We start from the raw sequence: 55,448 nt of genomic DNA, 5'->3' as shown, positions 1-55,448 counted from the left end.
CTTGCGGTCCAGCGCGGTGAGGATGTGCTGGGCCACGTAACCCAGCAAGGCGCGGTCCTCGTCGGCATAGCTACCCGGCGTGTCGTAGCTCTGCACCACGATGGCCCCGCATACCCGGTCTTCGCGGCGCATCGGCACGCCCAGCCAGTCCAGGCTGTCTGGGCCGTGCGAGGGATCGCGCACCACGCCCATTTTCTGCCGCACCGCAGTGGAAGGCCCGCGCACGGGCTGGCCATGGCGCAACAGGGCGAAGGTCAAGCTGTTGGGCATCTCCTCTTCGGTGAATTCGCGTTCGGGATCGGCGACATAGGTGTCTTTCTGGTCCACGAAATGCAGGAAGCGCACGCTGCGGCGCTGGTCGTCGTAAAGCACGATGTAGCAGTTGTCGGCCGACATCAGCGAGCCGACCACCGCGTGGATGCGCCTGAGCATTTCCGGCATTTCCAGATCGGCGCTGGCCAGGTCGGCGATTTCGTACAACGCCTGCTGCAGGCGCTTGGATTTTTCCAGCGACACGATGCGCGCCTGCGCGCGCGAGGAATCCAGGGTAGCCACCACCAGGGTCTTGGCCAGCGTCAGCCACGACTGGCGCTCGCTGCCAGACATGGGCGAAGGCATCGCGGCCGCCACCGCCATGCGTGCATTGCCGTCGGCGTTGTCCCAGGCATGGACCAGTCCCTGCGGCCCGTCGGTTTCGGCATCCGGATCCGACAGGGCCAATTCGGCGCTGCGGCGCAAGCCCGCGCTTGCCCCGGGCGAAATCGCCCCACCGCTGCCCAGGGCCCAGTCGCGCCAGCACACCGCGACCGAAGCGCCCGCAGGCAGCAGGCCACGCAAGATCGCCACGATGCGTTCGGTGGGCGAAACCGCCGCTGCCGGCGCAGGGGGTATCTCGCTCACGGACAAGTCGTTGAGGGAGGCTTCCGCAGCATCGATAGTAGGCAGTTGCACGGATTCCCCAAGAATGAACGTATGGACGCGATACGCGGTCCTTGCGTCTCCGGCGGAGAAACCCCATCCCCGCCGGGTGGACGTTATCAGGTTCCATGAACAGCGCCATGGTTCCGGCGGTTTCCGCGCCACTTCCCTTCCTATACGGATTGCCCGCCCTGCGGCGGCCAGTCCGCGGGCATGCGCGCGGCTATGCGGATTGTGGCCCAAGCTTTACGCTTGTCAGGGTGAACGACTTCTCAGAACCCGCAGACGAGACCCTGATGCTGGCCTACGCGGGCGGCGACATGGCTGCGTTCGAGCAGCTTTACGCGCGTCACCGTACCCGCCTGTACCGGTTCCTGCTGCGCCAGCTGCGGGACCAGGCGCTGGCGGACGAGTTTTTCCAGGACGTCTGGCAGCGGGTGATCACCGCGCGCGAGGGCTGGAAACCCGAAGCGGCCTTCACGACCTGGCTGTTCCGTATCGCGCACAATCGCCTCACCGACCATTGGCGGGCACTCAAGCATCGGCCCCCGGCGCCGGTGGATGGAGATGAACGCGCGGCGCGGGTGCCCGATCCGGAAACGCCCGAACGCATCCTGTCCGACTTCGAGCAGCGCCGGCGCCTGCAGCTGGCCCTGGCCGAGCTTCCGGACGACCAGCGCGAGGTGCTGCAACTGCGTCTGGAGCAGGAACTGACCCTGGAGGAAATCGGCGAGATCACCGGCGTAGGCCGGGAAACAGTCAAATCGCGGTTGCGCTACGCGATGGACAAGCTGCGCGCGAGATTGAGCGAATGAAATCCTATTCCCCCGAACCGTTGACCCCGGAAGAGCGCGAACTGGCGCGGCTGACCGGGCACCTGGGCCCGCAAGGCGAACCTTCCACCGCGCTGGATGCGCGGATCCTGGCCGCCGCGCATGCGGCGCTGGAGCGCAAACAGCCCGTCCGCCGCAAACCGCGCTGGCCGGTGGCCATGGGCCTGGCCGCCTCGGTGGTCTTCGCAGTGGGCATCGCCTGGCAGTTGCGGCCGTTGCAACAGACGCCGATGGCGGCCACCGAAGTGCCTGCCGACGAGGCCGTCGCAACCCAGGTGCTGGCCGTGCAAGCTCCTGCACCCTCGCGAGAAGGCCCTGCTGCGGCTTCGGCGGCCGCAGACCTGGCCAGCGCCGGGGCTCCGGCCGAGCCCATGCCGACCGAACAGGCACCGCCCGCCCCCGCTAAGGTCCTGGCCCCATCGCCTGCCGAGTTCCACGTGCCGCCGCCGAGGCAGCCGATTGCGCGTGCCAAAACCCGGACTTCCGATACGGGCAGGCAGGCTCGGGGGGCGGGCACCACAGCCACTGCGGCAGTCCCGCCGCCACCGGCCCCGCCTGCTCCCGTGGCGATGGCGCCGGCCGCATCGACGGCTGAAGCCCAGGCGCCAATGGCGTTCGCCCCGGAACCGCAAGAACGCGAGAGCGACCACTTCGGTTATTCGGCGCGCGCCATCGACAACTCCGCATCCAGCGCCGGCGTCATGTCAGCCAAGCCGCAGGCAGACGCGATGGCGGAATCCAAATCGACCCGGGCGGCCGCTTCCGCACGCCAGAAGGAAAGCGCCTCACTGGATCGCATCGAAGTAACCGGCTCGCGCATGAAGCGCACCGACCTGCAGGTACCGGTTTCCGACGACGCCCAGTTGCCGGTCAACGAATGGCTGGAACGCGTGCGCACCCGCTACGGGCTGGGCGACGCCGGCGCGGCCAAGCAAAGCCTGCTGCTGTTCGTGAAGGACCACCCCAGCGAACCCGTGCCGGGCGACCTGGAACCCTTGCTGGAAGAATGACCGACACCCTCGCCAAGGCGGCGACGCATCAGCTCGAGGTCAAGCACAGCCGGTTCATCGCCCAGGCCGCACCGGCGACTTCCCCGCAAGCCGCCTTGGCATTCCTTGCCCAGGTCGCCGATCCCGAGGCCACGCACAACTGCTGGGCCTACCGCATAGGTTCGGAGTACCGCTCCAGCGACGACGGCGAACCTGCCGGCACCGCGGGCCGCCCCATCCTGGCCGCTATCGAGGGCCAGGGCTGCGATCAGGTCATGGTGGTGGTCACCCGCTGGTATGGCGGGATCAAACTGGGTGCGGGCGGCCTGGTCCGTGCTTACGGCGGCGCGGCCGCCGAATGCCTGCGTACGGCCGAGCGCCGCCTGCTGGTGGAGATGCGCGAGCTCCGGTTCGGTTGCGTCTTCGACGATCTGGGCAACGTGCATGCCGCCCTGTCGGGTTACGGTGCGGAAAAGGTGGACGAGGATTTCGACGAAACCGGCGCCGTCCTGCGCATCAGTTTGCCCGCAGACCGGGTGGACGCCTTGAAAACCCATCTGCGCGACGCCACCCGTAACCGTGTGCGTTTCGCCGAATCGGATCCCGAATGACCTCCCTCCCCGCTGCTTCCGCCGATACCGCTTCGGCAACGGCCGCTTCTGGCTCCACTTCTCCCAAGCCAAAACCAAAACTGGGCAGCCTGCGTGCGCTCTGGCCTTTCGTGCGCCGGCACGCCGGGCTTTTCGGCGCATGGTTGGTCGCATTGGCGGTGGCCTCGGCCGCGACTCTCAGCCTGCCGGTCGCGTTCCGGCAGATGATCGACAACGGATTTTCAAGCGGCAGCAATGTCGATCGCGCCTTCCTGTTCCTGTTCGTGGTCGCGGTGGTCCTGGCGCTGGCCAGCGCGGCGCGCTTCTATTTCGTTTCGCTGCTCGGCGAGCGCGTGGTCGCGGATCTTCGCAAGCAACTTTACGGTCACCTGATCGGCTTGGGCGCGGGTTTCCACGACCGCACCCGCAGCGGCGAACTGGTGTCGCGTTTGTCGGCGGACAGCGAACTGTTGCGCAACGTGGTGGGCACCAGCATGTCGGTCGCCTTGCGCAGCACGGTCACGGTGATCGGCAGCCTGACCATGCTGTTCATCACCAGCCCGCGGCTGGCCGCCTTCGCGCTGGTCGGCATACCCCTGGCGGTATTGCCCATCATCCTGGGCAGCCGTCGTCTGGAAAAAGCGTCGCGCGCTAGCCAGGACCGCGTCGCCGATGCCAATACGCTGGCCAGCGAAACCCTGGGCGCGGTACGCACCGTGCAGGCCCATGCGCGCGAGCCTTATGAGCAGGGCCGCTTCGGCGCGGCGGTGGCGGTGGCGGTGGAAACCGCTCGCAAGCGCATCCGCGCGCAAGCATGGGTCACCGCTGCAGCCATCACTTTGGTGTTCGGCGCGATCGTATTGGTGCTGTGGTCGGGCGCACACGATGTCATCGGCGGGCGCATGAGCGCCGGCACGCTGGCGCAGTTCGTGCTGTATGCGTTGGTCGGCGGAGGTTCGGTCGGCGCGCTGGCGGAGGTATGGAACGATCTGCAACGCGCTTCCGGCGGCATGGGCCGGATTGCGGAGCTGTTGCAGGAGACTTCCGAAATCACGGCCCCCGCTCATCCGCGCACGCTGCCGATGCCGCTGCAAGGCGACATCCGTTTCGACAACGTGGTCTTCCACTACCCCTCGCGTCCGGACCTGCCGGCCTTGGACGGTTTCGATCTGGAAGTGCGTCCGGGCGAAACCGTGGCCCTGGTCGGCCCCTCCGGCGCAGGCAAGAGCACCGTGTTCTCCATGCTGTTGCGCTTCCACGATGCGCAGTCGGGCGGTATCCGCATCGACGGCGTGGATCTGCGCGAACTGGACCCCTCCGATCTTCGCGAACACATCGCGCTGGTGCCGCAGCAGCCCACCATTTTCGCCGCCAGCGCCGCCGAGAACATCCGCTACGGCAAGTTGGACGCCACCGATGCGCAGCTGCAGGCAGCCGCCGAATCGGCCGAGGCGGACGATTTCATCCGCGAGCTTCCGGAAGGTTTCGCAAGCGAACTGGGCGAGCGTGGCGCCCGCCTCTCCGGCGGACAGCAACAGCGCATCGCCATCGCCCGTGCGCTGCTGAAGGACGCGCCCATCCTGCTGCTGGACGAAGCCACCAGCGCGCTGGACGCGCAGAGCGAGCGCGCCGTGCAAAGCGCGCTGGAACGCCTGATGGAAGGCCGCACCACCCTGGTCATCGCGCACCGACTGGCCACCGTGCTCAAGGCCGACCGCATCGTGGTCATGGACCGCGGCCGCATCGTCGCCCAGGGCACGCATGCGGAATTGATAGCCCAGGACGGCCTTTACGCCGAACTGGCGCGATTGCAGTTCATCGACTGAGCGCCAGGCAAGAGCTCGCGCCGGGACGGCGCTCCCACCAACTCCGATATAGCGTGGGAGCGCCGTCCCGGCGCGAGCTCTTCATCGCAACTCCGATATCCTTACTGCGCCAGCTCAAACTTCCCAGCAACACCACCAATACGGGTAATCGCGAAAATCCCTGACAATCCCGGCGCGCACCGGATTCAATAGGCAGTACTCCACCTGCGCTCCAAGGGCCGACTCGTCGCGTATTCCACGATCATGGTAGCCGGCTTGCCAGATACCGCCATCGGTCCTCGCAGCCTTTGCAATGGCGTGGGAGGTATAACTCTTGAACCGGTGCATGACCTGCGACAGCGAAAACTCGCCCAGCCCAAGCACCAGATGCACGTGATCCGGCATCACCATCACGGCCTTGAGATCGATTGCCTGGTGTTGATCCAGCCAACGAGCGCAGCTCAGAACGATCTGCGCCGAGTCTGGATCGCTAAAAAAGCGACGCGATTACGACAACAGCTGGTCAGCAGGTAGTAACCACCTTCCTCGGAAACACGGCCTGTTCTTAGCTTGCAGGAAGACGCAGACATCGGGGCGCTGCCCAAAGCATTTCGACAGCTGAGATTCTCCCGTCATCGACTGCACTGGAGAATGGGATTATTGACTATCCGCGGACAGGAAATCACTGACAACAGCGTAAGAGCTCGCGCCGGGACGGCGCTCCCACCAGCTTCCGCCTATCGTGGGAGCGCCGTCCCGGCGCGAGCTCTTTGCCAGGATCGCTCAACCGGTCTGGGCCTGCAACTCAGCCGATACGCGCGGCGGCCGGCTGGGCCAGGCATGCCGCAGAATCCGCCAGATCACTTGCCCGAACTGCTTCGGCAGCGAACCGGTGTTGTAGTGCTGGCCGTAGCGGGCGCAGATGGCCTTCACTTCCGGCGCCATTTCCGCATAGCGATTGGCCGGAATGTCCGGATAGAAATGGTGCTCGATCTGGTGGCTCAGATTGCCCGACATCACGTTGAGCAGTTTTCCGCCGGCCAGATTGGAGGAACCTCGCAGCTGGCGCTGGTACCAGTGGCCGCGCGATTCGTTGCGGATCGATTCCTTGGGGAAAGTTTCAGCATCGGCGGTGAAATGCCCGCAGAAGATGATGGTGAAGGTCCACAAGTTGCGCAGCAGGTTGGCGACCACATTGCCGGCCAGCACGGCCAGGAAGAACGGGCCGGCCAACAGCGGAAACACCACGTAGTCCTTCAGCACCTGCCGCAACATCTTCTTGCCCACCGGCTTGAACGCCTTGCGCATCTGCGCATTGCTGGTCTTGCCGGCCCACCAGCGACCCAGCTTCAGATCCTGGATGGCCACGCCCCACTCGAACAGCAGCGCGAACACCACCGCGATGAACGGCTGCAGCAGGAAGAACGGACGCCAGCGCTGCTCCGGGAAAATGCGCAGCAAGCCGTAGCCGATGTCGTCGTCCATGCCGCGCACATTGGTGTAGGTGTGGTGCTGGAAATTGTGCGTCTTGCGCCAGCTGGCGCTGGTGCCGGCGATGTCCCACTCGTAGGTCTTGCCGTTGAGGTGGGGGTCGTTCATCCAGTCGTACTGGCCATGAATGACGTTGTGGCCCAGTTCCATGTTCTCCAGGATCTTGGACAGCGCCAGCAGCAGAACGCCAGCGATCCACGTTGCCCAGAACAAACCGGCGAAGGCCATGGGCAACGAAGCGAACAACAGCACCCGGCCGCCGATTTCCGTATAGCGCACCGCCTTGACGATGCCGCGGATGTAGTCGGCGTCCCGCTGCCCCAGCGTTGCGACGGTGCGGGCGCGCACGGCATCCAGTTCGGCGGCGAAACCGTCTAGTTCGGCAGAGCTCAGCACGCGGTTGCGAGGGTTCCGGTTCATGGCCTTCATCAGAGATCGAGGACGAGGTCGGTGCTGGCGCTGCTGATGCAGAGCTTCAGCGCGGAAGCGGGTTCGTGGAAAAATTCGCCGGTATGCAAGTGGCGGGTGACGCCGGAAGACTTGCCGCAGGCGCAGGTATTGCAGATGCCCATGCGGCAGCCGGACGCCGGCTTGAAGCCTTCGGCTTCCAGCGCGGTCAGCAGCGACTGGCCGCGCGGCAGGGTGAGCGTGCGGCCGCTGGCGGCCAGGGTGACCTGTACGCTGCCGGTGTCTTCGATCACGCGCGGCGGCGGTGAGAAGGCTTCGGCCTGGAAAGACTTGGCGGCGGCAAGCGCGACGCGCGCACTATCGACGAAACCGCCCGGGCCACAGGCGAACACCTGCTGCGAGGAAACATCGCCGACCAGCGCCCGGATCAGATCTTCGCTGAGCCGGCCCATTGCTTCATCGCCGACAGGCGGTTCACGGGTCAATACGAAACGCGCGGAAAAATTCGCGTGCTGCGCCGCCAGCTTGTTCAGTTCATCGACGAAGCAAAGTTCATTCCGCGTCCGCGCCCAATAGACCAGGGTCAGCGGCACCGGCATGCCCTGCTTCGCCAGTGCGCGGGTCATGGAAATCAAAGGAGTGATGCCGCTGCCGGCGGCGAGGAACAACCAGTCGCCCTGCGGTGTGGCCGGCAGGGTCATTTCGCCGAAGGCCTGGCCGATTTCAAGCACCTCGCCGATGCGCGCGCCGGTGCACAGATGGCGGCTCAACTTTCCACCGTCGACGCTTTTTACCGTGATCGCCAGGCGACCGTCGGCGGCCGAGGCATTGGTCAGGCTGTAGCTCCTGGTCACCCGTACGCCGTCCAGCTGGGCGCTGACATTGAGGTGCTGGCCTGCCTGGAAACCGGCCCAGTGGCCGTTGGGTTGCAGCCAAAGGGTCACCGAATCGGCCGATTCCGCCCTGCGGGCCGTGATACGCGCCATTGGGCGCTCCCAGGACCAGGTCGGATTGAGTTTGGATGCCCAGAAATCAAAGACTTGTGGGACCACCAAAGGCCGAATCAGGCTTTTGAGCCTGTTCCGGGAGCGAGGGCTGGCAGGGCGGACCAAAGCATTCATGACTAACACTATACAGGCGCAGATACAGTCGTGTATACAACTGTATATTAACAAGGCCGATATGATGATCGCCATGTTCCACTCGAGTCCTGCCCCATCACCGTGATCCCGCACCCCGAAGTACACCCCGACGGCGACCCGAGCACTGGCCGCAAGGCCTCGATTTCACGCGAAGACTTGCTGGCCGCGGCCTTGAAGCTGATCGGCCCGCACCGCAGCGTGTCCACGCTGAGCTTGCGCGAAGTGGCGCGCGAAGCCGGCATCGCGCCCAACAGCTTCTACCGTCAGTTCCGCGACATGGACGAACTGGCCGTGGCCCTGATCGACCTGGCCGGGCGCTCACTACGCAAGGTCATCGGCGAAGCGCGCCAGCGTATCGGCTCGGACAAGAGCATCGTGCACGGGTCGGTCTCGACCTTCATCGAACAGCTACGCGCCGACGACAAACTGCTGCACGTGCTGTTGCGCGAAGGCACGGTGGGGTCGGACGCTTTCAAGCAGGCGGTGGATCGGGAACTGGAATTCTTCGAGGACGAACTGCGCATCGACCTGATTCGCCTGGCCGCCGCCGACGGCGCTACCCTGCACGAGCCCGCGCTGGTGTCCAAGGCCATCACCCGCCTGGTGTTCGCCATGGGCGCCACGGCCATGGATCTTCCGCCGGAAAAAGATGCGGAGCTGATCGACCAGCTGGCGCAGATGGTGCGCATGATCCTCACCGGCTCGCGCGCCATCGCCGAAGAGTAGGTCGGGGCCACGTCCCCGACCCACGCATTGCGAGATCGCACGCACGTCGGGGGCGTAGCCCCGACCTACGGGTTGATGCGGATTGGCGTGCCCACCGGCACCAGCCGCCATATCTCTTCTATCTGCGCGTTGGTGACGGCTATGCAGCCGTCGGTCCAATCGCGCGTGTATCCGGGCGGCGTGCTGCCGTGGATCATGATGTCGCCGCCCGGATCTACGCCGCGCTTCCTGGCTTGCTCGCGATCTGTCTGGTTGGGGTAAGACACCCGCAGCGACAGATGGAAACGGCTTTGCGGGTTGCGGTAAGTGATGCGGTAGTCGCCTTCCGGGGTGCGCTCGTCGCCCTGCTGACGCTTGGGGCCCATTGGCGCATCGCCCAACGCGATGCGGTAGGCGTGCAGCACTTTTCCATCGCGCAACAGTTCCATCCTGCGCGTGGATTTGAATACGCGGATTGCATCGGCTTGCTCGCTTTTCGGCGCAAGATCCGGTGCCGCCGATGCATCGCGGGGAAGAAGGATTGCCAGCCAGAAAATGGCGAGCAGCCACGACCGCATCAGGGCAATGCCCGGACTATCAGTTCGGCGACGTCGCTGCTGGCCGGCAAGGTGCCGAAGGCCAGACCATGCCTGCCCTGCAGGCGACTGGCTACGAACAGGCTTGCCGCAGGGCTGCCGGATCTCAGCATTACGGCCGCCTGCAACGTCAGTGCCAGGCGCTCTACGAGCATGCGGGCGCCGAATTCGTCGGCCGATTGCGATGCGAGCTGCGCGCGCAGTTCCGCGACGGCCCGATCGAATCCCGCATCGCGACCCTTCGCGGTTTCAAGCTCGGCCAGCAGCGCGGCACCGGCCTCCGCTTCCCGCGACAACGCACGCAGCACATCCAGGCATTGGATGTTGCCGCTGCCTTCCCAGATGGAATTGAGCGGCGCCTGCCGGTACAGCCGCGGCAGCATCGATTCTTCCACGTAACCCGCCCCACCCAGGCATTCCTGCGCCTCGTTGACGAAGGCCGGCGCGCGTTTGCACAGCCAATACTTGCCGATGGCCGTGGCGATCCGGGCGAAAGCGGCTTCGGCAGCGTCCTGCGGCGCGGCGTCGACCGCACACGCGACGCGCAGAGAGAACGCCAGCGCCGCTTCGGATTCCAGCGCCAGGTCGGCCAGCACGTTGCGCATCAATGCGTGTTCGACCAGCGGTTTTCCGAAAGTGGCGCGATGGCGCGCATGGTGGATCGCCTGCGCCAGGGCCATACGCATTTCCGCGGCGGCGCCCAGCATGCAGTCCAAACGGGTGAACATCACCATCTCGATAATGGTCGCCACGCCGCGGCCTTCCTCGCCGACGCGCCGTGCCCACGCACCGCAGAACTCGACCTCGGACGAAGCATTGGACCAGTCGCCCAGCTTGTCCTTCAAACGCATCAGCCGGAAAGCGTTCTTGTCGCCGTTGTCCAACCAGCGCGGCAGCAGGAAACAGGTCAGCCCGCCGGGCGCCTGCGCCAACACCAGAAATCCGTCGGACATCGGCGCCGAGAAGAACCACTTGTGCCCGACCAGCGCGTATTCGCCTTCGCCTGCGAGCGGCGTGGCGACGGTGGCATTGCTGCGCACATCCGAGCCGCCCTGCTTTTCGGTCATGCCCATGCCCAGGGTGATGCCGGATTTCTGCGCAATGGGAAGATCGCGCGGATCGTAGGAAGGCGCGGCCGCCTTGTCGGCCCATTCGCGCAACGCCGGTTCGCGGCGCAGTACCGGTACCGCCGCATGGGTCATCGTCAATGGACAGCTGGTGCCGGCTTCCACCTGGTGGTGCAGATAGCTGAGCACGGCGCGGGCGACGTGCGCGCCGGGTTGCGGCTCATGCCAGGAAAGGCCGGCGACGCCATGGCTTTTAGCCGCTTCCATCAGCCGGTGGTAGGCCGGGTGGAATTCCACCGCATCGATGCGGTGGCCGAAGCGATCGTGGGTCTTCAGACGCGGCTTGTCGCGGTTGGCGTCGAAACCGATGCGGTAAAGCTCATCACCTGCGAGCCGCGCGTAGTCCGAGAGCCGCGGTGCGAAGGCGGCCGCGCCTTCGCGCGCCACCGCTTCGCGCAATACCACGTCGTCCGCCCACAGATCGCGCGGCTCGAAGGCCGGCGGCTGGTTGTCGACGCGATGGGTTTCGAAGGGCGGCAGCTTGTCCATGGGCCGATTCTAGCGGCAGGAAGCTTGCAGGAACGCGTAGGGGCGGGGTAGGAGCGACGTAAGTCGCGAAGGCCCGGCTCTTTGTGTGTCTGGGCTTCGCGACTTACGTCGCTCCTACCCCCAATGCATCGATGAAATCCGGCTGCAGTGCGTATTTTCCCAGCCAACCCTGCTGCGTGCCGCTGAGGATGCGCAGCATATGGCCGCGGCCGCCGGGCAGTTTTCCCAAAGGCAGGAAACTGGCGTCGCGGATTCGCGCCACCATGTCGTAGTCCGACTGGAACAGCGGGGTCAGCCAGTGGCTCCAGAAGTGGTAGATGGAAACGTGCTTGCGGCGCTCGCGCTGGTACCGCGCCAATGCGCTGTCCAGCCCGGCTTCCTCGCGCAGCGCGTCCCGCAACGCCATCGCGTCCATCAACGCCATGTTGACGCCCTGCCCCAGCTGCGGGCTCATCGCATGCGCCGCATCTCCGGCCAGCGCCAGACGTCCGCGATGCCATTGCTTCTGTATCGCATCGCGATAGCTGGCGCGGGCCAGCTGGGAAGGTTCGGTGACGCCCTGCAGGCGCGTACCGGCATGCGGCCAGATGTCGGCCACTTCCCGCAGCCACGCCGTCATTCCCCGCGACTGCCAGGCATCGAAATCCGACCGGGGCAGGCTCCAGAAGAAGCTCAAGCGCGGCACGTCGTCGCCGGGCCGGGTGCCGACCGGCAGCAGGCCGATCATCTTGCGCGCAGCCACATAGCGCTGACGCAGTTCGTCCGGCCACGGCCAATCGCCGCGTTCGACCAGGCACCACAATGCGCCCCAGGGGTACACCCGGTCCACGCGGCTAGGCGATACCTGCCGGCGTAATTGCGAAGCCGAACCATCCGCCGCGACGATCAGATCGAAAGGGCCGTGCTTGCGGCCGTGCTCATCCAGCAATCTGCCGGTGTCGTGATCGACCTGGGTCACGCCGGTGCCGCGATGCATGTGGGCGATGCCTTCCCAGGCATCGGCCAGCAGCGTGAACAAGGCACCGCGCTGCATGCCCAGGCCGTACATGCGGGCATCGAGGCCTTCGTAACGCATGTCCATGACCCCGCGCCCGCACGGCGTTTCGCCATACAGCCGCCTGACCGGCGCCCCATGCTCCAGCGCAGCAGCAAGCAGTCCCATCTGCCACAGCACTTGCAGCCCGGTCGGTTGCAGCAGGAAGCCGGCGCCGACCGGACCCGGTTCCGGTGCACGTTCGAACACCTCGACCTTGTGCCCATCGCGCGAAAGCAGGATCGCCAAAGCCTGGCCCGCGGTTCCGTAGCCGACGATGGCGACGTTCAAAGGTGGGGGCATGGCACTCCTATTGCCGGTGATGGGAATTCGATGGGTACATTATAGAAATTGCGGCGCTGTCATCGCCGGCCAAACCTAAATCTTCGTCATCCTAACCATCGTCATCCCAGCGAAAGCTGGGATCCATTTTGACTTTGCCCTGGGTGGGTCGTGACTCCACAGGAAGATCAAGATGGATCCCAGCTTTCGCTGGGATGACGATCGAATTGAGACGATCGAATTTGACGAGTCCGCCTGCCGCCCATAAAAAACCCCGCCAAGGCGGGGTTCAAAAGAAACCGGGAAACAAATGGGGATCAGGCTGCCGGCTCGATGTTCGATGCCTGTGCGCCCTTCGGGCCCTGGGTCAGCTCGTAGCTGACGCGCTGGCCTTCTTGCAGGCTACGGAAGCCCTTGCTGTTGATCGCGGAGTGGTGGGCAAAGACATCGGCGCTGCCATCTTCTGGCGCGATGAATCCGAAGCCCTTGGCGTCATTGAACCATTTCACGGTACCGTACGGCATAGCTCTGGTATTTCCTTGTTGGATGCGGGTGGTGTGGTCTGTGCGCAACGCGCACCGGCGGAGTATGCAAATACCTGACCGCGTTGACAATCACCCACGGGCCAGTTCGGCCACCAGTTCCGGCAAACCGTTGGAAGCGGCTTGTACGTTGGCCAGTACTTCGGCCATGGTTATCTCCTCTCCGGTGCCGCATCCTGCGGCCCAGTTGGCGACGATGGCCAAGCATGCGTAATCCAGGCCCAGCTCGCGCGCCAACGCCGCTTCTGGCATGCCGGTCATCCCCACCAGGTCGCAACCGTCGCGTTTCATTCGAGCGATTTCCGCCTTGGTTTCCAGGCGCGGACCCTGGGTCGCACCGTAGCAGCCATGACCCACCAGTGAGACGCCGGTCACACGCGCGGCCGCGATGATTTTGTGGCGCAGCATCGTCGTGTAGGGGTCGCCGAAATCGATATGCAGCGCATCCGAGCCGCCACCGCCGGCAGGAGTTCCTTCCCAGATCGTCGAGTTGCGGCCCCAGGTGTAATCGATCAGTTGATCGGGACAGGCCAGCACTCGCGGACCGAACTCGTCGCCGATGCCGCCGACCGTATTGAGCGCCAGCACGCGCGTTGCGCCGATCTGCTTCAATGCGGCAAGGTTGGCGCGGTAGTTGATCAGATGCGGCGGCACCGAATGGCCTTCGCCATGGCGCGCCAGAAACGCGACCCGCTGACCTAGCAAGGTGCCGATGCGAACGGGCCCCGACGGTTTGCCGTAACCGGTTTCGATTTCGCGCGTGTCCACGTCCTGCAGATCGGCGAGTTTGTACACGCCGGTTCCGCCGATCACCGCCAGTGAAATGTCCATCATCGTTCAATCCTTCAGCGCGTAAATGCCCGGCAGATTGCGGCCCTGCTCGTGGTAGTCCATGCCGAAGCCGAACACGTAACGGTCGGGAACTTCCAGACCCACGTAATCGGCGCTGATGCCGGCGATAACGCGGTCGTGGCGCTTGACCGCCAGCGCGGCGATGCGCACATCGGTCGCGCCCTGCTGCATGCACCAGTCGCGAACCGCGGCCAGGGTGTAGCCCTCGTCCAGGATGTCATCGACCAGCAACACGCGGCGGCCGTACAGCGCGGTGGCCGGGCGGTGCTTCCATACCAATTCGCCACCGCTGGTCTGGCCGCGATAGCGCGTGGCGTGCAGGTAGTCGAACTCCAGGTCCAGCCCCAGGGCGCCCAGCTCCAGCGACAACTGCCCCGCGAATGGCAAGCCGCCGTGCATCACGGTCAGGTAGACCGGCACTTCCCCGGCGTAATCGCGCGCGATCGGTGCGGCCATCGCCGCGATGGCCGCATCCAGTGCGGCGCGATCGACGATGAGCTCCGCATTGGCCAGCGCGGCGGAGAGTGGAGGCGACGCCATCAGGCGACGTTCCCCGTGATGGCCGGAAGACGGGACTGCGCGTCGCCGTAGCGGGCGTCGGCGAGCAGTCCGTCCCAACCCAACCCGCCGCGGCCGATCAGCCCCAGCAAGGAGGCGGTGTCGGAAGTGCGCCCTTCCATCGCACGCAGGGATTCCTCGACCAGTTTGGGCGCGCAAACCAGCACCACGTCGCAACCGGCATTCAAGTGATCGTCGATGCGCGCCTTCACTCCGCCCGCGGAAAACGCAGCGGCCATGCCGATATCGTCGGAGAACACCACGCCGCGAAAGCCCATCTCTTCGCGCAGGATCCCATTGATCCACCGTGGCGAGTAGCCGGCCGCTTCCGGCGCCACGGCCGGATAGGTCACGTGCGCCAGCATCACCGCATCGGCGCCGGCTTCGATGCCGGCCACGAACGGAACCAGATCTTGCTTGCGCAGCTCATCCAGCGAGCGCGGATCGACCGCATCGTCGAAATGCGTGTCCTCCAGCACCGTGCCGTGGCCCGGGAAATGCTTGAGTGTGGCGGCCATGCCGACGCTGTGCATGCCGCGCACATAAGCCTTGGTGAAGGCGGCGACGACCTGCGGGTCGGCGCTGAAGGCGCGATCGCCGATGGCGCGGTTGCCGCGCGCCAGATCGACCACCGGCGCGAAGCTAAGGTCGACGCCGCTGGCGCGCACTTCGCTGGCCATCAGCCAGGCGTGCTCCTCGGCAAGCTTCAAGGCCGCTTCCGCATCGCGCGCGTACAGCGCGCCGAAACCTTCCAGCGACGGCAAGGCGCTGTAGCCGGCACGGAAGCGCTGCACGCGTCCGCCTTCCTGGTCCACGCAGATCAGCTGGGGGCGCGGCGCGGCGGCGCGGATCGCTGCGCACAACTCGACCACCTGCTCGCGCGAAGCGAAGTTGCGGGTGAACAGGATCACCCCGGCCACGGCATCGTTCTGCAGCCAGTCGCGCTCCTGCGCGGTGAGTTCGGTGCCGGAAATTCCTATGACGAGCATGCTTCCAATTCCTCAGGACATATCATCTTTTGACAGCGGGATCTTTGACAGCGGGGGCGATATCGCTGGCGGCGCGTTCGTCGTCCGTCCACTGCGAGTACGGATACGACGCCAGGGCCAGATTGTAATAGCGCAGCGAGTCGGTCACCTGTTTGCCGGCCCATTCGGGCAGTGCGAAGGCTTCATCGGCCTGCTGCAGCTCGATTTCGGCGACCACTAGGCCGGCGTTCTCGTCCAGGAATTCGTCCACTTCCCACAGATGGCCTTCGTGGCGCACGTAGTGGCGGCGCTTGTCGATCAGCCCCCCGACGCACAGCGCCAGCAAGGCCCGTGCTTCGTCCACGGGGACGGCATAGTTGAACTCCTGCCGGGTGTGGCCACGTTCGCGGGATTTCAGGTTCAGGTAGGCGTCGTCGCCTTCGATGCGCACGCGCACCGAGGCCTTCTGCGCGCCCCCTTCGACCATGGCCAGATCGTTCAGGTAGCCCTGCGCCATCGGCGCGACCTCATGAGCGGCGGCGCGCCAGGCGTCGCTGGTGACCAGGAATTTGCGTTCTATCTCGATTCCCATCGGTTTCTACTTCATCTCGAATAAAGCGATGCTTTCCACATGGCCGGTGTGAGGGAACATGTCCATCACGCCGGCCGCCTTGAGTTTGTAACCGCGCTCCTTGACCAGGAACCCGGCATCGCGCGCCAGCGAAGCCGGGTGGCAGCTGACATAGACGATGCGGTCGATATTCTTGAGCGGCAACTGTTTCAATACCTCGTCGGCGCCCGAGCGCGGCGGGTCCAGCAGCAGTTTATTGAAGCCCTGCCGCATCCAGGGTGTGCCGCGCTGGTCTTCGGTCAGGTCCGCGGCGTGGAAATGCGCATTGACCAGGCCGTTGTGTTCGGCATTGGCGCGCGCACGGGCGACAAGTCCGGCTTCGCCTTCCACGCCCACCACTTCGCCGGCCAGCCGGGCCATGGGCAGGGTGAAATTGCCCAGTCCGCAGAACAGATCCAGGATGCGGTCCTGTGGTTGCGGATCCAGCAGTTCGAAGGTCCGCGCGATCATCTTCTGGTTGAGCGTGGCGTTGACCTGGATGAAATCCAGCGGAAGGAACGCTAGTTCCACGTTCCATTGCGGCAACGCGAAGGCCAGCTTCGGCGCGTCCGGCCATAGCGGCACCACCGTGTCGATGCCGCCGGATTGCAGATAGAAGGCGAAACCGTGCTGCTGCGCGAAGGCGGTGAGCTTGGCGCGATCGGCGTCGTCCAATGGGTTCAAATGGCGGAATACCAGCGCCACAGCCCCGTCGCCGGCGATGAACTCGATCTGTGGAATATCGTTGCGTGCGTCCAGGCTTTCCACCAGCAGCGCCAGCGCTTCGATACGTTCGCCGATCTGCGGGATGACGGTGTGGCATATCCGCAGATCGGCAACGAAACGCGGGTCGGTCTCGCGGAAACCGACCAGGGTCTTGTCCTTTTTGTTGACCCGGCGCACCGAGAAGCGACCCTTGCGGCGATATCCCCAGCTGTCGCCGGTCAATGGCGGCAGCACGGTCTGCGGCGCGACGTGGCCGATGCGTTCGAGATTCTCCAGCAACACGCGCTGCTTGAGCAGTATCTGTTTGTCTTCGGCCAGGTGCTGCAGCACGCAACCGCTGCACACGCCGAAATGTTCGCAGCGCGGCGCAACGCGGTCCGGCGAAGCCTGCAGCACTTCGACCATGCGGCCTTCATCGAAGTGCCGGTTCTTGGCGGTCTGCTCGACCATCACCCGTTCGCCCGGCAGTGCACCGGACACGAACATGGTCTTGCCGTCCCGACGGGCTACGCCGCGGCCGTCGTGGCTGTGGTCGACGATCTGGACTTCGAACGGGGTTTTATCGATGCGGGGGCTGCGGGGTCTTGCCACGTGGCGGGGGCTGCGTGCGATTGCGGGGGCGTATTGTCGCAGAAGCGGTGCGCAGGCCGGAAAGCAAGCGCCGCCGCTTTGCCTCCACCTTTGAAAAAGGGGGATTGAGGGGGATTTGCTTTTGCTGTTGTTTTTTCCCCGCCGCCAAGATCAAGAGCAAATCCCCGCAGCCCTCTTTTACAAAGGGGGAAAAGCCAAGGGGGCTTTCGCCCCCTTGCCGTTGCTCACTTCTGCTTCCAGCTCCCGCCCGCGTCCTGGTACCACCAGCCGCCATGGGCGCTGGCGATCCACTGCTGGGCGAAGATGCCGCGGATCTGGCTTTCCCATTCGGGATGGCCGTTGGCCACCGCCACTTCGCGGTACACCGCTTTGCGGTCGCGGTTGTCGTCCGCCACGGCCTGGGTGATGGCCACCCGGTCCTTCAAGGCCAGCTTGGAGGCGTCGCGCACCTCGACCATGCCATCGCGGGTCAGCCCCAGGGCGCCGGCGTCGAAACCTGCCGCCAGTTGGGTCTGGAAACGCGTGGCCATGCGGTTCTGGATGGCCTGGATGGCGGGGGTCTTGATGCTGATGTCCGCGCTTTCCTGCGCGTAGGCGGTGCCGATGCCGACCAAGGCCAGCCAGTCGAACGAACGAGGCGAGCGCAGAGAAGCGCTGCCGCCCTGCCCGCCCGGGTTTTGCGGCACGGGCTTGGCTTCGTTGGCGGGCGCGTCGTCGCCGATCACCTTGTCCACGAATTCCTTGGCCGCTTCCTTGGCTTCGGCAGCCGGGAAATAGACATTGATGGTGACGCAGGCGGTGAGCAGCAGTGCCGCGGCGAATGAGGTTCCCAACCAACGTTGCATGTCGCTTCTCCTGGATTATTCGATGACCGGCTTGCTGTCGCCTTGCGTGACCGCCACCAGTCGTTCGACCAGCGTGGGCCAATCGACGCGGTGGTTGAAACCCACCACGGTCAGGCGCGGCAAGCCCGATCCTTCCACGATAATAAAGCCGTTGCCGGCTGAACGAAGGCCGTCCATGTCGCAAACCTCTTCGGCAAGCCGGCAGCGGATGCCGATCCGGCGGTAGCCGAAGTCGTCGAACAGCTTCAACGCCTGCGCCTGCAGGCTGTCGCCCAGCCCACCTGCGCCGCCGACGCTGGAAAGGTCCTGCACCGCGCGCTGACTGATGCGGCGCTTGCCTTTCCAGTTCGGGTCGGTGTGCAGATCGGCGTCGAAAGCTTCCGCCTTCCAGTCCACCAGACGCAGGTTGCGGATGCTGCCATCCAATGCGCCGGTGATCTCGCCGAATCCGAAAACCCCGGTCAGCGCCTGCAGGTTCATGTCGTCCATCATGATGTTGGCCGACAGCGTCGGCGCCGTGCCGAACGGGCGTTCCATCGCCAATCCCGACACCTGCACGGTGCCGTCGAACATATGGGTGACCAGATTGCCTTCGAAATCCAGCCGGTCGTCGGCGTAGCGCGCTTTGGGGATACGCCCGTCGAGCCGCCCCTGGAAGGCGGGCCAGTCCAGCGCCTTGGCCAGCAGGCCCACATCCAGCCCTTCGACGGTCAGGCCAAAATCGAATTCCAGCCCACGTTCGCCCGCTGGCGGCCGCAGATTGATGTCTTCGAACCTCAAGCCGCCGCCCAGCATCGGCACGGTGACCTCCTGGCGCAGGCCGATGCCGCCTTCGGCGCTGTCCAGCGGCAGTTCCGCGGCGCCAAACGCCAGACCGTGGATTTCGCCGCCGCGCCAGCGCAGCGCACTGTCGACAGGCGGACCGGCGGAAAAAACGGGATTGCCGCTGAGTCCGTCGAAACGGAAGCGCTGTTGCGCATCGATCACCGACACTTCGCGCAACTGGGCTTCGGCGCGGATCAACTCGCCGCCCTGCACTTGCATCCGCGCGCTCGCGGCACCCTGCAAACCCAACTCGCCCAATCCGAACAATCCCAGCCACCCGGACAGATAGCGCGGACGCAACGGCGCCATGTCCGCGCTCTCCATCCGCAGATCCGCATCGCGCAGGTTCGATTGCGCGTCGAAAGCGAGCGAACCTTGTACGCGCATCGCTCCGCCGTCGTCCCACAGCAACTGGGGAATTTCCCAGCCGGATTCGCCCTGCTGGCGCGCGGCGATGCTGATCGCTACCGGTGTCGCCGGCAAAGCGACGTAGCCGTTGCCCACCAGCATCTCGCCGCCGCGCAAGCTGCCCTCCACGGTCACCAGGGACAAGCCGGCGGACTTGCGGTAGTCCAGATCGACCTGCGCGCCCACGCCTTCGGCAGCGATGCTGCCATCGGGCGTATCCAGGCCAAGCCCGGCGAACGCGAGCCGTCCTTCCACCCGCAACGGACGCGACTCGGGGGTATGGATATTCAGCGAACCCGACATCTGCCCGGCTTTCAGATTCGCTTCGGGCCAGGCCTGCGCCAGCAGCGCTTGCGCCCATGCCAGCGGCACACGGGTCAGCTCGATGCGGGTGATGTCGGGCGCGGCGGCGTTGCGGTGCAAGGCCAGGCTTGAACCGCCACCGGCCAGCACCGCGTCGGTGCTGGCCGTTGCCAGATCGATCCCAAGCTTCAACGGCTCGCGACCAGCGCTGCGGATTTGCCCTTCGCAGCGCCAGCCGTCCTGCTGGGCGCCCCGTTGCAGAGGGCAATGCCAAGTGAGATTGTCGAAACGGTAGCCGAGGTCCGGCGCCGTCACTTGCCTGGCGGTTAATGTGAGTCGCCCGGTTTCGGCGGCATCCGGCCATTCCAGCCGCACCGTCACGCCCTGCAGGGTCGCCACTGGCGTGACCACCCTGGCGATGCGTGCGCTCGCCGTCCTGGCTTGCCCGGCGGCGGGCACCGCCAACAACATCAACAGGAGCAGCGGTAAGATGCGGCGGGACATGGAAGGCAGCATAACGATGTCGGATCGCCAGGGAATGAAGCCTCGCTTGCTGTTGGTGGAAGACGATTCCGTCAGCTGCAGTTTCATGGCCGCCGCGCTGCAGGCATTGCCGGCGGAAGTCGATACGGCCGCTTCCCTGCGCGCCGCCTTGGCGCACGAGGGCGCCTACGATCTGTGGCTGCTGGACGCCAATCTTCCCGACGGTTCCGGAACGGACCTGCTGGCGGATCTGCGCGCGCGTTTCCCCGCCACGCCCGCACTCGCGCATACCGCCGACGATTCGCCGATCTTGCATGCGCAACTGCTGGCCGCTGGGTTCGATCTGGTGCTGGTCAAACCGCTGACCGCCGTCCAACTGCGACAGGCGGCCGGGCAGCTGCTTGGAATCGAGCCCCCGCGCGAACCCCATCGCGTTGGGGAAGCGGACCACAGCTCCAGCGCTCTTCCGTTATGGGATCAGGCCGTTGCGCTGGCCGCATTGAACGGCAATCAGGAGCACGTGGCGACCCTGCGCCGGATGTTCCTCGAAGAGCTCGCCAGACAACACGACGAGATCTGCGATGCGCTGCAGGCCGGCAACCTGGAAGTCGCCAAAAAAGTACTGCATCAATTGAAGGCCAGCAGCGGCTTCGTCGGTGCGATGCGCTTGAACGCGGCAGCTGCCGTGCTGGAAAAATCGCTGTCCGATGCAAGACTGCTTACGGATTTCTCGATGGCCGTGCGCGATACGCAATCCTCCGGAGGCGTGTAGAGGCGCGTAGAAGCGTTGTAGGAGCGACGTAAGTCGCGATGAGGCTTTCTCGGTAATGCCGCGTCGCGACTTACGTCGCTCCTACACCGCTCCTACAACGCTCCTACAACGCTCCTACATCGCGTTAGCCGGGTCGTTTCAACCGCCCAAGCTCGCTCAGCATTTCCCAGGATTTCAATCCGCGCCCACCCAGGTGATGGCTGAGCACGCTGCGCAGGACCAGACGCAGGCTGGCGAGATCGTCCGCATTGGGTTGCCGGTCGGCAGCCAGAGCCAACAATGCGCTGCCCGTGGCCGCGTTGCTGCGCTCATCGCGCCCGCGATCGCTCAACAGGCGGCGCGGACCCTGTTCCGGATCGATCCGATAGCGAGCGGCAGGATCGATGGCTCCGCCTTCGGCGTCTTCGCTCAGATCGAAACCCGAACCCAACGACTCCAGCAGGTCGCGCTCGAAGCGCCGCAAGGTCCAGGCCAGTGAGCCCTCCCCAGGCAAGCTCTCCCTGCCCAGCCGCGATCGGGTTTGCCCATAGATGCGATACAGATCGCCATGCGGATCCTGGCGTGGCGCCAGCCGCATCACCAGCTCATTGACGTAGAAGGCCGCCAGCATCGCCTCGCCCGCCAACCGGGGAGCGGCGTCCAACGCCTCGGCCGCTACCAGCTGCGCCAGTTCGCCGCGCTGCACGGCGTCCAGGCGGATGTGCTGAAGCGGTTGCAGGGCGGCGCGCAGTACCTGCTTCTTCGGACCCTGAACTCCGCGCGCCACCAACCCAAGCCGCCCGTGATTTTCGGCCAGGACTTCCACCAGCAAGCTGGTCTCGCGCCAGGGGCGGGCATGCAGAACGTAGGCGGCTTCGGCGGTGATACGCATCAATGCGCATTGTAGGAGCTGCGCCGTGTTGTGGGAGCGCCGTCTCGGCGCGAGCTCTTGCTTTTTGTCCGAATAAAGCAGGGTCAGCCTGCTATCCGGTCTTTTCGTGGGGGCTGACTAAGCTTGGCTCCATAAAAGCAAGAGCTCGCGCCGAGACGGCGCTCCCACCAACAGCGGTCCGGCGAAAGCTGCCGAAGCTATTCGTTGTAACCGAATGCCTTTAAGGCGGCCGCATCGCCCGACCAGCCCTCGCGCACGCGCACCCAGGTTTCCAGGAAGACCTTCGCATCGAACATGCGCTCCATCTGCAGGCGCGCCTTGCTGCCGATTTCCTTGAGCCGCGCGCCGCCCTTGCCGATGACGATGGATTTCTGGCTTTCGCGCTCGACCCAGATCACCGCGCCGATGCGCAGCAACCCCTCTTCTTCCGCGAAACGCTCGATTTCCACGGTGGTGGCATAAGGCAGTTCGTTGCCCAGCTGCCGCATCAGCTGTTCGCGCAGCAGTTCGCCGGCCATGAACCGCTGGCTGCGGTCGGTGATTTCGTCTTCGCCGAACATCGGTGGCGCCACCGGCAGCAACGCGAGCATGTCGCGCACCAGTTGCTCCAGGCCATTGCGCTTCAGCGCCGAGACCAGATGCACGCTGGCGAACGTGCGGCCTTCGGTGACCTTGCCCAGGAAGGGCAGCAGCTCGGACTTGACCTTGATCTGGTCGACCTTGTTGACCACCAGCATCACCGGGATACCGGTGTCGCTGAGCACGTTGTAGGCCAGGGTGTCGGCTTCGTCCCAGCGCCCGGCTTCGATGACCAGTACGGCGGCATCGACATCTTCCAGCGCACCGCGCGCGGCGCGGTTCATCACCTTGCTCATCGCCGAAGCCGAGAACTTGCCCTCCTGCTTATGCAAGCCGGGCGTATCCACCAGCGCGATCTGGCCTTCCGGGAAAGTGGCGATGCCCAGCAGGCGATGGCGCGTGGTCTGCGGCCGATTGGAAACGATGCTGACCTTGGAACCGACCAACGCATTGGTGAGCGTGGACTTGCCCACGTTGGGCCGGCCGATGACGGCGATGCTGCCGCTGCGATGGCCGTCTTTGCCGGGCGTTTGTGCGTTCACGTGGAGATATCCAGTTTTTCCAGCAGGGCCGCGGCGGCGGCCTGCTCGGCGTTGCGGCGCGAGCTGCCCTCGCCTTCGGCGGTCAGGGTAGGATCGATGATGGTGCAGCTGACGTTGAAAGTCTTGGCGTGATCGTCGCCGCTTTCGGAAACCAGCTCGTAGGACGGCAGCGGCCGCTGGCGGGCCTGCAGCCATTCCTGCAGACGCGTTTTCGCGTCCTTGCCCGGCTTGCCTACCGGCAACGCCGCCAGGGATTCCTCGAACCACGGCAGCACGGCAACGCGGCAGGCTTCGAATCCGGAATCGAGATAGATCGCCGCCACCACCGCTTCCAGCGCGTCGGCCAGGATCGAGTCGCGGCGATGACCGCCGGATTTCATTTCGCCCGGCCCCATGGTCAGGCGGGCGCCCAATTCCAGACGCCGCGCGATGGTGGCCAGCGAGGCCTCGCGCACCAGTTCGGCGCGGGCGCGGGTCAAGGCGCCTTCGTCGGCCTTGGGCCAGCGCTGGAACAGCACTTCGGCGACCAGCAGGTTGACGATACCGTCGCCCAGGAACTCCAGGCGCTCGTTGTGCGGAGCGCCGGCGCTGCGATGGGTCAGGGCCTGCTGCAGCAGGCCCGGGTCCGCGAAACGGTAGCTGTCCAGCTCACCGTGACGGAATTTCAGATCAATCGGTGCCACCGTGACGGGTCAGGTCTTGCGAAATGTCGAATACGCCCACCACGTCCAGATTGCCGACCAGCGGACGGCGGATCTCGTAGTTGATCTTCATGTTCCAGCCGTTGTCTATACGCTCGATCTTCACGTTCTCCGGCTTCACGTTTTCGGAGTAGTTGATGTACAGGCGGCGGAAGAACAGGTCCTCGATCTTGGAGGGATCCATGTCGCCAATACCCGGTTCCGAAGCCAACCCCTTGGCCGCGGTACGCACCGAGTAGTACTCCTGATACATCGGAAACAGCTTCATGCCGATGTACGCGGCGAAACCGACCACCGCCAGCACGACGAGGAAACTCATCAGCGTCAGGCCGCTCTGCTTGCGATTCATCTGCGGATTGCCGATTTTCAGCTTGCGATTCATATGCCTTATCCCCGGTCAGACAACTTGGTTATTGGATCTTGGTTCCGATCCTGGACGCATCGAAACTCCCCTTGCAGAACCAGCCTTCACAGTTCAGCCAGATCAGGAACGCCTTGCCGCGCAGGTCCTTCTCCGGCAGGAAGTTGTGGTTCGGGATCGGCGAACCGTCCTTCGGGCTGATCTCCGGCCACAAACGGCCGTCCTCGCTATTATCACGATTGTCGCCCATCACGAAATAGTACCCAGCCGGCACTTCCCACTCTCCGGCGCCCACCAGGTTGTCCAGCCCCTCCAGCACCTTGTGGGGACGGCCCGGCAGATCCTCTTCCAGCAACGCCGCGCTGTCGGTGCCCTGGGCCACGCCGCGCCCGGTGTAGGTGCCCAGCATCTTGTAGGTCATGGCCTGGCCGTTGACCGTCAGGGTGTTGCCCTGGAACGAGATGCGGTCGCCCGGCAGCCCGATCACGCGCTTGATCCAGTTGTTTTCCGGGTCGTGCGGCGGCTTGAACACCACCACATCGCCGCGCTTGGGCTCGCCGATGGAAATGAACTTCTTGTTGTTGATCGGCAGACGCAGGCCGTAGGCGAACTTGTTGACCAGGATGAAATCGCCGATCAGCAGATTGGGCATCATCGAGGCCGACGGGATCTTGTAGGGCTCGGCGATGAAGCTGCGCAGGATCAACACGATGGCCAACACCGGGAAGAACGCGCGCGAATAGTCGACCAGCACCGGCTCTTCGTCCAGCAAACCGCTGCGCGCGGCGCGACGCTTGGCCAGGAACAGCTTGTCCAGCAGCCAGATGAAACCGGTCAGCAGGGTGAGCACTACCAGGATTGTTTCGAACCAGACCATACACACTCCGTTGATAAGCCCCTCTCCCACCGGGAGAGGGGTTGGGGTGAGGGTACGGCGAAGTCAAGATGGTTCAATCATCTGGACTTCGCCGTACCCTCATCCGCCCTTCGGGCACCTTCTCCCGCAGGGAGAAGGGTAAGAAATTACTTGTTGTCCATCTGCAGTACGGCCAGGAACGCTTCCTGCGGAATCTCCACGCTGCCCACCTGCTTCATGCGCTTCTTGCCTTCCTTCTGCTTTTCCAGAAGCTTCTTCTTGCGGCTTATGTCGCCACCATAGCATTTGGCCAGCACGTTCTTGCGCATCGCCTTGACCGTGCTGCGGGCGATCACCTGGGCGCCGACGGCGGCCTGGATGGCCACGTCGAACATCTGCCGGGGGATCAGTTCACGCATCTTCTCGGTCAGTTCGCGACCGCGGCGGTCGGCGTACTGGCGGTGCACGATCAGCGACAGCGCATCCACTTTGTCGCCGTTGATCAGCGTGTCCACGCGCACGAACGGACCGGCTTCAAAACGCAGGAAGTGATAGTCCAGCGACGCGTAGCCGCGCGACACCGACTTGAGCCGATCGAAGAAATCCAGCACCACTTCGGCCATCGGCAGTTCGTAGCTGATCTGCACCTGCGAGCCCAGGTAATTGATGCTGATCTGGCGGCCGCGCTTTTCTTCGCACAGGGTGATGACGTTGCCCACATAGTCCGGCGGGGTCAGCACGTTGGCGCGGATGATCGGCTCGCGGATCTCGTCGATCAGGTTGGTCTGCGGAAGCTTGGACGGATTGTCCAGGCTGAGGATGGTGCCGTCGGTCTTCAGCACTTCATAGACCACGGTGGGCGCGGTGCTGATCAGGTTGAGGTCGTATTCGCGCTCCAGGCGCTCCTGCACGATCTCCATGTGCAGCATGCCCAGGAAGCCGCAGCGGAAACCGAAGCCCATGGCCTCGGAGCTTTCCGGCTCGAAGCGCAGCGCGGCGTCGTTGAGGCGCAGCTTTTCCAGCGCTTCGCGCAGGTCCGGGTAGTCGTCGGCGTCCACCGGGAACAGGCCGGCGAACACGCGCGGCTGCATTTCCTGGAAGCCGGGCAGCGGCTTGGACGCCGGATCGCTGGCCAGGGTGAGGGTGTCGCCGACCGGCGCACCGTGCACATCCTTGATCGAGGCGTTGATCCAGCCCACTTCGCCGGCGCCGAGCTTCTTCAGCTCTTTGCGCTTGGGAGTGAATACGCCCACCTTGTCGACCAGGTGGGTGCGGCCGGTGGACATGACCAGCATCTTGGTGCCGGGCACGATCTCGCCCTGCATCACCCGTACCAGCGAGACCACGCCCAGGTAGTTGTCGAACCAGGAGTCGATGATCAGCGCCTGCAGCTTGTCGGTGTCGCGCGGGACCGGCGCGGGAATTCGCTTGACGATGGCTTCCAGCACGTCGACCACGTTCAGACCGGTCTTGGCGCTGATGGCCACCGCGTCCTCGGCGTCGATGCCTATCACCGCCTCGATTTCGGCCTTCACCTTTTCGATGTCGGCGGTGGGCAAGTCGATCTTGTTGATCACCGGCACCACTTCCAGGCCCTGCTCCACCGCGGTGTAGCAGTTGGCCACGGATTGGGCTTCCACGCCCTGGGCGGCGTCCACCACCAGCAGCGCACCCTCGCAGGCGGCCAGCGAGCGCGAGACTTCATAGCTGAAGTCCACATGGCCGGGGGTGTCGATGAAGTTCAGCTGGTAGGTCACCCCGTCCTTGGCCGTATACGGCAGGGACACGGACTGGGCCTTGATGGTGATGCCGCGCTCGCGCTCGATCGGGTTGGAGTCGAGTACCTGCGCTTCCATTTCGCGGGCCTCAAGACCGCCGCAAAGCTGGATGATGCGGTCGGCCAAGGTGGATTTGCCGTGGTCGACGTGGGCGATGATGGAGAAATTGCGGATGTGCTGCATGGGGGCGGCCGCAAGGGCCGTCAGAATGAATAACGGCGCATTATCGCACGGCTGCAGGCGACAGGCCGCCGTGCTGTGTTCCAGCACGGCGGCCCTGTTTTACGTCTCGGGGCCGGCTCAGTCGTCCTGGCCGGCGGTGAGCGCCACGAAAGCGGTGCCCCCACGCGGGCTACGGACCAGCAACATGATCACGTCGCCGGCCTTTATTCCTCGAATTTCCTGATTGAATGCGGCGATGCTGCCAACCGGTCGACGCCCCACCTGGAGAATCACAATTCCCGGCGCCAGGCCGGCCTCGGTGGCCGATTGGCCCTCGACACGGGTAATCCGGACGCCCTCTCCCGCCTTAAGGCCGAGTTGCTTGCGTGTCGCTGCATCCAACTCGCCCACGGAAATCCCCAGCAGGGCTGATGCACTCGGCGCAGCGGAATCGGACTCAGGTGCGGGAGATGCCCCGCCCGAGTCTGCCAACGACGCCCCGTCCTCCAGGACGGAAAGAGTGACCACGACATCGCGCGACCTGCCGTCGCGCAGGATTCCGAGCGTAACCTTGGAACCAGGCGCCATAGCACCGATCCTGGGAGGCAAATCGCTCGAAGTCACGATCTCGCTGCCGTTGACCGAACGGATGATGTCGCCAGCCTCCAGCCCGGCTTTCTCCGCAGCGCTGCCGTCGAGCACTTCGTTGATCAGGGCTCCTCGCGTATCCGGAGCTTTGGCCGCAGCTGCCAGATCGGCTGTGAGCACCCCGACCTGTACGCCGAGCTGACCACGACTCACCTTGCCGGTCTTCTTAAGTTGTTCGACCGCACTCATTGCCAAATCGATCGGAATGGCGAAGCTGATGCCCATGTAGCCACCGGACGCCGAAAAGATCTGGGAGTTGATGCCGACCACTTCGCCGCGCGTGTTGAGCAGCGGGCCACCGGAATTGCCCTGGTTGATCGCCACGTCGGTCTGGATGAAGGGAACGTAGCGCTGGTCTGCATAAGGATTGCTGCGTCCGGTCGCGCTGACGATGCCGGCGGTGACGGAATGATCCAGCCCGAACGGCGATCCGATGGCGACGACCCACTGGCCCGGCTTGAGGGTGTTCGAATCGCCCAGCCGGATAGAGGGCAGGTTTTTGGCTTCGATCTTGAGCAGCGCCACGTCGTACTGCTGGTCGCTGCCGATGACCTTAGCGACAAGTTCTCGCCGGTCGGACAGCTTGACTGTGACCGTGTCCGCGCCATCGACCACATGGTGATTGGTCAACACATAACCATCCGGCGAAATGATGAAGCCGCTGCCCATCGAGGTGCCGCGGCGCTGCGGCTGTTGCGGTCCACCGGGCATGCCCGGGCCGAAGAAGCGACGGAAAATTTCCGGTATGTCTTCTTCGTCGGGCATCTGCTGCTGTTCGCGCGATACCTGGCGAGCGCCGACCTTGGCCTCGATATTCACCACGCCAGGACCCACCTGCTCCACCAGCTGGGTGAAATCCGGAAGTCCGGTGACGATTTGCGGGGCGCTGCTCTGCGCAATGGAACTGACCGCAGCCGGAGCTGCGCCTTGCGCCGTGGCGGCCGGCTGCTGCGCGCAGGCGGCCAGCGGAGTAGTGAGGACCAACAGGCCGAACAAGCTATTACGGACACTGGAATTCATCGAACGCATGCCTCGATAGGTATGGGTTGGGTTGAGTGGAAAACTGGGGGCCGACGTTGCATTGGTTCGCAGCTGTCATCGACTCGCGGCCGAAGTGCGGGCAACCTTGCTTCAGCGATCGCGCGGCGCGGTTTCTTCGGGCGGCGCGACCGGCGGAGTGACCGGCAGGCGGGGCTCGAAGGGGTAGAACGTCTGCGCGGCGCGGTCGGTCGAATAGTCGGCATTGAACGCGCCGCTGCCGGAGGAATACTGCGGCAGCACCGCGCGCGGCCACGGCCGGGCTGCCGGGGCGTTGATCTGTACGTTTGAGAACGGATCGTGTGCATTGCCAGCATTGGCACCAGTGCCGGCTGGTGCCCTGGCCAGAGTATTGATCACAGGCAGCGCAGCCGAAGCCACCGCCCGGTCCGGCTGGGCGTTACGCGCAGCAGCGGCATTGCGGGCAGCCTGCTGGTTGCGGGTCGCGCTGCGCCTTGCATCGTTCTGGCGGCGGGGAACGCTGGCGACCGCGACACTGGCCGCGGTGACGGTAGCGGCCGCCCGCAGCGCAGGCTCGGGCGAAGCCGTGGGAGGCGCAGCCGGCGATTGATTGGCTACCGCAGGTGCCGCCTGCGGAGGAGCCTCATCGGGAACCTGCTGGCGCACCATAAACAGCGCGATGGCCGCTACCGAAGCCGCCAGCGCACCGCCGCCCCATTTGGCCAAATTGCTGCGGAATCGTGGCGATGCCGAATTTGCGGCCGAAGGCAGCGGTTCGGCCGCTATGGCCGCAGAAATACGATCGGCGAAACCGGCGGGGGCCGGAGCCTGCGCTTGTCCGCGCAGGGCATCGCCGCACAACTGCCAGCGCTCCCAGCAGCCGGTGAGTTCGGTGTCGTGTTCCATCCGGCGCAGCAGGAAGCGCGCCTGGTCGGGCGGCAGGTCGCCGTCCATCAGGGCGGAGAGCTGCTGGAAATAATGGCTGTCTATCTTGTCGGTAGTCATGAGCGTGCACGCTCCCGGGTAGCGCTTTCGGAATCGACCAAAGGCCGAAGTTCGGCATCAATGGCCTCACGGGCACGGAAGATGCGCGAGCGCACCGTGCCGATGGGGCAATCCATCTTCTGCGCGATTTCTTCGTAGCTCATTCCTTCCACTTCGCGCAGGGTGATGGCGGTACGCAGTTCCTCAGGCAAGGCATCCACCGCCTTCATCACCGTGCGCTCCAGTTCCTGGCGCATCAATTCCCGTTCCGGAGTATCGGTGTCGCGCAAGCGGCTGCCGGTGTCGTACTGCTCGGCATCGCTGGCGTCGACGTCGTCGGTCGGCGGGCGGCGGTTATGGGCGACTAGATGGTTCTTGGCTGTATTCACTGCGATCCGATGTAACCACGTGTAGAACTGCGCATCGCCGCGGAAATTCCCCATTGCACGATAAGCGCGCATGAAGGTGTCCTGGGCGACGTCCTGGCACTCGCTCCAGTCATGGATGTAGCGTCCGATCAGGGCGACTATCCGGTGCTGGTACTTGCGCACCAGCAGATCGAATGCCGCGCTGTCGCCACGCTGGACACGCCTGACAAGCTCGAGGTCCAACTCCTGTGGTGGAGCGCTGTCCTTTGGGGTTTGTGTATCCACATCGGCCATGCCGGGCCGCACTCCTGTCGGCTCGGCTGATGACCGAGCACTGTGACCGCTATTGCGGAAAAAAGTTCAGAAGCCCACTTAAACGGCTTCCTTATCAAGGATTTAACCTCAAACGCCAAGTCCATGCCCATGCCGCCGGTCATGTCCCTTTCTATCAGTGGGGATTTGACGTGGGTTAAACAACCTCGGGATGATAGTCGTCTTACCCATACGCGAACGGATGGTTTGATCATGGCAGCAAGCTTCGATGGGCTCCGATTCAGTCACTGGCAGACGGAGTCGCGCGAGGACGGCATCGTTGTGCTCAGCCTTGATCGCCAGGGCGCACCGGTCAATGCGCTGTCGCAGGATGTGCTGATCGAACTGGGCGACCTGATCGAACGCATCGCCATCGATCCGCCCAAGGGCGTGGTGATCCGTTCGCTCAAACCTGCCGGCTTCATCGCCGGCGCGGACTTGAAGGAATTCCAGGACTTCGACCGCAAAGGCACGGTCAACGATGCGATCCGTCGCGGCCAGGCCGTGTTCCAAAAACTGGCGGAACTGCCCTGTCCCACGGTTTCGGCCATCCATGGCCACTGCATGGGCGGCGGCACCGAAATTTCGCTGGCTTGCCGCTATCGCGTCGCTTCAAGCGATCAGTCCACCCGCATCGGCCTGCCGGAAGTGATGCTGGGCATCTTTCCGGGCTGGGGAGGCAGTGCGCGGCTGCCGCGGCTGATCGGCGCGCCGGCGGCGATGGACCTGATGCTGACCGGACGCACGGTGTCCGCGCCGGCGGCACGAGCCATGGGGCTGGTCGATAAGGTGGTGGAACCGGCTCTGTTGCTGGATGCGGCCGTCGCCATGGCGCAGAAAGGGACCGTTCGCCCGTTCAAGCAGCGCTTCCTGGGATGGATCAGCAACACCTGGCTGGCGCGGCAGATCCTGGCGCCGCAGATGGCCAAGCAGGTCGCCCGCAAGGCGCGCAAGGAACACTACCCCGCTCCGTACGCATTGATCGATACCTGGAAGCGCAGCGGCGGCGGCAGTATCCAGGCCCGCCTGGACGCGGAACGGCGCAGCGTGGTCAAGCTGGCCAGCACGCCGACCGCGCGCAACCTGGTGCGGATCTTCTTCCTGCAGGAGCGCCTGAAAAGCCAGGGCGGCAAGGATCATGGGATCAAGCACGTGCACGTGGTCGGCGCAGGGGTGATGGGTGGAGACATCGCGGCGTGGTCGGCCTACAAAGGCTTCGAAGTCACCCTGCAGGATCGCGAGCAGCGCTTCATCGACGTCGCACTGACCCGGGCCACCGATTTGTTCAACAAGAAGGTGAAGGACGATGCGAAGCGTCCTGCGGTGGTGGCGCGGCTGAAAAGCGATCTGGCCGGCGCGGGAGTAGCCGATGCGGATCTGGTGATCGAAGCGATCATCGAAAACCCGGAGGCCAAGCGCGATCTGTACCAGAGCATCGAACCGCGCCTCAAAGCCGACGCGCTGCTGACCACCAACACCTCCTCCATTCCGCTGACCGAGCTGCGCGAGCATATCCAGCGCCCTGCGCAGTTCGCCGGCCTGCACTACTTCAATCCGGTCGCGCAGATGCCTTTGGTGGAGATCATCCGCCACGACGGCATGGCTCCGGAAACCGAAAAACGCCTGGCCGCTTTCTGCAAGGCGATCGACAAACTGGCCGTGCCGGTAGCCGGCACGCCGGGCTTCCTGGTCAACCGCGTGCTGTTCCCTTACATGCTGGAGGCGGTGACCGCCTATTCCGAAGGCGTCCCGGGCCCTGTAATCGACAAGGCCGCAGTGAAGTTCGGCATGCCGATGGGACCGATCGAACTGATCGATACGGTGGGATTGGATGTGGCTTCCGGCGTGGGCAAGGAACTTGCTCCTTTCCTTGGCCTGCCGATCCCCGCCGCGCTGTCCACGCCGCCTGAGCCGGGCAAGCGCGGCAAGAAGGACGGCCAGGGACTCTACAAATGGGAAAACGGCAAGGCGGTGAAGCCGGAAGTGGCCAAGGACTATCAGGCGCCTTCCGATCTGGAGGACCGTCTGGTGTTGCCGCTGCTCAACGAGGCGGTCGCCTGCCTGCACGACGGTGTGGTCAGCGATTCCGACCTGCTGGATGCGGGCGTGATTTTCGGCACCGGCTTCGCCCCGTTCCGCGGCGGCCCCATCGAGTACATCAAGGCCACCGGCGCCGACGCGCTGGTCGAGAAGCTCAAGGTACTGCAGGGCCGGTACGGCGATCGTTTCGCGCCGCGGCCAGGCTGGGATTCGTCGGCGCTGCGCGGTCCGGTCGTCTGATTATGTTATGCGAGCGCCGATTGCGGCGCTTCGCTTTTATAATTCCAATCCCACTGGACGGATCTTCCGCATGTTCAATCTCAGCGCCCCAACCACGGGCATGTTCTTCCTTTCCCTGTTGTTTGGCGGTATCGGTGTGGCCGCAAGGCTCGGCTACATTCCGGCGCTGGCCGGGTATGCGTTCTGGATTCTGTGTGCGGGCCTGGTGACGTTATTGCTCGGGAATCTGTTCAAAGGACTCTAGCGCGCTGTCAAACGCGCCAGACTCTGAGAACGAGGGCCTGCGCAGCGATTTTCGCTCTGCTCAGCCTGGTCGGCGCCGTATCAAGTGCGGGACGGGCTCTACGCGGCCGACGCGTGATTGGATTCAATTACCGCGCGTCGGGGACGTAGCCCCGACCTACCGCCTACAAAAAAGCCCGGCGATGCCGGGCTTTTTCATCGAAGCAGACGAGGCCCTACATCGTATGGGTGGGCTTGTCCGCGTTGAGCGTGCCGGCCAGCAGCGTTTCGATCTTGCTCTTTATCGCTTCGCCTTCGCTGGTATCGGCGAACTGCACGCCGATGCCGGCCGTGCGGGCGCCCTGCGCACCTACCGGAGTCACCCAGATGACCTTGCCGGCGACCGGCAGGCGTTCGCTGGAATCGGGGAGCGTAAGCAACAGGAACACTTCATCGCCGAGGAAGTAACGCTTCGGCGTGGGCACGAAGATGCCGCCGTTCTTCACGTATGGGATATAGGCGTTGTAGAGCTGCGCCTTGTCCTTGACCGCCAGGGAAAGGATGCCCTGCCGTCCACCGCCTGCCACTGCATTCATCCGCGTTCTCCTTTGGCTGCCCTGGCGCGGTCCGAACCGCGCCAAGCCAAGAGCAAATCAATCATCGCAAGGTCGCCGCGCACCGTGGTCCGCAACAGGTCGCGCGTACGGTTGGCGGCATCGAACCATGTCGCCAGCTTGTGCAATCGGGCCGGATCGGTCAAGCCGGCCTCCCCGGCCTGCGCCAGCACCAGGTCCGCGGCGTGGCTCAAGCGCAGTTCCGCCTGCTCGTCGGAAGACCAGCGCTGGGCCGTTTCGATGACTCCTATCTCGCCGCGCTCGAGCTTTTCCAAGTCGCTCGCCACGGCCTTGCGCAGGACCAGGCCGCCTTCACGCAGCCAGTGGTCGGCCAGGCCGGGATGGCCGCGCGCCGCCCCCAGCGCCTCTTCCGCACTCGTGCTGGAGTGCCCTTGGGCGACCAGCCAGGTCAGTGCTTCCTCATGCGGCGGCAACTTGAATTCCAACCGCTGGCAGCGGCTGCGGATGGTCGCCGGCAAGCGCGCGGGCTGCGCGCTGATCAGCCACAGGTATCGGCCCTCGGCGGGCTCCTCCAAGGTCTTCAACAACGCGTTGCAAGCGGCGCGGTTGATCGCATCGGCCGGGTCCACGATAGCCACCTGCGCCACGCCGTACTGCGGTGTCAGCGAAAGTTTCTGCGACAGTTCGCGCATCTGATCGATCACGATTTCCGTGCGCAGCTTGCTGCCGTCCTTGGTTGGAACGAACGACACCACATGCAGGTCAGGATGGGTGCCCGCGGAAATCAACTGCGCGCTGCGCGCCTGAGTGGCGGCTTCGCCGCCTCCCAGCACATACCGCGCCAGGCGGTCGGCTACCGCTCGCTTGCCCAGGCCTTCGGGTCCGCAGATCAGCAATCCGTGGCCCAGGCGGCCCGATTCCAGTGCAGCCAGCGCATGGTCGTAGGCCCGCTGCTGCCAGGGAGAAAACTTGTCGCTCATGCCGGATTGTCCAGCCATCGCGCGACCGCGGTGGCAACCGCTTCAGCCACTTCTGCGGGCGAGCGGCTGGCATCGATCACCCGGAAACGTCCTGGCTCGGCCGCGGCGCGCTTGCGGAAGCCTTCGCGCACGCGTTCGAAGAAATCGTCCTGCTCGCTTTCAATGCGGTCCGGCCACAGGTCGCGTCCGTTGGCGCGTGCACGGCCTTCGCGCACATCCAGATCCAGCAGCAGGGTCAGGCCGGGCTTGAGGCCCACCACCTTGCGCTCGAGCTCTTCCACCAGCGCGCGGTCCAGGCCGCGGCCATCGGCCTGGTAGGCGTAGCTGGAATCGGTGAAACGGTCGCTGACCACGAACGCACCGCGCTGCAGCGCCGGGCGTATCACTTCGCGCACATGCTGGGTGCGCGAGGCGAACATCAGCAGCAGTTCGGTTTCCGGCGCCAGCGTTTCTTCCTGAGCTTGCGGGCTCAACAGCAATTCGCGGATGCGCTCGGCCAGCGGCGTGCCGCCGGGCTCGCGGCTCAGCACCACTTCATGGCCACGCGACTGCAGCAGTTCGCGGATCGCGACCAAGGCACTGGTCTTGCCCGCGCCCTCGCCGCCTTCCAGGCTGATCAATCGCGGATGCTTCAACAAGGCTTCGGTCATTGCAGGGGTTCTTCTTCGGGCAGCGGCGGGCGGCGCAGCTGCTGCAGGTATCGGGCGACGGCGGCGTTGTGCTCGCCCAGCGTGGCGGTGAAGACGTGGCTGCCGCTGCCGTTGCCCAGGGCGACGAAGAACAGCGCATCGCCTGGCGCTGGATTCACTGCCGCGCGCAAGGCATCAAGACCCGGCATGGCGATCGGCGTCGGGGTCAGGCCAGTGCGGGTATAGGTGTTGTAGGGCGTATCGGTAAGCAAGTCGCGGCGGCGGATGTTGCCGTCGTAGCCACTGCCGATGCCGTAGATCACGGTGGGATCGGTCTGCAGCTTCATGCCCAGCTTCAGCCGGCGCGCGAACACGCCGGCGATCTGCGGGCGCTCGGAGGCCAGTCCGGTTTCCTTCTCGATGATCGAAGCCAGGATCAGCGCCTCCTCGGGCGACTTCAGCGGCAAGTCGCTGGCGCGCGTTTTCCAGACTTCGGCCAGGGCCTTGTCCATGGCGTCGTAGGCCCGCTTGAGCACGTCCGCATCGCTATCGCCGCGCGAATACACGTAGGTTTCCGGCAGGAAGCGGCCTTCGGGGTGCTGGCCCGGATGGCCCAGCAATTTCATCAGGGCAGCATCGTCGAGCTGGTTGGTCTCATGCAGCAGCGGGGTGGCGGCATTGATCGCCGCACGCAGCTGGCGGATGTTCCAGCCTTCGACAATCGTGATGCGGTAGTTGATGACCTTGCCGTTGCGCATGTTGAGCAACAGCGTGCTCGGGGTGATGCCGGGATCCAGCGCGTATTCGCCGACCTTCAGGCTGCCTGCCACATCCAGGTGCCGCGCCAGCGCGCGCCATTCCAAGTCGTTGCCTTGCTGCACGCCCGCAGCGCGCAGTTTGCGCAGGACGCTGGGGAACGAGTCGCCGGAAACGACCGTAACGCTGTCGCCGGCTTGCAATCCAGCGATGGGCCGGTCGCTGAAGCCGGCGTAGCGCTGCCACAGCCAGGCACCGCCTGCCGCGGCGACAGCCAGCAGCAGGAATAAAGCGATGAGAACGACACGGCAGCCGCGTTTGGATCCTGGGGACACGATTTCCTCGATTTCTGGCGTGCGCGGGATTGATTCTGGAGTATGTGGCGCAGGATACCTTGCCTGCCAATCCCGTAGGAGCTGCGTAAGCTGCGACCGCAGCAACGGCCCGAGAGGGATGATTGCCACCTGCGGCAATGTTTACGGTCGCAGCTTACGCAGCTCCTACAAGGGGCCCAGGGCCTTCAGCACGCCGCGGGCTTTGGCGCGGGTTTCGTCCAACTCCCGCTCCGGCACCGAATCGGCCACGATCCCCGCCCCGGTGCGGAATACGACCTCGGTGCCACCCTCCGCGGCGGGGGATATCTCCGCGCTGCGGATCAGGATATTCAGATCCAGGTCGCCGTCGCGGTTGAGCCAGCCGAACGCGCCGGTATAGGCGCCGCGCGCCGTGCCTTCCAGCTCGGCGATGATCTGCATACAGCGCACCTTGGGGCAACCGGTGATGGTGCCGCCCGGGAAGGTGGCGCGGATCACTTCGCCCGGCGTGGTATCGCGGCGCAGGCGTCCACGCACGTTGCTGACGATGTGGTGCACGTGAGCATAGCTTTCCACCGTCATCAGCTCGTCCACCTGCACGCTGCCCGGCTCGCAGACGCGGCCCAGGTCGTTGCGCTCCAGGTCGATCAGCATCACGTGCTCGGCGCGTTCTTTCGGATGCCCCACCAGCTCGCGGATGCGTTCGGCATCGTCGTCGCCTTCGAAGCGCGGCCGAGTGCCGGCGATGGGACGCGTTTCGACCACGTCTCCGCGGATCGAGACCAGGCGTTCCGGCGATGAGCTGGCCACGGCCCAGTCGCCTGCCGCGAACAATCCGGCGAAAGGAGCGGGATTGGCGGTGCGCAGGCGCGCATAGAGCGCCGCGGGGTCGAGCGGTTGGTCGAAGCGCGCACGCCATGCCCGCGACAGGTTGACCTGGAAGATGTCGCCGGCGGCGAGGTATTGGAGGATGCGCTGCACTCCTTCCAGGAAGCGCCGCGGCTCGTCTTCGGCGATACCGCTGGGGCCTCGCCATGCGGGCATCGCGGGCAGGTCTCGCGAAGCGGAGACATCGGCGGCAATGAGGTCCAGCAACTCGGTGGCGCCGATTTCGGCCAGAGCCACGCATTCGCCGCTGGCGCGATCGCGCAGGATCGCGGCCGGGCAACGCAGCGCCAATGCGACCGGAATAGCGGCATCGCCTTTCGGCAACGCAAGCACCGGCTCTATCTGGCCGGCCAGTTCGTAATTCAGCAATAGCGCCCAGCCGCCACGAAACGGCCAGCGCGGCTCTTCGCGTGGAATCCGGTTGGCATGCCAGTCGCCGTCGAGCGCGGCGAGGAAATCGCCCTCTATCGGCCGCCCATCGAGCTTGCTGGTCCGGCCCTGCGCGTCCAGCCGCAGACCGCTGCCATCGGCGACCAGCAGCAGATCCCAGCGCCCCTGCGCGGTGCCCGAGGCGACCGATTCGAGCAGCATCGGATAGCGTGCGGGCGCCAGCCGATGCAGGGCGAGCAGATCGGTGTCGGGAGGTAGTGCGCGGGATTCGATCACATTTCGCTCGTCATTCCCGCGAAGGCGGGAACCCAGTGACTTTCGCTCTCAAAGCATGACAGCAACAGCCAAGTCGCTGGGTTCCCGCCTTCGCGGGAATGACGAGCAATAATCAAATCCGCTTGAAAACCAGCGTACCGTTAGTGCCGCCGAAACCGAACCCATTCGACATCGCCACATCGATCTTCTTCTCGCGCGCCACGTTGGGCACGTAATCCAGATCGCAACCCTCGCCCGGGTTTTCCAGGTTGATGGTCGGAGGAATGATGCCGTGGTCGATCGCCAGCACAGAGAAGATCGCTTCCACACCGCCAGCGGCGCCGAGCAGATGTCCGGTCATCGACTTGGTGGAGCTGACCATGGTCTTGTAGGCGTGGTCGCCGAACGCGCGCTTCATCGCCAGGGTCTCGGCCAGGTCGCCCAACGGCGTGGAAGTGCCGTGCGCGTTGAGGTATTCGACCTGGTCTGGATTGATCCTGGCGTCCTTCATCGCCATGGCCATGCAGCGCGCCGGGCCTTCGCCGTTTTCGCTGGGGGCGGTCATGTGGAAGGCATCGGAGCTGGCGCCGAAGCCGGCCAGTTCGCAGTAAATGCGCGCGCCGCGCGCCTTGGCGTGTTCGTACTCTTCGATGACCAGGATGCCGGCGCCGTCGCCCAGCACGAAGCCGTCGCGGTCGCGGTCCCACGGACGGGAGGCGGCGGCGGGGTCGTCGTTGCGCGTGGACATGGCCTTCATGGAACAGAACCCGCCCACCGAAGTCGGCGAAGAACCGCGCTCAGCGCCGCCGGCGATCATCACGTCGGCATCGCCGTACTGGATCATGCGCATGGCCATGCCGATGGAATGGTTGGAAGTGGCGCAGGCCGAAACCGCCGAGAAGCTCGGACCCTTGATGCCCTTCATGATGCTCAACTGCCCCGGCAGCATGTTGATGATGGTGCTGGGGATGTAGAACGGGGAAATCTTGCGCGGGCCGCCCTCGATGTACTTGGCGGTCTGCTCTTCGATGCCGAGAATGCCGCCGATGCCGGCGCCGATGATCGCGCCGATGCGTTCGGCGTTTTCCTCGGTGACTTCCAGGCCCGAATCCTCCATCGCCATCAGCGAAGCGGCGATGCCGTAATGGATGAACGCATCCATCTTCTTCACGTCTTTGGGCGACATGTAGAGGGTCGGATCGAAATTGCGGATCTCACCGGCGATGCGGGTGGTGAACAGCGATGCATCGAAGGAAGTGATCGGGCCCAGGCCCGACCTGCTGTTGACGATGGCGTCCCAGCTGCTGGCCAGATCGTTGCCCAAGGGCGAAATCATGCCCATACCCGTGACTACTACGCGACGCTGGCTCATACGGTTCCTCTGACCTTTTTCCTGCACCCTACGCTGGCGCACTGAAGCGCCACAAATGCGCGGGGCCGCATGCGCGGCCCCGGCACGACTCATCGAAACTTCGAACTCACGCCTTGACGTGGGCCTTGACGTAGTCGATGGCCTGCTGCACCGAGGTGATCTTCTCGGCGTCTTCATCCGGGATTTCGCACTCGAACTCTTCTTCCAGCGCCATCACCAGCTCGACGGTGTCGAGCGAATCGGCGCCGAGGTCATCGACGAACGATGCGCTGGTGGTGACTTCTTCTTCTTTGACGCCAAGCTGTTCTACGACGATCTTCTTGACGCGTTCTTCGATGCTGCTCATTGGTTTTGGCTCCAGACGGAGTTGAGTGAACGGGGAGTAGTTTAGTGGAAACCGGCGATCCGGTGCAGACCCCCGTAATCGCCATTTAATCAAATACTTACACGGCAAATGTGCTATGGCATGTACATGCCGCCATTCACATGCAGGGTTTCGCCGGTGATGTAGCTGGCCGACGGTCCGGCGAGGAAAGCCACCGCACGTGCGATGTCGGCCGGTTCGCCCAGGCGGCCTAGCGCGATCTGCCCGACCAGCCCCTGTTTCGCTTCCTCGGGCATGGCACGGGTCATGTCGGTGTCGATGAAGCCCGGCGCGACCACGTTGACGGTGACGCCGCGGCTGCCTATTTCCTTGGCCAGCGATTTGGAGAAAGCGATGATGCCGGCCTTGGCCGCCGCATAGTTGGCTTGCCCTGCATTGCCGGTCACGCCGATCACCGAGGCGATGTTGATGATGCGGCCTTTGCGCGCCTTCATCATCCCGCGCACGACGGCTTTGGAGGTGCGGTAGACGCTGGACAGGTTGGTATCCAGGATCGCCTGCCAGTCTTCTTCCTTCATCCGCATCAACAGGTTGTCACGGGTGATGCCGGCGTTGTTGACCAGGATGGAGACCGCGCCGAATTCCTTGCCGATTTCATCGACCAGCGCTTCCACCGCCGCCGCATCGGTGACATTCAATTCGCGGCCGTGTCCGCCGTGCGCGGCCAAGCGCGCGCCGATCGCCTGGGCTCCGGATTCGGAAGTGGCCGTACCGATCACCGTCGCGCCTTGCGCGGCGAGTTCGTCCGCGATGGCTGCGCCGATACCACGGCTGGCGCCGGTGACCAGGACGATTTCGCCCTTCAATGTTTGTGCGTCGCTCATGCCTGCTTCCATTCTTCCAATGCGGACTGGAAATCGCCGGGCGTGGCCAGCGATCTTGCTTCGAGTGATTTGTCGATGCGTTTGGCCAGGCCGGTCAGCACCTTGCCCGGCCCGCATTCGGCGATACGGGTGACGCCCTTCGCGGCCAATGCCAAGGTGCAATCGGTCCAGCGTACCGGCAAATAGAGCTGCCGCACCAGCGCATCGCGCAAGTCGTCGATGCTCTCGTGCACCTGCGCATCCACGTTCTGCACGACCGGCAACGCCGGCGCCCGCCAGGACATGCCGCGCATGGCTTCGGCGAGGCGGTTGGCGGCTTCGCGCATCAGCGGCGTATGCGAAGGCACGCTGACCGCCAGTTTGACCACCTTGCGCACGCCGCGTTCGTTCAACAGTGCGATCGCGCGATCCACCGCATCGGCATCGCCGCCGATGACGATCTGCCCGGGAGAGTTGTAGTTGGCGGGCACCACGACCTGGCTTGCCGAAGCCTGCGCGCAGACTTCGGCGACAAGATCGTCGTCGGCGCCCAGTACCGCGGCCATGGCGCCTACGCCTGCGGGCGCGGCATCCTGCATCAGTTGTCCGCGCAAGCGCACCAGATGCGCGCCATCGTGCAGCGAAAGCGCATCGGCGGCGACGAAAGCGGTGTACTCGCCAAGGCTGTGCCCCGCCAACAGCGCCGGCATGGCGCCGGCCTGCTGCCGCCAAGCGCGCCAAACGGCGATGCCGGCGGCGAGCAATGCCGGCTGGGTGTATTCGGTGCGGTTGAGCATTTCCTCAGGGCCGCCCTGGGACAGGGCCCACAGGTCTACGCCGGCGCCATCGGAGGCTTCGGCGAAAGTTTCGCGCACCACCGGATGCATTTCCGCCAACTCGGCCAGCATGGCCAGCGACTGGGAACCCTGCCCCGGAAAAACGAAGGCAAGCGATGCATTGGCAGTTTGGGATGGGGTCACTCGCGCAATCCGTTATGGCTCGGCGCGCATCATACGGGCGAACCGGCCGCACCGTCTGTACTCGCCCGTATCGTGGAGTGACCGCAGCGCGAAAAAAACCGCGCAGATCCATCACTGCATCATTACCCGCCCATTGTTCAGATAGCTGCAATCGGAAGCAACGGGAGCGAACGGCATGATCCGCAAACTGGCTTCAGGCGAGTTCCGCCTGTATTCGCGCAAACAAGATCCGGCCACCGGCAAGCGGCGCAACCTGGGCACGTTCAATACCCGTGCCGCTGCCGAAAAGCACGAGCGCGAGGTGCAGTATTTCAAGCGCCGCGCTTGAGCGTGGCGCGGGTGGGCATCAATAGCGCAGCAGCGCCGAGCCCCAGGTGAAACCGCCGCCGAAGGCCTCCAGCAACAGCAGTTGGCCGCGCTGCACGCGACCTGAGCGCACCGCTTCGTCCAGCGCCAAGGGCACCGAACCGGACGAGGTGTTGCCGTGCCTGTCGACGGTGACCACCACGCGATCCATCGGCATTTCCAGGCGCTTGGCCGTGGCTTCGATGATGCGCAGGTTGGCCTGATGCGGAATCAGCCAGTCCAGGTCGTGTTTGCTGAGACCGTTGGCCTCCAGGGTTTCATCGACCACGCCATCCAACGCCTTCACCGCGTACTTGAAGACATCGTTGCCCTTCATGTTGATGCGGGCGCCGCAGTTGGGTTCGTCGGCCTTGAAACCGACTGACACGCCGACCGGATTCCAAAGCAGTTCCTTCTTGGCCCCATCGGCATGCAGATGCGTGCTGAGAATGCCGGTTTCGCTGTCGGCCTTCAGCACAACTGCACCCGCACCATCGCCGAACAGCACGCAGGTGGTGCGTTCGGTCCAGTCGACGATGCGGCTAAGGGTTTCGGTGCCGATGACCAGTGCGGTCTTGACGTCGCCGGAACGGATGAACTTGTCGGCCACGCTGAGCGCGTAGACGAAGCCGGAACAGGCCGCGTTGACGTCCATCGCGGCGCAGCCGCTCGCGCCCAGGCGGGCCTGGATCAGGCAGGCGGTGGATGGAAAAATAAGATCGGGCGTAGTGGTGCCGACCACGATCATGTCGATCTCGGAGGCATCCACGCCAGCGGCTTCCAGCGCGCGCACGGCGGCGTAATAGCCCAGGTCGCCCGAGGTCTCGCCTTCGGCGGCGATATGGCGCTCGCGGATGCCGGTGCGGCTGCGGATCCACTCGTCGCTGGTATCGACCTGTTTGGCCAGATCGTCGTTGGTCAGCAGTTTTTCGGGCAGGTAGCTGCCTGTTCCGGCGATACGGGCATATACGCGCCCGTTCGAATCACGCTCGCTCATGCCCGCTCCTGCTGATGGCCCATGCCGGGCCGGGGACTCTTCCGCACCGATTTCAACCGACGCGCGCCGGGATGGCGCGCGAACGGATCAATCTTCGTCGGAGACGACGTCGGCCTTGGTCGCGATGACCTTCTTGCCGCGGTAGTAGCCGTCGGCGGTGACGTGGTGACGGACGTGGGTCTCGCCGCTGGTCGGATCGGTAGCCAGCTGCTTGGCGGTCAGGCTGTCGTGCGAACGACGCTGGCCACGACGGGACGGGGTGACGCGGGATTTCTGCACTGCCATGGTATTGCTCCGAACTGATTCGCTGTATTGCGTGTTTGTTGATGTTGCCGACCGCCCCGCGGGAGGTCAGTTTTTCTTCAGTGAACCCAGCGCCGCGAACGGGCTGGCTTTCGCCAATTCTTGTTCCGGAATGGGCCATTCGCGATCCACCGCGTCCGACTCCGGATCCACCGGCACTGCGGGAACCGCCAGCACCAATTCGTCCTCCACCAGATCCAGCGGCCGCAGCATGCCGTCTTCGGGCACCAGCAGCGCTTCGTAATCCGGCGGCAATGCCGCTTCGTCGGCTTCGTCCCGGATCAATCCCAGGCGTTGCACCACATGCACCGGGAGCAGGAACCGCCGCAGGCTGCGCTGGCACGCCAGCGGCAACGCCGCATCGATCCGCAACTCCGCGTAGGCCACCTTGAGCAAGGGATCGCTGTCGAACTGCAGGGCGAAATCGACTTCGCCTTCGGTATCGAACAGCAGGTCCTGCACGCGCGTCAACGAAGACAGCGGCACCCGACCTTCGAAACTCCGCCTGGCCGCAACCATGCGCCAAACATCCAAAATCTCGGGCACGTTCACGGACATAAGCCGCTGAATATTAAGGATGCCGGGCCGAGCTGTCAAACCCAGGAACACCGCCACGATCAGGTTTGCCGGTCCTGGCGGGCGCCGGCAGAATGCCCGCCCCGCTGTGAACACCCGCTCCCACTGTGAATGCGCCCATGCCGCTGATCCTGGCCTCGACCTCCCGCTACCGCCGCGAACTGCTGGAACGGCTGCGCCTGCCCTTCCATATCGCCCGGCCCGACGTGGACGAAGCGCCGCTGCCCGGGGAAACCCCGCCAGCACTGGCCCGGCGGTTGGCATGGGCCAAGGCCAAAGCCATTACCGCCCAGCATCCCGACGCCTGGATCATCGGTTCCGACCAGGTAGCCGCACTGGATGCGCAGCCATTGGGAAAACCGGGAACCCGTGAAAACGCCCTCGCCCAGCTCGGCGCGATGTCCGGGCGGGAAATCGCCTTCCATACCGCGGTCTGCCTGCTGCGGGGCGATGACCCGGCACTAGAGGCATTGGACGTCACCCGTGTGCGCTTCCGCAACCTGCAGGCCGATGAGATCGAGCGTTATGTCGATGCCGAACAGCCGCTCGACTGCGCCGGCAGCTTCAAGAGCGAAGGCCTGGGCATCGCGCTGTTCGAGCATATCGACTCCAAGGATCCTACGGCTTTGGTCGGCCTGCCCTTGATCGCGCTCTCCAGAATGCTGCGCGAGGCCGGGTTCACGCTCCCCTGAGATCCAGGCAGCCTATTCCTTCAGGTCCAGAGGCTGCTCCGACCAGTCTTCCACACTGCCGTCCTGCCCATGCAGCCGCAGTCCCAGCCAGTGCCGGCCGGGCTTGGCGGCGGCCAAGTCGAGATCGGCACTGAAACCGACCGCCGGATGGTTGGGGTCGGTGGAGATTTTCCAGTACGCCGCGGTTCCGGTGCTGGAAAGCCCATAGCGCGCCTTGGCCACAGGCTTGCCGTCCAACAGGACCTCCACGCCCTTCAATCCCACGCCATCCTTGAACGCCCAGCCCGCCACCTGGAATTTCCTGCCGGTCGCGGCCTTGCTCTCGGGCGTGTCGATCCAGGCGAATGCGGGAAGCGTGCAAGCGCCCTTGCTTTTTCCCGCGGTCAGGGCGAACAGCAGGAAACGCTGGTGGCCGTGATCCACGTTGACCACGCGCGGCGGCGGCAGCGGGCCTACCTTTTTGCATAGCTGGTGGTAATAAGCCAGCAACGATTTGTATTGCACGTCGCCGGTTCCCACTACCAGCAAGGCAGGTGCGCTGCGGCTGCCGTCGCTTTCCAGCTTCCACAATTTCAGCTGCGGCGCACGCCCATGTTTCTGGTTGAGCGGGTGGTCGAGCACGGGAATGCGCGGATTATCGAGCGCGAATCCCAGTTCGGCGCCCGATTTGAAGTTGTCTGCGAGCAGCGTTGTGCCAGGAGGCAACCTTGCCTGCTCTTCGCGCACGGCGGCTGTCAGCTGTTCCCAGCCCGCGAAGTTGGCCGGATAGAACTTTTCCGCCGCGAAGCGTTCGCGCCACTGCGGCGTGGACAGCACCAGGTAATACCCCAGCACCGCCAGCAGTCCGGCCCCGCTCAAGACCCAGGTCGCGATACGCAAGCCGCGCGGCCATTCGCGCAGCAACGCCGGCACCGCAATCAGCAACGGCAGGTAGCCCGGCAAGGGCCAGTGGAAACTGACCCGCTCCACATCGGCGAAGAAACCCAGCAGAAAGAAGCCGAGCGTGGAGACGCCGCCCAACAGACCGAAGTAGCGCCATTGCGCCGGCATTCCATCGCCAGTGCGGAACGAGCGCACGAACACCTGGATCAAGGCGAAGAACAGCAACGGCGTGACCAGTCCCGCCTGCACCACCAAGAACCACCAACCGGTGGACTGGAACGCCCAAGGATGGCGGTCGACGAGTTGGAAGCGCAGGCCGGCGTCGGCGTTCTCCAAGTTCCAGGCCACCAGTGGCGCCCACGCGGCCACGCCCACCGCCAGCGCCACCCAAACGCGCGGATCCCGCAACACGCGCCTGCCCTGCGGCAACAGCGCCAACGCGATCATTCCCACGCCGATCACGCCGATGAAACGGTAATGGCTCAAGGCGCCGATGGTCAGGCCCAGCGCAAGTTCGAAAGCCGAGGCGGCATCGATCTCGCGCAGCAGGCGCGCGCCCGCATCCAGACACAGCACGGTAGCGAAAGCCATCGGCACGTCCGGCACTGCCAGGATGCCCAGGCTGCCCGCCAGCGGCATCAGCACCACCAGACTTCCCGCGCGCCAGCCGGCGGCCTCGCCGAACCAGCGGCTGGCGATATGGGTGATCAGCCACGGCAGCAATGCCGCCAGCAGCAGGAACGGCGCGCGCAGGGCAAGCGCATGCTGGCCGCCGATCTCGGTCCCCAGCCTGGTCATCCATGCGGTCAGCCCCGGAAGGTCGGAGTAAGCGGCCGCGAGATGCCGGCCTTCCTGCCAGTAGAACGCCTCGTCCACGAACAACGGCAGGCGCGCTGCGATCAGAAGTTTGATCGCGGTCACCACTGTCCACAGCAACAGGAAGATACGTTGCGCGCGCTTTGTGTCCTGCATGCTTTCGTCCCGCATATGCCGTTAGACTTCCTTGAAAAGAACCCGGAAAAACCATGCTCGCCCAGCCACCTGTGCATGAAATGCTAACCGATGCGTTGCATGCGGCCCTGAAGTCCGCGCAACAGCAAGTCAACTCGCTGGTGCTGGGCAAGTCCCAGGAAGTGCGCCTGGCGTTCGTGGCGTTGCTTTCCGGCGGTCATATTCTGATCGAGGATCTCCCCGGCCTGGGCAAGACTACCTTGGCCCATGCCTTGGCCGCGACGCTCGGACTCGGCTTCCAGCGCGTGCAGTTCACTTCGGATCTGTTGCCGGCCGATGTCCTGGGCGTGTCGGTGTACGACGCGCAGTCACGGCAGTTCCAGTTCCATCCCGGCCCGGTCTTCACCCACGTGCTGCTGGCGGACGAAATCAACCGCGCACCGCCGCGGACCCAAAGCGCGCTGCTGGAAGCCATGGCCGAGCACCAGGTCACCCTGGACGGCATGACCCGGCCTTTGCCGGATCCTTTCTTCGTCATCGCCACTCAAAACCCCGTGGATCTGTCGGGCACTTATCCGCTGCCGGATTCGCAACTGGACCGCTTTCTGCTGAGGCTGACGCTGGGTTATCCGAATGCGGAATCGGAGCGCGCGCTGCTGGCGGGAGACGATCGCCGCGAGTTGATCGCCCGCACCGAACCGTTGCTGTCCAGCGACGACGTACTGGCATTGCGCGCTGCGGTGAACCAGGTGCACGCCAGCGCGGCGCTGGTGGACTACGTGCAGGCGTTGATGGCCCGCAGCCGCCAGCACCCGGGCGTGCGCGTGGGCCTGTCGCCGCGCGCCGGCATCGCATTGCTGCGCGCGGCGCGCGCCTATGCTCTGCTGCTGCGGCGGCGCCACGTATTGCCGGAAGACGTGCAGGCGCTGTTTTCGGCAGTGGCCGCCCATCGTCTGGTCGCCGAAGCGGAGGCCTCGTCCACCGCGGCGCTGGCCAAATCCATTCTGCACGCGGTGGCCGTGGACTAGAACGGGATGCCAGCCACTCCACGCGAACGCCTGGCTACGCGCTTCGCGCTGCTCGCGCGCCCGCGCACGGCCGAAGCGCTGCCGGTGAAGCTGGACCGGCGCCGGGTTTACGTGTTGCCTTCGCGTTTCGGATTCTTCTTCGGCGCGCTGCTGTCGGCCATGCTGCTGGGCGCACTCAACTACAACAACAATCCGGCCTTGCTGCTCGCGTTGTTGCTGGGCGCCACCGCATTGGCAAGCCTCATCGCAGCGCACTTGCAGCTGTCGGGTCTGCGCATCGATGCGATCTCCGCAGAACCCGTCGCCGCAGGCAATACGCTGCAAATGCACGTCGCGCTTTCGGCAAAGGACGCGCGCAACCGGCGCGGTCTGCAATTGCGATACGGGGAAAACCGGATCAGCGCGACGTTGCTGGCCGGCGAGCCCGCTGCGGTCACACTGCCGGTGGATACACGACGGCGCGGCTGGCTGGAACTGGACCGCATCCGTATTTCCACCACCCAGCCGCTCGGTTTGGCTCTGGCATGGGCATGGGTCTGGCCCGAGCAACCGTTGCTGGTTTATCCCGTGCCGGAGACGCAAGGTCCGCCGTTGCCGTTGGGCGACGGCAGCGCCAGTCATGCCCGCTTGAATCCCGCCGGTGATGACGTGCATCACCTGCGCAGCTACCGCGCAGGCGACCCGCGCCGCGCCATCGCCTGGAAACCCTCGGCCCGCCGCGATTCGCTGATGGTGCGCGAATACGAGCAGCCGCTTGCGGTCGAAGTCAATCTGGATTGGCAGGCGCTTGCACCGCTTGCCGCCGAGCAGCGCATCAGCCGGCTCGCTCACTGGGTCGATCTGGCCGAACGCGAAAGCCGCCGCTACCGCTTGTGTCTGCCCGGACAACCGGTGCTGGGGCCTGGGCAGGGACCTGCGCATCGGCATCTCTGCCTGCGTGCGTTGTCGTTGCTGCCGCATGCCGAGCTTCCGCATGGCAATGGCCGCTGACATCTCCCGCGAGCGGATAGACGACGGCAGCCGCCTGTGGACGCTCGCCACCGCGGCGCTGTCGCTGTTGCCGCTATTGCTGCAGATCCCCGGAGAATTGGCGTCGGCAATCGCGCTGGCGGCGATTCTGGTTTCGGCGCTTTCCTGGCGCAAACCGATGCCGGCGATGCTGCGCCTGCTGCTGGCGCTGCTGGTGCTGGCCGCGGTGTTCTCGCAGATGGGGTTCCGCTTCGGGCGCGATACCGGCTGCGCGCTGCTGGCGGCCATGATCGCCATCAAGCCCTCGGAAACTTCCACGCTGCGCGATGCGCGCAGCCTCATCGGCTTCGCGCTGTTCGCTCCTTTCTCGGCCTTCCTGCTCGATCAAGGCCCGCTCACGATGTTGCTGGGACTGCTGTCGGTCCTTTGCGCCCTGTTGACTCTGCAGCGGCTGGCCGATGTGGAGTCGCAATCGCTTGCCGGCACCGCAACGCCGTTACGCGCGCTGGCGGCGGTGGGCAAGCTGATGGCGATCGGGTTGCCGCTGGCGTTGAGCGCATTCTGGCTGTTTCCGCGCCTGGGTTCTCCGCTATGGGGCGTACCCGAACGCGCCGTGAGCCGTCCGGGACTTTCGGACAGCATGACGCCGGGCGGCTGGTTGGATTTGATGGCGGACGACAACCCCGCCCTGCGCGTGGAATTCTTCGGTGCGCGTCCCGCGTTGCAGGAAATGTATTGGCGCGGCCCGGTGCTTTTGGATTTCGACGGCCGCAGTTGGACCCAGGCTTACGCGATACGGCAACTTCCGGCTGCGCCAGCCGCCCGCAGAAACATTATCTGGGACTACCAGATCGAATTCGAACCCACCGACCGCCGCCAGCTGGTGGCGCTGGATCTGCCGCGCGCCGCACCTGCGGGCAGCTTCCTTTCGCAGGACTACAGCCTGTATTCGACCGCGCCGCTAAACGCATTGAGTCGCTGGCGACTGCAGTCGTCGCCACCGGCCAATTTCCAGCCGCAACTCAACGCCGCCGCACGCCAGCGCGCGCTCGACCTGCCGGCCGGTTACAACCCGCGCACCCTGGCCCTTGCCCAGCAGTGGCGGCGCGAAGCCGGAACTAACGACAACGCCATCGTGCAGCGCGCGCTGGACTGGGTGAAGCGCGAATTCGCATACACCCTGGATACGCCGCTGCCGGGACGCAACAGCGTGGACGAATTCCTGTTCGATCAGAAGCAAGGCTACTGCGAGCATTTCAGCTCTTCCTTCGTGGTCCTGATGCGCGCGTCGGGTATTCCCTCGCGTGTGGTCACCGGCTATGTCGGCGGCGTGCGGAACCCGTTCGGCGGCTATTGGGTGGTGCGCAACATGGATGCCCATGCCTGGGCCGAAGTGTGGTTGGCCGGACGCGGCTGGGTACGCGTGGACCCAACCGCCGCGGTGGCGCCCGAACGCGTCTACGACACCTTGGAGGACCGGCTGAGCGCGGGAACCGGCGGAATCGACCGGCTGGCCACGCTGGGGGACTTCAGCGATTGGATGCGGCGCGGATGGAACGATCTGGTGCTCGGCTTCAATGCCGATCGGCAGCAGCGCCTGTTGCAGCCCTTCGGCATGGACCAGTTGGACAGCCGACGCCTGGGCGTACTGTTCGGGATTTTCGCGCTGGCCGCGTTGGGCTGGATGGGCTGGCTGCTGGCACGCGGAGAACGGGAACGCGACCCGTTGCTGCGCGCCTGGCATCGCCTGACCCGGCGATATGCGCGACTGGGCCTGGCACGGCAGCCGTACGAGCCGGCTCTGGATTGGGCCGAACGCGTCGCTGCGGCCAGGCCGGAATCGGCCGACGCCCTGATTCCGCTCAGCCGCCGTTTCGCTCAAACGCGCTACGCTGCCGCCGTTGGGGACGCTGCACTACTCAACGACCTGCGTCGGCACCGTCCTTGAATCCTGGAGATTCACCATGAACGCCAAAATCCGCCTCATCGCACTGGCCGCAAGCAGTCTGCTGCTTGGCGCCTGCGCCACCGCGCCCAAGCCGTTGCAGGGCGCTTTCACTCCGGTCACGCCCAGGGAAGCCGTCGCCGGCAGCCAGGTCGGCACCTCCGTACGTTGGGGCGGCCGCATCGTGGAAACCGTGCCTGGCCAGGACAGCACCTGCTTCCAGTTGATCTCGCGTCCGCTGGGCGGCACCGGCCGTCCCCTCAGCAGCGCGCCGGACGCCACCGACGGCCGCTTCATCGCCTGCCGCGCCGGTTTCTACGACCCGGCGGTATTCACCGAAGGCCGCGAAGTGACTTTCATCGGCCGCGTCGATGGCGTGGAGTCCACGCGCATCGGCCAATACGATTACCGGTTGCCGCGCATGACCGCCGACGTGGTCTACCTGTGGCCGGAAGTGCGCGAAGTCGAGATCCGCCCGTCTCCGTTCTACGACCCGTTCTGGGGTCCGCGCTGGGGACGTTGGGGCTGGTGGTGAGCCTTGCCTGATCGAATATGAAAAAGCCGCTCATCGAGCGGCTTTTTCATTCCTGCGCATCGTTATCCGGGCGTACCGAAACGCCCCAGCCGCGCGCCCGCCAACAGATGCAGATGCACGTGGAATACGGTCTGCCCGGCATCCTCGCGGCAATTCATGACCACGCGGTAGCCGTTCTGCGCGAAGCCTTCGCGGCGCGCATATTCGGCGGCGGCAAGCACCAGCTTCCCCACCAGCTCGGCATGGCCGGGCTGCAGGTCGTCCAGGGTGGGAATCGCCTCGTTCTTCGGAATGAACAATACGTGCACCGGTGCCTGCGGGGCGATATCGCGGAAGCCGAGCACTTCATCGTCTTCGTAGACGATATCGGCGGGGATTTCGCGGCGGATGATCTTGCCGAAGAGAGTGTCGGTCATGAGCGGGTCCTGGATGGCTTTGCGATTGTAGGAGCTGCGTAAGCTGCGACCGCAATTCTTCCGTTCGCAGGAGGTTTCAGTCAGATTCGATAATGCTGCCGTCGCAGCTTACGCAGCTCCTACAATGGCATTTCGCTTCTGGTTCCGAAGGCATGCGACAGCGTGCCGCGGTCGACGTATTCCAGTTCTCCCCCCAACGGCACGCCATGGGTTAGACGGCTGGGATGCACCTTGTGCTGGCGCGCCAGTTGGGCCAGGTAATGCGCGGTGGCTTCGCCTTCCACGGTGGGATTGGTGGCGATGATCAGTTCGGTGATTTCGCCCTGCGCCAGCCGTTCCGACAGTGCGTCCAGCCCGAGTTCGCGCGGGCCGATGCCGTCCAGCGGCGACAGCCGTCCCTGCAGGATGAAATACAGGCCGCGGTAGCCGGTGGCCTGCTCGATGGCCAGACGGTCGGCCGGCGATTCCACTGCGCACAGCAGATGCTGGTCGCGGCTGGAACTGGCGCAGATGGCGCAGACCTCGGTTTCGGTGAAGTCGCGGCAATGCTTGCAGTGCCCGATATGCTCCAGCGCCAATGCCAGCACTTCGGCCAGGCGCTGGCCGCCCTCGCGTTCGCGTTCCAGCAATTGGTAGGCCATGCGCTGCGCGGTCTTCTGGCCGACGCCGGGCAGGATACGCAATGCTTCGATGAGTTGTTCGAGCAGGGAAGAAGACATGGAATTGGGGATTGGAGATTCGGGAGTTGGGATTCGTAAAAGCACAGGACTGTGACCAAACCCCTAATCTCGAATCCCCAATCCCGGCCTCATCAGAACGGCATCTTCATGCCCGGCGGCAATTGCATGCCGGCGGTGGCCGCGCCCATCTTGCTCTTGGACTCGGCGTCGATCTTGTTGGAGGCGTCGTTGAAGGCAGCGGCGATCAAATCCTCAGCCATCTCCGGATCGGCCAGAACGCTGGGATCGATGCGCACCTTGCGGCACTCCTTGGCGCCGGTCAGGGTCACGCTGACCATGCCGCCGCCGGCGCTGCCGGTGACTTCCAGCTTGGCCAGCTCTTCCTGGGCGCGCTGCATGTTCTCCTGCATCTTCTGCGCTTGCTGCATCAGTTGGGCGATATTTCCACGCATCTTTGTTACCTGTTCATTCGTCGAAGGAGCGGATGGAATCCGGAACCAGCTTGGCGCCATGCTGCTGAATGAGGCGCTGCACATCCGGGTTGTTCATGAAATTCTCTTCGTCGGCGCTCTGGCGCTGAGTGCGCTCGCGGTGGCTGCGCTGCTGCAGCGTTTCCGATTCGCCGAGCGCATGGTCGAAGACGATGCGCGGGGCGGCGCCGAGTTTGCTGGCCAGCGTATTGGAAAGTTCGGCGAGCGATTTTTCCGAACGCAGATAGTCGAAGCCGGCGTCCAGCGACAGGCGCAGGACACCCTCGCCATATCCAACGAACGCTGCGTTTTCCGCCAATTGGCGCGCAGCGCCCTTCATGCCGCTATTGCCGGCGAAGTGCAGCCACTCCTCGGCGGTGGCGATCGCGGCGACGGCGCTTTCGGCAACCGGCGCGACGGCGGCTGGCGCGGGTTGCGGCTGCGGTTGTATTTTCGCGACCGGCGCCGTCGGCGCTTCCGCTACCGGTTTGGCGAGGGGCGCTGGGGGTTCCTGTCTGACGGCTACCGGCTCCGGCGGCGATGCGGCGGCCACCGAAGCGGTCTGCGGGGGCTTCGCCACTTCGACCGTGCCAGCCGGCTCCGCATTGACCTGCCCTGCCCCGGCTGGCCGGAACGCGAGCATCCGCAACACGCTCATCTCGAAACCGGCGCGCGTGCTGGGCGCAAGATAAAGATCGCGGCGCCCATTCACCGCCATTTGGTACCACAGCTGCACCACTTCCGGCCGCAAACGCTGGGCGAAATCCTCAACGTCAATACCGTCGGCTTCCACCGACACGCCCGGCACCAGCTGACGCACCTGGATGCGGTGCAATGCTTCGGCCAGGGCTTCCAGCACGCCATTCCAGTCCGGCGAAAATTCGGCAAGCGCAGCCACAATCTGCAGCAGGCGTGCGCCGTCGCCATCGGCCAACGCGGCCAGCATGGCGCCGACCTGGGTACGGTCCACCGTGCCCAACATGGTGCGTACGCCCTCCTCCCGCAGCGCACCGCCATTGTTGCTGCCGGTGTAGGCGATGGCCTGATCCAACAGCGACAGGCCGTCGCGCAGACTGCCGTCGGCGGCCTTGGCGATCTGGCGGATGGCGCTGTCGTCGGCCTGTATTTCCTCGGCGGCCAGGATGCGGGAGATCTGGCCGGAGATCTGGTCTTCGTCCAGGCGCTTCAGGTTGAACTGCAGGCAGCGCGACAGCACCGTAACCGGCAGCTTCTGCGGATCGGTGGTGGCCAGCAGGAACTTCACGTGCCCGGGCGGCTCTTCCAAGGTCTTCAGCAGCGCGTTGAACGCCGCCTTCGAGAGCATGTGCACTTCGTCGATCAGATAGACCTTGAACTTGCCGCGCGAGGGCATGTACTGCGCGTTCTCGATCACCTCGCGCACGTCGTCCACGCCGGTGTTGGAGGCGGCGTCGATCTCCAGCAGGTCCAGGTAGCGGCCCGAATCGATGTCCAGACAGGTCGAGCACTTGCCGCAGGGCTCGGCGCTGGTGCCTTCCTCGCAGTTCAGCGATTTGGCGAAAATGCGCGCGATGGTGGTCTTGCCCACGCCGCGGGTGCCGGTGAACAGGAAGGCGTGATGCACGCGGCCGCTTTCCAGTGCGTTGCTGAGCGCGCGCACCACGTGTTCCTGCCCGACGAGCTCGGCAAAACGCTTGGGGCGCCACTTTCTGGCGAGGACGAGATAGGACATCAGGCAGCCGTTTTCATCTGAATGGCCATTGTGCCGCGCCGAGTGGATCTGTCCAAGGAAAGAATTTCCCGGCCCGTCGCTACGGGACCCGGATAATGAATGGTCAGCGGAATTCCACGTCCAGACAGGCAGGACTCGCAATAAGTCGCGGCGCCAGCTAGAATTCGCGGCCCTGGAAAGCGGCTTTGCCCGCCTTCAGGTCCCGGAGAGGTGTCCGAGCGGTTGAAGGAGCACGCCTGGAAAGTGTGTAAGCGTCTAAACCGCGCTTCGGGGGTTCGAATCCCCCTCTCTCCGCCAGTTTCAAGATGCGGCGCAACGCGCATCAGTCCTATGGTGGCCCTGTCGGCCCCTCGCGACGCTAGGTTGAAAACTCCGCCAGGGCCGGAAGGCAGCAACGGTATTGACTGATGCGGGTGCCGAGGCCAGCCGGCTGGGCCGCCACCTTATAGGCGGCCCTTTTCCGCTTGCTCCGTCCAGATCGCATCGTGAACGGGCATCGTGAACGGAATTACCGATCCGAGCGGCCCGGCACCAATCCCAGCGCGTCCGGTTCCCGGCCCGCGGGCCAGTGGTCTATTACTTTCCAGTCACGGGTATCGATGACCGCGATCCGGTCGCCGCCGCTGATCGCCACGTAGGCGCGCTGCCGGGCGGGATCCACCACCGCGCCGATCGGCATCGCCGTGCCTCCCAGCATGCTCTGGTTGTAGACGACGCCAGGCTCGGTCAGTTCAAGGGTGGCCACGCGCAATTTGCTGCGGGCGTCGAACACCGCCACATTGGCCGCGGTCGCATTGGTCACCAGCGCATGGCGGCCATCGGCGGTGAACACCACCCGAATCGGGAAGCCCTTGCTGCTCATCCTGCGCCTGATCGCCAGGGTGGCCGGATCGTGCACGGTGATGGAGCCCTCCTGCCGATTGGTGACCCATACCTCCTTGCCGTCCGGGCTGACCGCCACGCCTTCGGCGCCCTTGCCGGCGGCGCGCTCCTGAGCCTTGAGTCCGGAGGCCAGGTCGATGCGGCTCAGCGTGCCCGCGTTGATCTTGGTGACGTAGGCGATTTTTGCGTCAGGCGACAGCGCGACCATGTGTCCGGTGCCTGCGCCCACATCGATCACTTTTTCCACCACGCCGCGGCCCACATTCACGATCAGCAGGCTGGCGGAGCCTTCGGTGGTCACCAATGCACGCTCGTCGCCCGGCAGCAGGCGCAGGCCATGCGGCGCGCCGTGTTCGCCCAGGTCGATGCCGCGGGTGGGCTTGCCGCCCACCAGATCCAGCACCGACAGCGTATTGCCCGAGGTCTCGCGGCCATAGTTGCTGACCAGCGCGAAACGGCCGTTGCCGGCTACCGCGATCTCATGCGGCGCCTTGCCGGTGCGGAACTCGCCGATCTTGCGGCCATCGCGCGCGGAAAGCCGCCACACGCTGTCGCCGGATTTGTTGCCGACCAGCAACTCGTCGGCATGGGCCCCGCCAGCCGCCAGCGCCAGGAAGCACACTAGAAAAAAGCAAACGACGGGACGGGCTGCGCCGATCATGCGGTTGGTTTCCGGATCATTCTTTTGCGGTATCGGGCTCGGGATGCAGCCAGCCCGGATCTCCTTCCCGGTAGCGTTCGTGCTTCCAGATCGGAACCCGCGATTTCACCTCATCGATGATATAGCGGCAAGCATCGAATGCCGCGCCGCGGTGCGCCGCGCTGACGCCGACCCATACCGCCAAGTCTCCGATGGCCAGATCGCCGATGCGATGCACGCATCGCGCATCGACGATGGCGAATTTGTCCATCGCCTCCTGCAGCACCCGTTCGCCTTCCTTTTCGGCCAGTGCGAGGTAGGCCTCGTAGCGCAGTCCGTCCACCGCACGGCCGTCGTTGTGGTCGCGCACCCAGCCTTCGAAACTGGCGAAGGCGCCTGCGGTCGGGTGCGAAAGCTGGTCGCGCAGGGGCGCGATCTGGATTGGGACTTCGGAGAGATGGAAACGTTTCATGCCTGCGCACGACTCGAAATCGTCATTAGAGCCGTCATTCCAGCGAAAGCTGGAATGACGACGGACGGGGTAT

57 protein-coding genes, 1 tRNA gene and 1 other RNA gene (1 of these 59 running past the window's edge) are annotated in these 55,448 nt (G+C 64.8%); 16 read left to right on the top strand and 43 right to left on the bottom strand.

From position 1 onward, the window contains the following. Positions 1-900, bottom strand: partial view of a bifunctional diguanylate cyclase/phosphodiesterase gene (locus BLR66_RS00875; RefSeq protein WP_255402258.1) — the 5' portion only. It extends 2,010 nt beyond the left edge of the window; the window shows 900 of its 2,910 coding nt (coding positions 1-900); its start codon is at positions 898-900; its stop codon lies beyond the left edge, outside the window. A gap of 278 nt (positions 901-1,178) precedes the next feature. Between BLR66_RS00875 and BLR66_RS00870 the strand changes: the two genes are divergently transcribed. From BLR66_RS00870 to BLR66_RS00855, 4 genes are read left to right on the top strand one after another with little or no spacing between them, the layout of a single operon-like run. Next, a complete protein-coding gene (locus BLR66_RS00870) occupies positions 1,179-1,733 on the top strand; it encodes an RNA polymerase sigma factor (protein WP_093279755.1) in 555 nt (184 codons plus the stop codon). Then, entirely contained in the window at positions 1,730-2,761 is a 1,032-nt protein-coding gene (locus BLR66_RS00865; protein ID WP_093279754.1) for a hypothetical protein, read from the top strand. Before BLR66_RS00870 ends, BLR66_RS00865 begins: the two co-directional genes overlap by 4 nt. After that, entirely contained in the window at positions 2,758-3,351 is a 594-nt protein-coding gene (locus BLR66_RS00860) for an IMPACT family protein (RefSeq protein WP_093279753.1), read from the top strand. The genes BLR66_RS00865 and BLR66_RS00860 overlap by 4 nt, the downstream gene beginning before the upstream one ends. Continuing rightward, positions 3,348-5,156: an ABC transporter transmembrane domain-containing protein gene (locus tag BLR66_RS00855; protein ID WP_093279752.1), complete on the top strand. Its 1,809-nt coding sequence runs from the start codon at positions 3,348-3,350 to the stop codon at positions 5,154-5,156. Before BLR66_RS00860 ends, BLR66_RS00855 begins: the two co-directional genes overlap by 4 nt. Before the next feature lie 114 nt (positions 5,157-5,270). Here the strand turns inward: BLR66_RS00855 and BLR66_RS00850 are convergent, their stop codons facing one another. The 3 genes from BLR66_RS00850 to BLR66_RS00840 form a co-directional block, all read right to left on the bottom strand. Continuing rightward, positions 5,271-5,600, bottom strand: coding sequence for an REP-associated tyrosine transposase (locus tag BLR66_RS00850; RefSeq protein WP_255402362.1), 330 nt, complete (start codon positions 5,598-5,600; stop codon positions 5,271-5,273). A 318-nt stretch (positions 5,601-5,918) separates the two neighbouring features. Continuing rightward, positions 5,919-7,046 carry a fatty acid desaturase family protein gene (locus BLR66_RS00845; protein ID WP_093284107.1) on the bottom strand — a complete coding sequence of 376 codons (1,128 nt, stop codon included), beginning with the start codon at positions 7,044-7,046 and terminating at the stop codon, positions 5,919-5,921. Between the two features lie 8 nt (positions 7,047-7,054). Next, the gene (locus BLR66_RS00840) at positions 7,055-8,155 is read right to left on the bottom strand and encodes a ferredoxin reductase (protein WP_093279750.1); all 1,101 of its coding nucleotides are present in this window, start codon (positions 8,153-8,155) and stop codon (positions 7,055-7,057) included. A gap of 102 nt (positions 8,156-8,257) precedes the next feature. On the opposite strand from BLR66_RS00840, the gene fabR reads away from it, so the two are divergent. Next, positions 8,258-8,902, top strand: a complete 645-nt coding sequence (fabR, locus tag BLR66_RS00835) for an HTH-type transcriptional repressor FabR (RefSeq protein ID WP_093279749.1) — start codon at positions 8,258-8,260, stop codon at positions 8,900-8,902. 65 nt (positions 8,903-8,967) lie between these two features. Here the strand turns inward: fabR and BLR66_RS00830 are convergent, their stop codons facing one another. The 11 genes from BLR66_RS00830 to BLR66_RS00780 all read right to left on the bottom strand — a co-directional run bounded on the left by BLR66_RS00830 (position 8,968) and on the right by BLR66_RS00780 (position 20,140). Further along, entirely contained in the window at positions 8,968-9,459 is a 492-nt protein-coding gene (locus BLR66_RS00830; RefSeq protein WP_093279748.1) for a L,D-transpeptidase family protein, read from the bottom strand. Next, a complete protein-coding gene (locus BLR66_RS00825) occupies positions 9,459-11,093 on the bottom strand; it encodes an acyl-CoA dehydrogenase family protein (RefSeq protein ID WP_093279747.1) in 1,635 nt (544 codons plus the stop codon). Before BLR66_RS00825 ends, BLR66_RS00830 begins: the two co-directional genes overlap by 1 nt. Positions 11,094-11,196: 103 nt before the next feature. Then, positions 11,197-12,429, bottom strand: coding sequence for an FAD-dependent oxidoreductase (locus BLR66_RS00820; RefSeq protein ID WP_093279746.1), 1,233 nt, complete (start codon positions 12,427-12,429; stop codon positions 11,197-11,199). Between the two features lie 296 nt (positions 12,430-12,725). Next, complete coding sequence (locus tag BLR66_RS00815; protein ID WP_093279745.1) at positions 12,726-12,932, bottom strand: cold-shock protein; 207 nt, start codon at positions 12,930-12,932, stop codon at positions 12,726-12,728. A 90-nt stretch (positions 12,933-13,022) separates the two neighbouring features. Then, positions 13,023-13,784, bottom strand: a complete 762-nt coding sequence (locus BLR66_RS00810; protein ID WP_093279744.1) for an S-methyl-5'-thioinosine phosphorylase — start codon at positions 13,782-13,784, stop codon at positions 13,023-13,025. Positions 13,785-13,787: 3 nt separating this feature from the next. Then, positions 13,788-14,342 (bottom strand): hypoxanthine-guanine phosphoribosyltransferase, encoded by a 555-nt coding sequence (locus BLR66_RS00805; protein ID WP_093279743.1) that lies wholly within the window; start codon positions 14,340-14,342, stop codon positions 13,788-13,790. Further along, positions 14,342-15,349, bottom strand: coding sequence for a beta-N-acetylhexosaminidase (nagZ, locus tag BLR66_RS00800; protein WP_093279742.1), 1,008 nt, complete (start codon positions 15,347-15,349; stop codon positions 14,342-14,344). Before nagZ ends, BLR66_RS00805 begins: the two co-directional genes overlap by 1 nt. Positions 15,350-15,371: 22 nt before the next feature. Continuing rightward, entirely contained in the window at positions 15,372-15,920 is a 549-nt protein-coding gene (locus BLR66_RS00795; RefSeq protein ID WP_093279741.1) for a CYTH domain-containing protein, read from the bottom strand. Positions 15,921-15,926: 6 nt separating this feature from the next. Then, a complete protein-coding gene (gene rlmD, locus BLR66_RS00790; protein WP_093279740.1) occupies positions 15,927-17,255 on the bottom strand; it encodes a 23S rRNA (uracil(1939)-C(5))-methyltransferase RlmD in 1,329 nt (442 codons plus the stop codon). A 224-nt stretch (positions 17,256-17,479) separates the two neighbouring features. Continuing rightward, entirely contained in the window at positions 17,480-18,100 is a 621-nt protein-coding gene (locus BLR66_RS00785; RefSeq protein WP_093279739.1) for a YdbL family probable chaperone protein, read from the bottom strand. Positions 18,101-18,115: 15 nt separating this feature from the next. After that, the gene (locus BLR66_RS00780) at positions 18,116-20,140 is read right to left on the bottom strand and encodes an AsmA family protein (protein WP_176943712.1); all 2,025 of its coding nucleotides are present in this window, start codon (positions 20,138-20,140) and stop codon (positions 18,116-18,118) included. A 34-nt stretch (positions 20,141-20,174) separates the two neighbouring features. Between BLR66_RS00780 and BLR66_RS00775 the strand changes: the two genes are divergently transcribed. Further along, entirely contained in the window at positions 20,175-20,891 is a 717-nt protein-coding gene (locus BLR66_RS00775) for a response regulator (protein ID WP_176943711.1), read from the top strand. A 124-nt stretch (positions 20,892-21,015) separates the two neighbouring features. Here the strand turns inward: BLR66_RS00775 and recO are convergent, their stop codons facing one another. The 9 genes from recO to rpoE all read right to left on the bottom strand — a co-directional run bounded on the left by recO (position 21,016) and on the right by rpoE (position 30,034). After that, entirely contained in the window at positions 21,016-21,762 is a 747-nt protein-coding gene (gene recO / locus BLR66_RS00770) for a DNA repair protein RecO (protein ID WP_093279736.1), read from the bottom strand. 197 nt (positions 21,763-21,959) lie between these two features. Beyond that, complete coding sequence (gene era, locus BLR66_RS00765; RefSeq protein ID WP_093279735.1) at positions 21,960-22,883, bottom strand: GTPase Era; 924 nt, start codon at positions 22,881-22,883, stop codon at positions 21,960-21,962. Continuing rightward, positions 22,880-23,557 carry a ribonuclease III gene (gene rnc, locus BLR66_RS00760; protein ID WP_093284102.1) on the bottom strand — a complete coding sequence of 226 codons (678 nt, stop codon included), beginning with the start codon at positions 23,555-23,557 and terminating at the stop codon, positions 22,880-22,882. The genes era and rnc overlap by 4 nt, the downstream gene beginning before the upstream one ends. Continuing rightward, a complete protein-coding gene (locus BLR66_RS00755) occupies positions 23,553-23,933 on the bottom strand; it encodes a DUF4845 domain-containing protein (RefSeq protein ID WP_093284097.1) in 381 nt (126 codons plus the stop codon). The genes rnc and BLR66_RS00755 overlap by 5 nt, the downstream gene beginning before the upstream one ends. A gap of 61 nt (positions 23,934-23,994) precedes the next feature. Continuing rightward, complete coding sequence (gene lepB / locus BLR66_RS00750; protein ID WP_093279734.1) at positions 23,995-24,822, bottom strand: signal peptidase I; 828 nt, start codon at positions 24,820-24,822, stop codon at positions 23,995-23,997. A 146-nt stretch (positions 24,823-24,968) separates the two neighbouring features. Continuing rightward, the gene (gene lepA, locus BLR66_RS00745) at positions 24,969-26,762 is read right to left on the bottom strand and encodes a translation elongation factor 4 (RefSeq protein ID WP_093284092.1); all 1,794 of its coding nucleotides are present in this window, start codon (positions 26,760-26,762) and stop codon (positions 24,969-24,971) included. Positions 26,763-26,879: 117 nt separating this feature from the next. Continuing rightward, positions 26,880-28,409 (bottom strand): DegQ family serine endoprotease, encoded by a 1,530-nt coding sequence (locus tag BLR66_RS00740; protein WP_093279733.1) that lies wholly within the window; start codon positions 28,407-28,409, stop codon positions 26,880-26,882. Positions 28,410-28,520: 111 nt separating this feature from the next. Beyond that, positions 28,521-29,393: a sigma-E factor negative regulatory protein gene (locus BLR66_RS00735; RefSeq protein WP_093279732.1), complete on the bottom strand. Its 873-nt coding sequence runs from the start codon at positions 29,391-29,393 to the stop codon at positions 28,521-28,523. Continuing rightward, a complete protein-coding gene (gene rpoE, locus BLR66_RS00730; protein WP_093279731.1) occupies positions 29,390-30,034 on the bottom strand; it encodes an RNA polymerase sigma factor RpoE in 645 nt (214 codons plus the stop codon). The genes BLR66_RS00735 and rpoE overlap by 4 nt, the downstream gene beginning before the upstream one ends. Positions 30,035-30,265: 231 nt before the next feature. On the opposite strand from rpoE, the gene BLR66_RS00725 reads away from it, so the two are divergent. Together BLR66_RS00725 and BLR66_RS19065 are read left to right on the top strand one after the other, a co-directional pair. Further along, a complete protein-coding gene (locus BLR66_RS00725) occupies positions 30,266-32,332 on the top strand; it encodes a 3-hydroxyacyl-CoA dehydrogenase NAD-binding domain-containing protein (RefSeq protein ID WP_093279730.1) in 2,067 nt (688 codons plus the stop codon). Between the two features lie 70 nt (positions 32,333-32,402). Further along, positions 32,403-32,576 (top strand): hypothetical protein, encoded by a 174-nt coding sequence (locus BLR66_RS19065; RefSeq protein ID WP_163840956.1) that lies wholly within the window; start codon positions 32,403-32,405, stop codon positions 32,574-32,576. 214 nt (positions 32,577-32,790) lie between these two features. On the opposite strand, the gene BLR66_RS00720 is transcribed toward BLR66_RS19065, so the two are convergent. The 9 genes from BLR66_RS00720 to fabD all read right to left on the bottom strand — a co-directional run bounded on the left by BLR66_RS00720 (position 32,791) and on the right by fabD (position 40,881). After that, positions 32,791-33,150, bottom strand: a complete 360-nt coding sequence (locus BLR66_RS00720) for a PilZ domain-containing protein (protein ID WP_093279729.1) — start codon at positions 33,148-33,150, stop codon at positions 32,791-32,793. Next, a complete protein-coding gene (locus BLR66_RS00715) occupies positions 33,147-34,109 on the bottom strand; it encodes a DNA polymerase III subunit delta' (RefSeq protein WP_093279728.1) in 963 nt (320 codons plus the stop codon). Before BLR66_RS00715 ends, BLR66_RS00720 begins: the two co-directional genes overlap by 4 nt. Then, positions 34,106-34,759 (bottom strand): dTMP kinase, encoded by a 654-nt coding sequence (gene tmk, locus BLR66_RS00710; protein ID WP_093279727.1) that lies wholly within the window; start codon positions 34,757-34,759, stop codon positions 34,106-34,108. The genes BLR66_RS00715 and tmk overlap by 4 nt, the downstream gene beginning before the upstream one ends. After that, positions 34,756-35,829 carry an endolytic transglycosylase MltG gene (mltG, locus tag BLR66_RS00705; RefSeq protein WP_093279726.1) on the bottom strand — a complete coding sequence of 358 codons (1,074 nt, stop codon included), beginning with the start codon at positions 35,827-35,829 and terminating at the stop codon, positions 34,756-34,758. Before mltG ends, tmk begins: the two co-directional genes overlap by 4 nt. Positions 35,830-35,994: 165 nt before the next feature. After that, positions 35,995-37,362, bottom strand: coding sequence for an aminodeoxychorismate synthase component I (locus tag BLR66_RS00700; protein WP_093279725.1), 1,368 nt, complete (start codon positions 37,360-37,362; stop codon positions 35,995-35,997). A gap of 112 nt (positions 37,363-37,474) precedes the next feature. Then, positions 37,475-38,713, bottom strand: coding sequence for a beta-ketoacyl-ACP synthase II (gene fabF / locus BLR66_RS00695; RefSeq protein WP_093279724.1), 1,239 nt, complete (start codon positions 38,711-38,713; stop codon positions 37,475-37,477). A 106-nt stretch (positions 38,714-38,819) separates the two neighbouring features. Further along, a complete protein-coding gene (gene acpP / locus BLR66_RS00690) occupies positions 38,820-39,059 on the bottom strand; it encodes an acyl carrier protein (protein WP_093279723.1) in 240 nt (79 codons plus the stop codon). 113 nt (positions 39,060-39,172) lie between these two features. Continuing rightward, positions 39,173-39,922, bottom strand: a complete 750-nt coding sequence (gene fabG, locus BLR66_RS00685) for a 3-oxoacyl-ACP reductase FabG (RefSeq protein ID WP_093279722.1) — start codon at positions 39,920-39,922, stop codon at positions 39,173-39,175. After that, positions 39,919-40,881: an ACP S-malonyltransferase gene (gene fabD, locus BLR66_RS00680; protein WP_255402257.1), complete on the bottom strand. Its 963-nt coding sequence runs from the start codon at positions 40,879-40,881 to the stop codon at positions 39,919-39,921. The genes fabG and fabD overlap by 4 nt, the downstream gene beginning before the upstream one ends. Positions 40,882-41,056: 175 nt before the next feature. On the opposite strand from fabD, the gene BLR66_RS00675 reads away from it, so the two are divergent. Then, positions 41,057-41,209: a hypothetical protein gene (locus BLR66_RS00675; protein ID WP_093279721.1), complete on the top strand. Its 153-nt coding sequence runs from the start codon at positions 41,057-41,059 to the stop codon at positions 41,207-41,209. 18 nt (positions 41,210-41,227) lie between these two features. Here BLR66_RS00675 and BLR66_RS00670 read toward each other — a convergent pair whose 3' ends face one another. The 3 genes from BLR66_RS00670 to BLR66_RS00660 all read right to left on the bottom strand — a co-directional run bounded on the left by BLR66_RS00670 (position 41,228) and on the right by BLR66_RS00660 (position 43,084). Further along, the gene (locus BLR66_RS00670) at positions 41,228-42,223 is read right to left on the bottom strand and encodes a beta-ketoacyl-ACP synthase III (protein ID WP_093279720.1); all 996 of its coding nucleotides are present in this window, start codon (positions 42,221-42,223) and stop codon (positions 41,228-41,230) included. An 87-nt stretch (positions 42,224-42,310) separates the two neighbouring features. Next, positions 42,311-42,508, bottom strand: a complete 198-nt coding sequence (rpmF, locus tag BLR66_RS00665; RefSeq protein ID WP_093279719.1) for a 50S ribosomal protein L32 — start codon at positions 42,506-42,508, stop codon at positions 42,311-42,313. Positions 42,509-42,574: 66 nt separating this feature from the next. Continuing rightward, a complete protein-coding gene (locus tag BLR66_RS00660; RefSeq protein WP_093279718.1) occupies positions 42,575-43,084 on the bottom strand; it encodes a YceD family protein in 510 nt (169 codons plus the stop codon). Positions 43,085-43,221: 137 nt separating this feature from the next. Here BLR66_RS00660 and BLR66_RS00655 point away from each other — a divergent pair, with 137 nt between their 5' ends. Further along, positions 43,222-43,794, top strand: a complete 573-nt coding sequence (locus tag BLR66_RS00655) for a Maf family protein (protein WP_093279717.1) — start codon at positions 43,222-43,224, stop codon at positions 43,792-43,794. A 12-nt stretch (positions 43,795-43,806) separates the two neighbouring features. On the opposite strand, the gene BLR66_RS00650 is transcribed toward BLR66_RS00655, so the two are convergent. Next, entirely contained in the window at positions 43,807-45,648 is a 1,842-nt protein-coding gene (locus BLR66_RS00650) for an ArnT family glycosyltransferase (RefSeq protein ID WP_093284083.1), read from the bottom strand. Positions 45,649-45,701: 53 nt separating this feature from the next. Here BLR66_RS00650 and BLR66_RS00645 point away from each other — a divergent pair, with 53 nt between their 5' ends. The 4 genes from BLR66_RS00645 to BLR66_RS00630 are packed head-to-tail and all read left to right on the top strand — an operon-like array spanning position 45,702 to position 50,104. Continuing rightward, complete coding sequence (locus tag BLR66_RS00645; RefSeq protein WP_093279716.1) at positions 45,702-46,655, top strand: AAA family ATPase; 954 nt, start codon at positions 45,702-45,704, stop codon at positions 46,653-46,655. 6 nt (positions 46,656-46,661) lie between these two features. Further along, a complete protein-coding gene (locus BLR66_RS00640) occupies positions 46,662-47,645 on the top strand; it encodes a DUF58 domain-containing protein (protein WP_093279715.1) in 984 nt (327 codons plus the stop codon). Further along, positions 47,635-49,572, top strand: a complete 1,938-nt coding sequence (locus tag BLR66_RS00635; RefSeq protein ID WP_093284078.1) for a transglutaminase TgpA family protein — start codon at positions 47,635-47,637, stop codon at positions 49,570-49,572. Before BLR66_RS00640 ends, BLR66_RS00635 begins: the two co-directional genes overlap by 11 nt. Before the next feature lie 16 nt (positions 49,573-49,588). After that, complete coding sequence (locus BLR66_RS00630) at positions 49,589-50,104, top strand: Slp family lipoprotein (protein ID WP_093279714.1); 516 nt, start codon at positions 49,589-49,591, stop codon at positions 50,102-50,104. A gap of 62 nt (positions 50,105-50,166) precedes the next feature. On the opposite strand, the gene BLR66_RS00625 is transcribed toward BLR66_RS00630, so the two are convergent. The 4 genes from BLR66_RS00625 to dnaX form a co-directional block, all read right to left on the bottom strand. Next, a complete protein-coding gene (locus BLR66_RS00625) occupies positions 50,167-50,520 on the bottom strand; it encodes a histidine triad nucleotide-binding protein (protein WP_093279713.1) in 354 nt (117 codons plus the stop codon). 119 nt (positions 50,521-50,639) lie between these two features. Then, entirely contained in the window at positions 50,640-51,239 is a 600-nt protein-coding gene (gene recR / locus BLR66_RS00620; RefSeq protein ID WP_093279712.1) for a recombination mediator RecR, read from the bottom strand. 92 nt (positions 51,240-51,331) lie between these two features. Then, a complete protein-coding gene (locus tag BLR66_RS00615; RefSeq protein WP_093279711.1) occupies positions 51,332-51,652 on the bottom strand; it encodes a YbaB/EbfC family nucleoid-associated protein in 321 nt (106 codons plus the stop codon). A 13-nt stretch (positions 51,653-51,665) separates the two neighbouring features. Beyond that, positions 51,666-53,381 carry a DNA polymerase III subunit gamma/tau gene (gene dnaX / locus BLR66_RS00610; RefSeq protein ID WP_093279710.1) on the bottom strand — a complete coding sequence of 572 codons (1,716 nt, stop codon included), beginning with the start codon at positions 53,379-53,381 and terminating at the stop codon, positions 51,666-51,668. A gap of 204 nt (positions 53,382-53,585) precedes the next feature. On the opposite strand from dnaX, the gene BLR66_RS00605 reads away from it, so the two are divergent. Both BLR66_RS00605 and ffs read left to right on the top strand, forming a co-directional pair. Then, positions 53,586-53,678 (top strand) — tRNA-Ser (locus BLR66_RS00605). Positions 53,679-53,720: 42 nt separating this feature from the next. Next, positions 53,721-53,817: signal recognition particle sRNA small type (gene ffs, locus BLR66_RS00600), an RNA gene on the top strand. 72 nt (positions 53,818-53,889) lie between these two features. On the opposite strand, the gene BLR66_RS00595 is transcribed toward ffs, so the two are convergent. Together BLR66_RS00595 and BLR66_RS00590 are read right to left on the bottom strand one after the other, a co-directional pair. Further along, positions 53,890-54,924, bottom strand: coding sequence for a beta-propeller fold lactonase family protein (locus BLR66_RS00595; protein WP_093279709.1), 1,035 nt, complete (start codon positions 54,922-54,924; stop codon positions 53,890-53,892). A gap of 16 nt (positions 54,925-54,940) precedes the next feature. Then, positions 54,941-55,375 carry a molybdenum cofactor biosynthesis protein MoaE gene (locus tag BLR66_RS00590; RefSeq protein WP_093279708.1) on the bottom strand — a complete coding sequence of 145 codons (435 nt, stop codon included), beginning with the start codon at positions 55,373-55,375 and terminating at the stop codon, positions 54,941-54,943. Between the last annotated feature and the right edge of the window lie 73 nt (positions 55,376-55,448).

Origin of the sequence: Pseudoxanthomonas sp. CF125, assembly GCF_900104085.1 — a bacterium.
Lineage (GTDB): Bacteria > Pseudomonadota > Gammaproteobacteria > Xanthomonadales > Xanthomonadaceae > Pseudoxanthomonas_A.
The sequence above is the reverse complement of the archived record's forward strand: the minus strand, read 5'-3'. Positions and strand labels throughout refer to the sequence as shown.

Coding starts and splice junctions, on each gene's coding strand:
- BLR66_RS00865 (WP_093279754.1), top strand. CDS start 1,730: ATGAAATCCTATTCCCCCGAACCGTTGACCCCGGAAGAGCGCGAACTG.
- BLR66_RS00860 (WP_093279753.1), top strand. CDS start 2,758: ATGACCGACACCCTCGCCAAGGCGGCGACGCATCAGCTCGAGGTCAAG.
- BLR66_RS00855 (WP_093279752.1), top strand. CDS start 3,348: ATGACCTCCCTCCCCGCTGCTTCCGCCGATACCGCTTCGGCAACGGCC.
- BLR66_RS00845 (WP_093284107.1), bottom strand. CDS start 7,046: ATGAACCGGAACCCTCGCAACCGCGTGCTGAGCTCTGCCGAACTAGAC.
- BLR66_RS00840 (WP_093279750.1), bottom strand. CDS start 8,155: ATGAATGCTTTGGTCCGCCCTGCCAGCCCTCGCTCCCGGAACAGGCTC.
- BLR66_RS00830 (WP_093279748.1), bottom strand. CDS start 9,459: ATGCGGTCGTGGCTGCTCGCCATTTTCTGGCTGGCAATCCTTCTTCCC.
- BLR66_RS00825 (WP_093279747.1), bottom strand. CDS start 11,093: ATGGACAAGCTGCCGCCCTTCGAAACCCATCGCGTCGACAACCAGCCG.
- BLR66_RS00820 (WP_093279746.1), bottom strand. CDS start 12,429: ATGCCCCCACCTTTGAACGTCGCCATCGTCGGCTACGGAACCGCGGGC.
- BLR66_RS00815 (WP_093279745.1), bottom strand. CDS start 12,932: ATGCCGTACGGTACCGTGAAATGGTTCAATGACGCCAAGGGCTTCGGA.
- BLR66_RS00810 (WP_093279744.1), bottom strand. CDS start 13,784: ATGATGGACATTTCACTGGCGGTGATCGGCGGAACCGGCGTGTACAAA.
- BLR66_RS00805 (WP_093279743.1), bottom strand. CDS start 14,342: ATGGCGTCGCCTCCACTCTCCGCCGCGCTGGCCAATGCGGAGCTCATC.
- nagZ (WP_093279742.1), bottom strand. CDS start 15,349: ATGCTCGTCATAGGAATTTCCGGCACCGAACTCACCGCGCAGGAGCGC.
- BLR66_RS00795 (WP_093279741.1), bottom strand. CDS start 15,920: ATGGGAATCGAGATAGAACGCAAATTCCTGGTCACCAGCGACGCCTGG.
- BLR66_RS00785 (WP_093279739.1), bottom strand. CDS start 18,100: ATGCAACGTTGGTTGGGAACCTCATTCGCCGCGGCACTGCTGCTCACC.
- BLR66_RS00780 (WP_176943712.1), bottom strand. CDS start 20,140: ATGTCCCGCCGCATCTTACCGCTGCTCCTGTTGATGTTGTTGGCGGTG.
- BLR66_RS00775 (WP_176943711.1), top strand. CDS start 20,175: ATGAAGCCTCGCTTGCTGTTGGTGGAAGACGATTCCGTCAGCTGCAGT.
- recO (WP_093279736.1), bottom strand. CDS start 21,762: ATGCGTATCACCGCCGAAGCCGCCTACGTTCTGCATGCCCGCCCCTGG.
- BLR66_RS00755 (WP_093284097.1), bottom strand. CDS start 23,933: ATGAATCGCAAGCAGAGCGGCCTGACGCTGATGAGTTTCCTCGTCGTG.
- lepB (WP_093279734.1), bottom strand. CDS start 24,822: ATGGTCTGGTTCGAAACAATCCTGGTAGTGCTCACCCTGCTGACCGGT.
- lepA (WP_093284092.1), bottom strand. CDS start 26,762: ATGCAGCACATCCGCAATTTCTCCATCATCGCCCACGTCGACCACGGC.
- BLR66_RS00740 (WP_093279733.1), bottom strand. CDS start 28,409: ATGAATTCCAGTGTCCGTAATAGCTTGTTCGGCCTGTTGGTCCTCACT.
- BLR66_RS00735 (WP_093279732.1), bottom strand. CDS start 29,393: ATGACTACCGACAAGATAGACAGCCATTATTTCCAGCAGCTCTCCGCC.
- rpoE (WP_093279731.1), bottom strand. CDS start 30,034: ATGGCCGATGTGGATACACAAACCCCAAAGGACAGCGCTCCACCACAG.
- BLR66_RS00725 (WP_093279730.1), top strand. CDS start 30,266: ATGGCAGCAAGCTTCGATGGGCTCCGATTCAGTCACTGGCAGACGGAG.
- BLR66_RS19065 (WP_163840956.1), top strand. CDS start 32,403: ATGTTCAATCTCAGCGCCCCAACCACGGGCATGTTCTTCCTTTCCCTG.
- BLR66_RS00720 (WP_093279729.1), bottom strand. CDS start 33,150: ATGAATGCAGTGGCAGGCGGTGGACGGCAGGGCATCCTTTCCCTGGCG.
- BLR66_RS00715 (WP_093279728.1), bottom strand. CDS start 34,109: ATGAGCGACAAGTTTTCTCCCTGGCAGCAGCGGGCCTACGACCATGCG.
- tmk (WP_093279727.1), bottom strand. CDS start 34,759: ATGACCGAAGCCTTGTTGAAGCATCCGCGATTGATCAGCCTGGAAGGC.
- fabF (WP_093279724.1), bottom strand. CDS start 38,713: ATGAGCCAGCGTCGCGTAGTAGTCACGGGTATGGGCATGATTTCGCCC.
- acpP (WP_093279723.1), bottom strand. CDS start 39,059: ATGAGCAGCATCGAAGAACGCGTCAAGAAGATCGTCGTAGAACAGCTT.
- fabG (WP_093279722.1), bottom strand. CDS start 39,922: ATGAGCGACGCACAAACATTGAAGGGCGAAATCGTCCTGGTCACCGGC.
- BLR66_RS00675 (WP_093279721.1), top strand. CDS start 41,057: ATGATCCGCAAACTGGCTTCAGGCGAGTTCCGCCTGTATTCGCGCAAA.
- BLR66_RS00670 (WP_093279720.1), bottom strand. CDS start 42,223: ATGAGCGAGCGTGATTCGAACGGGCGCGTATATGCCCGTATCGCCGGA.
- rpmF (WP_093279719.1), bottom strand. CDS start 42,508: ATGGCAGTGCAGAAATCCCGCGTCACCCCGTCCCGTCGTGGCCAGCGT.
- BLR66_RS00660 (WP_093279718.1), bottom strand. CDS start 43,084: ATGTCCGTGAACGTGCCCGAGATTTTGGATGTTTGGCGCATGGTTGCG.
- BLR66_RS00655 (WP_093279717.1), top strand. CDS start 43,222: ATGCCGCTGATCCTGGCCTCGACCTCCCGCTACCGCCGCGAACTGCTG.
- BLR66_RS00650 (WP_093284083.1), bottom strand. CDS start 45,648: ATGCAGGACACAAAGCGCGCGCAACGTATCTTCCTGTTGCTGTGGACA.
- BLR66_RS00645 (WP_093279716.1), top strand. CDS start 45,702: ATGCTCGCCCAGCCACCTGTGCATGAAATGCTAACCGATGCGTTGCAT.
- BLR66_RS00640 (WP_093279715.1), top strand. CDS start 46,662: ATGCCAGCCACTCCACGCGAACGCCTGGCTACGCGCTTCGCGCTGCTC.
- BLR66_RS00635 (WP_093284078.1), top strand. CDS start 47,635: ATGGCCGCTGACATCTCCCGCGAGCGGATAGACGACGGCAGCCGCCTG.
- BLR66_RS00630 (WP_093279714.1), top strand. CDS start 49,589: ATGAACGCCAAAATCCGCCTCATCGCACTGGCCGCAAGCAGTCTGCTG.
- BLR66_RS00625 (WP_093279713.1), bottom strand. CDS start 50,520: ATGACCGACACTCTCTTCGGCAAGATCATCCGCCGCGAAATCCCCGCC.
- recR (WP_093279712.1), bottom strand. CDS start 51,239: ATGTCTTCTTCCCTGCTCGAACAACTCATCGAAGCATTGCGTATCCTG.
- BLR66_RS00615 (WP_093279711.1), bottom strand. CDS start 51,652: ATGCGTGGAAATATCGCCCAACTGATGCAGCAAGCGCAGAAGATGCAG.
- dnaX (WP_093279710.1), bottom strand. CDS start 53,381: ATGTCCTATCTCGTCCTCGCCAGAAAGTGGCGCCCCAAGCGTTTTGCC.
- BLR66_RS00595 (WP_093279709.1), bottom strand. CDS start 54,924: ATGATCGGCGCAGCCCGTCCCGTCGTTTGCTTTTTTCTAGTGTGCTTC.
- BLR66_RS00590 (WP_093279708.1), bottom strand. CDS start 55,375: ATGAAACGTTTCCATCTCTCCGAAGTCCCAATCCAGATCGCGCCCCTG.